Annotated in this window: 65 protein-coding genes and 1 pseudogene (1 of these 66 running past the window's edge); 51 read left to right on the top strand and 15 right to left on the bottom strand. The window is 37.2% G+C overall.

The annotated features are described in order from the left end of the window. From hscB to rplQ, 31 genes are all read left to right on the top strand, one after another. Nucleotides 1-468: the 3' portion of a Fe-S protein assembly co-chaperone HscB gene (gene hscB / locus A9G22_RS05980; RefSeq protein WP_065586700.1), read on the top strand. Its footprint begins 51 nt before the window's first position; only the last 468 of its 519 coding nucleotides appear in the window; its start codon lies off the left edge, out of view; it ends in the stop codon at nt 466-468. A gap of 36 nt (nt 469-504) precedes the next feature. Next, nucleotides 505-2,364, top strand: a complete 1,860-nt coding sequence (gene hscA, locus A9G22_RS05975; protein ID WP_065586699.1) for a Fe-S protein assembly chaperone HscA — start codon at nt 505-507, stop codon at nt 2,362-2,364. 14 nt (nt 2,365-2,378) lie between these two features. Beyond that, nucleotides 2,379-2,717 carry an ISC system 2Fe-2S type ferredoxin gene (gene fdx / locus A9G22_RS05970; RefSeq protein ID WP_065586698.1) on the top strand — a complete coding sequence of 113 codons (339 nt, stop codon included), beginning with the start codon at nt 2,379-2,381 and terminating at the stop codon, nt 2,715-2,717. Between the two features lie 377 nt (nt 2,718-3,094). Next, complete coding sequence (gene rpsJ, locus A9G22_RS05965) at nt 3,095-3,406, top strand: 30S ribosomal protein S10 (RefSeq protein WP_006120582.1); 312 nt, start codon at nt 3,095-3,097, stop codon at nt 3,404-3,406. Nucleotides 3,407-3,437: 31 nt separating this feature from the next. Further along, nucleotides 3,438-4,064: a 50S ribosomal protein L3 gene (rplC, locus tag A9G22_RS05960; RefSeq protein ID WP_065586697.1), complete on the top strand. Its 627-nt coding sequence runs from the start codon at nt 3,438-3,440 to the stop codon at nt 4,062-4,064. A gap of 16 nt (nt 4,065-4,080) precedes the next feature. Further along, complete coding sequence (gene rplD / locus A9G22_RS05955; protein WP_065586696.1) at nt 4,081-4,683, top strand: 50S ribosomal protein L4; 603 nt, start codon at nt 4,081-4,083, stop codon at nt 4,681-4,683. Then, on the top strand, nt 4,680-4,982 hold the full coding sequence (gene rplW, locus A9G22_RS05950) for a 50S ribosomal protein L23 (protein ID WP_034885052.1): 303 nt from the start codon (nt 4,680-4,682) through the stop codon (nt 4,980-4,982). Before rplD ends, rplW begins: the two co-directional genes overlap by 4 nt. Nucleotides 4,983-5,000: 18 nt before the next feature. After that, nucleotides 5,001-5,825 (top strand): 50S ribosomal protein L2, encoded by an 825-nt coding sequence (gene rplB, locus A9G22_RS05945; protein WP_065586695.1) that lies wholly within the window; start codon nt 5,001-5,003, stop codon nt 5,823-5,825. A 19-nt stretch (nt 5,826-5,844) separates the two neighbouring features. Next, nucleotides 5,845-6,123, top strand: coding sequence for a 30S ribosomal protein S19 (rpsS, locus tag A9G22_RS05940; RefSeq protein WP_024496505.1), 279 nt, complete (start codon nt 5,845-5,847; stop codon nt 6,121-6,123). 13 nt (nt 6,124-6,136) lie between these two features. Further along, nucleotides 6,137-6,469 (top strand): 50S ribosomal protein L22, encoded by a 333-nt coding sequence (gene rplV / locus A9G22_RS05935; protein ID WP_034947997.1) that lies wholly within the window; start codon nt 6,137-6,139, stop codon nt 6,467-6,469. A gap of 14 nt (nt 6,470-6,483) precedes the next feature. Beyond that, complete coding sequence (gene rpsC, locus A9G22_RS05930; protein ID WP_025314388.1) at nt 6,484-7,221, top strand: 30S ribosomal protein S3; 738 nt, start codon at nt 6,484-6,486, stop codon at nt 7,219-7,221. Between the two features lie 12 nt (nt 7,222-7,233). After that, on the top strand, nt 7,234-7,644 hold the full coding sequence (rplP, locus tag A9G22_RS05925; RefSeq protein WP_065586694.1) for a 50S ribosomal protein L16: 411 nt from the start codon (nt 7,234-7,236) through the stop codon (nt 7,642-7,644). Further along, on the top strand, nt 7,645-7,836 hold the full coding sequence (gene rpmC / locus A9G22_RS05920; protein ID WP_034902373.1) for a 50S ribosomal protein L29: 192 nt from the start codon (nt 7,645-7,647) through the stop codon (nt 7,834-7,836). It begins immediately after the preceding gene. 1 nt (nt 7,837) lies between these two features. After that, on the top strand, nt 7,838-8,098 hold the full coding sequence (rpsQ, locus tag A9G22_RS05915; RefSeq protein ID WP_065586693.1) for a 30S ribosomal protein S17: 261 nt from the start codon (nt 7,838-7,840) through the stop codon (nt 8,096-8,098). A 195-nt stretch (nt 8,099-8,293) separates the two neighbouring features. Then, nucleotides 8,294-8,665, top strand: a complete 372-nt coding sequence (gene rplN / locus A9G22_RS05910) for a 50S ribosomal protein L14 (RefSeq protein WP_025314392.1) — start codon at nt 8,294-8,296, stop codon at nt 8,663-8,665. Nucleotides 8,666-8,675: 10 nt separating this feature from the next. After that, nucleotides 8,676-8,990 (top strand): 50S ribosomal protein L24, encoded by a 315-nt coding sequence (rplX, locus tag A9G22_RS05905; RefSeq protein ID WP_065586692.1) that lies wholly within the window; start codon nt 8,676-8,678, stop codon nt 8,988-8,990. Nucleotides 8,991-9,011: 21 nt separating this feature from the next. Continuing rightward, on the top strand, nt 9,012-9,551 hold the full coding sequence (gene rplE / locus A9G22_RS05900) for a 50S ribosomal protein L5 (protein WP_065586691.1): 540 nt from the start codon (nt 9,012-9,014) through the stop codon (nt 9,549-9,551). A gap of 11 nt (nt 9,552-9,562) precedes the next feature. Further along, the gene (rpsN, locus tag A9G22_RS05895) at nt 9,563-9,868 is read left to right on the top strand and encodes a 30S ribosomal protein S14 (RefSeq protein ID WP_025314395.1); all 306 of its coding nucleotides are present in this window, start codon (nt 9,563-9,565) and stop codon (nt 9,866-9,868) included. Between the two features lie 17 nt (nt 9,869-9,885). Next, nucleotides 9,886-10,278: a 30S ribosomal protein S8 gene (gene rpsH, locus A9G22_RS05890; protein WP_065567155.1), complete on the top strand. Its 393-nt coding sequence runs from the start codon at nt 9,886-9,888 to the stop codon at nt 10,276-10,278. Between the two features lie 11 nt (nt 10,279-10,289). Further along, complete coding sequence (gene rplF, locus A9G22_RS05885) at nt 10,290-10,823, top strand: 50S ribosomal protein L6 (protein WP_065586690.1); 534 nt, start codon at nt 10,290-10,292, stop codon at nt 10,821-10,823. Between the two features lie 9 nt (nt 10,824-10,832). Then, on the top strand, nt 10,833-11,186 hold the full coding sequence (gene rplR, locus A9G22_RS05880; protein ID WP_025314398.1) for a 50S ribosomal protein L18: 354 nt from the start codon (nt 10,833-10,835) through the stop codon (nt 11,184-11,186). A 14-nt stretch (nt 11,187-11,200) separates the two neighbouring features. After that, nucleotides 11,201-11,701, top strand: coding sequence for a 30S ribosomal protein S5 (gene rpsE, locus A9G22_RS05875; protein ID WP_065586689.1), 501 nt, complete (start codon nt 11,201-11,203; stop codon nt 11,699-11,701). 6 nt (nt 11,702-11,707) lie between these two features. Next, entirely contained in the window at nt 11,708-11,887 is a 180-nt protein-coding gene (gene rpmD / locus A9G22_RS05870) for a 50S ribosomal protein L30 (protein WP_025314400.1), read from the top strand. Between the two features lie 5 nt (nt 11,888-11,892). Next, entirely contained in the window at nt 11,893-12,327 is a 435-nt protein-coding gene (gene rplO / locus A9G22_RS05865) for a 50S ribosomal protein L15 (RefSeq protein ID WP_075508512.1), read from the top strand. An 8-nt stretch (nt 12,328-12,335) separates the two neighbouring features. Then, nucleotides 12,336-13,676: a preprotein translocase subunit SecY gene (gene secY, locus A9G22_RS05860; protein WP_065586687.1), complete on the top strand. Its 1,341-nt coding sequence runs from the start codon at nt 12,336-12,338 to the stop codon at nt 13,674-13,676. Nucleotides 13,677-13,702: 26 nt separating this feature from the next. Then, nucleotides 13,703-13,816, top strand: a complete 114-nt coding sequence (rpmJ, locus tag A9G22_RS05855; RefSeq protein ID WP_025314403.1) for a 50S ribosomal protein L36 — start codon at nt 13,703-13,705, stop codon at nt 13,814-13,816. Nucleotides 13,817-13,985: 169 nt separating this feature from the next. Continuing rightward, nucleotides 13,986-14,342: a 30S ribosomal protein S13 gene (gene rpsM, locus A9G22_RS05850; protein WP_065586686.1), complete on the top strand. Its 357-nt coding sequence runs from the start codon at nt 13,986-13,988 to the stop codon at nt 14,340-14,342. 15 nt (nt 14,343-14,357) lie between these two features. Continuing rightward, a complete protein-coding gene (rpsK, locus tag A9G22_RS05845) occupies nt 14,358-14,747 on the top strand; it encodes a 30S ribosomal protein S11 (protein ID WP_025314405.1) in 390 nt (129 codons plus the stop codon). Nucleotides 14,748-14,787: 40 nt separating this feature from the next. Continuing rightward, the gene (gene rpsD, locus A9G22_RS05840) at nt 14,788-15,408 is read left to right on the top strand and encodes a 30S ribosomal protein S4 (RefSeq protein ID WP_065567150.1); all 621 of its coding nucleotides are present in this window, start codon (nt 14,788-14,790) and stop codon (nt 15,406-15,408) included. A gap of 25 nt (nt 15,409-15,433) precedes the next feature. Next, on the top strand, nt 15,434-16,423 hold the full coding sequence (locus tag A9G22_RS05835) for a DNA-directed RNA polymerase subunit alpha (RefSeq protein ID WP_065586685.1): 990 nt from the start codon (nt 15,434-15,436) through the stop codon (nt 16,421-16,423). A gap of 29 nt (nt 16,424-16,452) precedes the next feature. Then, nucleotides 16,453-16,842, top strand: coding sequence for a 50S ribosomal protein L17 (gene rplQ / locus A9G22_RS05830; protein WP_065586684.1), 390 nt, complete (start codon nt 16,453-16,455; stop codon nt 16,840-16,842). Between the two features lie 173 nt (nt 16,843-17,015). On the opposite strand, the gene A9G22_RS05825 is transcribed toward rplQ, so the two are convergent. The 8 genes from A9G22_RS05825 to gntK all read right to left on the bottom strand — a co-directional run bounded on the left by A9G22_RS05825 (nt 17,016) and on the right by gntK (nt 26,157). Then, the gene (locus A9G22_RS05825) at nt 17,016-17,219 is read right to left on the bottom strand and encodes a SlyX family protein (protein ID WP_075508511.1); all 204 of its coding nucleotides are present in this window, start codon (nt 17,217-17,219) and stop codon (nt 17,016-17,018) included. 56 nt (nt 17,220-17,275) lie between these two features. Further along, nucleotides 17,276-17,947 (bottom strand): RadC family protein, encoded by a 672-nt coding sequence (gene radC, locus A9G22_RS05820; RefSeq protein WP_065586682.1) that lies wholly within the window; start codon nt 17,945-17,947, stop codon nt 17,276-17,278. A 170-nt stretch (nt 17,948-18,117) separates the two neighbouring features. After that, entirely contained in the window at nt 18,118-18,681 is a 564-nt protein-coding gene (slyD, locus tag A9G22_RS05815; protein WP_075508510.1) for a peptidylprolyl isomerase, read from the bottom strand. A gap of 202 nt (nt 18,682-18,883) precedes the next feature. Beyond that, nucleotides 18,884-19,672, bottom strand: a complete 789-nt coding sequence (gene fabI, locus A9G22_RS05810) for an enoyl-ACP reductase FabI (RefSeq protein ID WP_065586680.1) — start codon at nt 19,670-19,672, stop codon at nt 18,884-18,886. A 332-nt stretch (nt 19,673-20,004) separates the two neighbouring features. Further along, nucleotides 20,005-20,967, bottom strand: a complete 963-nt coding sequence (fmt, locus tag A9G22_RS05805) for a methionyl-tRNA formyltransferase (protein WP_075508509.1) — start codon at nt 20,965-20,967, stop codon at nt 20,005-20,007. 637 nt (nt 20,968-21,604) lie between these two features. Further along, nucleotides 21,605-23,473 carry an SLC13 family permease gene (locus A9G22_RS05800; RefSeq protein WP_442899741.1) on the bottom strand — a complete coding sequence of 623 codons (1,869 nt, stop codon included), beginning with the start codon at nt 23,471-23,473 and terminating at the stop codon, nt 21,605-21,607. 306 nt (nt 23,474-23,779) lie between these two features. Next, complete coding sequence (edd, locus tag A9G22_RS05795; RefSeq protein ID WP_075508508.1) at nt 23,780-25,585, bottom strand: phosphogluconate dehydratase; 1,806 nt, start codon at nt 25,583-25,585, stop codon at nt 23,780-23,782. A gap of 35 nt (nt 25,586-25,620) precedes the next feature. After that, entirely contained in the window at nt 25,621-26,157 is a 537-nt protein-coding gene (gene gntK / locus A9G22_RS05790; protein ID WP_075508507.1) for a gluconokinase, read from the bottom strand. Between the two features lie 288 nt (nt 26,158-26,445). Here gntK and gatA point away from each other — a divergent pair, with 288 nt between their 5' ends. From gatA to A9G22_RS11825, 8 genes and pseudogenes are all read left to right on the top strand, one after another. After that, nucleotides 26,446-26,898, top strand: a complete 453-nt coding sequence (gene gatA / locus A9G22_RS05785; RefSeq protein WP_075508506.1) for a PTS galactitol transporter subunit IIA — start codon at nt 26,446-26,448, stop codon at nt 26,896-26,898. Nucleotides 26,899-26,913: 15 nt separating this feature from the next. Then, a complete protein-coding gene (gatB, locus tag A9G22_RS05780; protein ID WP_065586675.1) occupies nt 26,914-27,198 on the top strand; it encodes a PTS galactitol transporter subunit IIB in 285 nt (94 codons plus the stop codon). A gap of 4 nt (nt 27,199-27,202) precedes the next feature. Continuing rightward, complete coding sequence (locus tag A9G22_RS05775) at nt 27,203-28,585, top strand: PTS galactitol transporter subunit IIC (protein WP_075508505.1); 1,383 nt, start codon at nt 27,203-27,205, stop codon at nt 28,583-28,585. A 101-nt stretch (nt 28,586-28,686) separates the two neighbouring features. Next, a complete protein-coding gene (locus A9G22_RS05770) occupies nt 28,687-29,730 on the top strand; it encodes an alcohol dehydrogenase catalytic domain-containing protein (protein ID WP_065586673.1) in 1,044 nt (347 codons plus the stop codon). Nucleotides 29,731-29,824: 94 nt separating this feature from the next. Beyond that, nucleotides 29,825-30,598, top strand: a complete 774-nt coding sequence (locus tag A9G22_RS05765) for a DeoR/GlpR family DNA-binding transcription regulator (RefSeq protein ID WP_065586672.1) — start codon at nt 29,825-29,827, stop codon at nt 30,596-30,598. A 138-nt stretch (nt 30,599-30,736) separates the two neighbouring features. Continuing rightward, entirely contained in the window at nt 30,737-31,681 is a 945-nt protein-coding gene (locus A9G22_RS05760) for a hexose kinase (RefSeq protein WP_065586671.1), read from the top strand. A 21-nt stretch (nt 31,682-31,702) separates the two neighbouring features. Next, on the top strand, nt 31,703-32,557 hold the full coding sequence (locus A9G22_RS05755) for a tagatose bisphosphate family class II aldolase (RefSeq protein WP_065586670.1): 855 nt from the start codon (nt 31,703-31,705) through the stop codon (nt 32,555-32,557). Between the two features lie 723 nt (nt 32,558-33,280). Beyond that, nucleotides 33,281-33,462 (top strand): annotated as a pseudogene (locus A9G22_RS11825) (class II fructose-bisphosphate aldolase); the annotation flags it as partial. Nucleotides 33,463-33,603: 141 nt separating this feature from the next. Here A9G22_RS11825 and agp read toward each other — a convergent pair. Continuing rightward, on the bottom strand, nt 33,604-34,863 hold the full coding sequence (gene agp, locus A9G22_RS05750; protein ID WP_065586669.1) for a bifunctional glucose-1-phosphatase/inositol phosphatase: 1,260 nt from the start codon (nt 34,861-34,863) through the stop codon (nt 33,604-33,606). 900 nt (nt 34,864-35,763) lie between these two features. Between agp and vgrG the strand changes: the two genes are divergently transcribed. The 4 genes from vgrG to A9G22_RS05730 all read left to right on the top strand — a co-directional run bounded on the left by vgrG (nt 35,764) and on the right by A9G22_RS05730 (nt 40,727). Continuing rightward, the gene (gene vgrG / locus A9G22_RS05745) at nt 35,764-38,322 is read left to right on the top strand and encodes a type VI secretion system Vgr family protein (RefSeq protein ID WP_082264512.1); all 2,559 of its coding nucleotides are present in this window, start codon (nt 35,764-35,766) and stop codon (nt 38,320-38,322) included. Nucleotides 38,323-38,956: 634 nt separating this feature from the next. Further along, complete coding sequence (locus tag A9G22_RS05740) at nt 38,957-39,223, top strand: PAAR domain-containing protein (protein ID WP_065586668.1); 267 nt, start codon at nt 38,957-38,959, stop codon at nt 39,221-39,223. Further along, entirely contained in the window at nt 39,223-40,476 is a 1,254-nt protein-coding gene (locus tag A9G22_RS05735; RefSeq protein ID WP_065586667.1) for a hypothetical protein, read from the top strand. Before A9G22_RS05740 ends, A9G22_RS05735 begins: the two co-directional genes overlap by 1 nt. After that, on the top strand, nt 40,476-40,727 hold the full coding sequence (locus A9G22_RS05730) for a hypothetical protein (RefSeq protein WP_065586666.1): 252 nt from the start codon (nt 40,476-40,478) through the stop codon (nt 40,725-40,727). Before A9G22_RS05735 ends, A9G22_RS05730 begins: the two co-directional genes overlap by 1 nt. Before the next feature lie 691 nt (nt 40,728-41,418). Here A9G22_RS05730 and A9G22_RS05725 read toward each other — a convergent pair. The 3 genes from A9G22_RS05725 to A9G22_RS05715 all read right to left on the bottom strand — a co-directional run bounded on the left by A9G22_RS05725 (nt 41,419) and on the right by A9G22_RS05715 (nt 44,257). Then, a complete protein-coding gene (locus A9G22_RS05725; RefSeq protein WP_075508520.1) occupies nt 41,419-42,573 on the bottom strand; it encodes an ABC transporter permease in 1,155 nt (384 codons plus the stop codon). Further along, nucleotides 42,573-43,685, bottom strand: coding sequence for an HlyD family secretion protein (locus tag A9G22_RS05720; RefSeq protein ID WP_081296965.1), 1,113 nt, complete (start codon nt 43,683-43,685; stop codon nt 42,573-42,575). Before A9G22_RS05720 ends, A9G22_RS05725 begins: the two co-directional genes overlap by 1 nt. Before the next feature lie 74 nt (nt 43,686-43,759). Continuing rightward, a complete protein-coding gene (locus A9G22_RS05715) occupies nt 43,760-44,257 on the bottom strand; it encodes a MarR family winged helix-turn-helix transcriptional regulator (RefSeq protein WP_065586665.1) in 498 nt (165 codons plus the stop codon). Nucleotides 44,258-44,477: 220 nt separating this feature from the next. On the opposite strand from A9G22_RS05715, the gene nirB reads away from it, so the two are divergent. From nirB to cysG, 4 genes are all read left to right on the top strand, one after another. Further along, a complete protein-coding gene (gene nirB / locus A9G22_RS05710) occupies nt 44,478-47,000 on the top strand; it encodes a nitrite reductase large subunit NirB (protein ID WP_075508504.1) in 2,523 nt (840 codons plus the stop codon). 1 nt (nt 47,001) lies between these two features. Next, nucleotides 47,002-47,334 (top strand): nitrite reductase small subunit NirD, encoded by a 333-nt coding sequence (gene nirD / locus A9G22_RS05705; protein ID WP_065586663.1) that lies wholly within the window; start codon nt 47,002-47,004, stop codon nt 47,332-47,334. A gap of 27 nt (nt 47,335-47,361) precedes the next feature. Further along, entirely contained in the window at nt 47,362-48,132 is a 771-nt protein-coding gene (nirC, locus tag A9G22_RS05700) for a nitrite transporter NirC (protein WP_065586662.1), read from the top strand. Between the two features lie 233 nt (nt 48,133-48,365). Next, nucleotides 48,366-49,739: a siroheme synthase CysG gene (gene cysG, locus A9G22_RS05695; protein WP_065586661.1), complete on the top strand. Its 1,374-nt coding sequence runs from the start codon at nt 48,366-48,368 to the stop codon at nt 49,737-49,739. A 150-nt stretch (nt 49,740-49,889) separates the two neighbouring features. On the opposite strand, the gene A9G22_RS05690 is transcribed toward cysG, so the two are convergent. From A9G22_RS05690 to narX, 3 genes are all read right to left on the bottom strand, one after another. Next, complete coding sequence (locus A9G22_RS05690) at nt 49,890-50,912, bottom strand: DUF4272 domain-containing protein (RefSeq protein ID WP_065586660.1); 1,023 nt, start codon at nt 50,910-50,912, stop codon at nt 49,890-49,892. A gap of 189 nt (nt 50,913-51,101) precedes the next feature. After that, nucleotides 51,102-51,755, bottom strand: coding sequence for a two-component system response regulator NarL (gene narL / locus A9G22_RS05685; protein WP_065586659.1), 654 nt, complete (start codon nt 51,753-51,755; stop codon nt 51,102-51,104). Between the two features lie 3 nt (nt 51,756-51,758). Next, a complete protein-coding gene (gene narX / locus A9G22_RS05680; RefSeq protein WP_075508503.1) occupies nt 51,759-53,567 on the bottom strand; it encodes a nitrate/nitrite two-component system sensor histidine kinase NarX in 1,809 nt (602 codons plus the stop codon). Between the two features lie 231 nt (nt 53,568-53,798). Between narX and rplU the strand changes: the two genes are divergently transcribed. From rplU to cgtA, 4 genes are all read left to right on the top strand, one after another. After that, complete coding sequence (rplU, locus tag A9G22_RS05675; protein ID WP_065586657.1) at nt 53,799-54,107, top strand: 50S ribosomal protein L21; 309 nt, start codon at nt 53,799-53,801, stop codon at nt 54,105-54,107. Nucleotides 54,108-54,122: 15 nt separating this feature from the next. Then, nucleotides 54,123-54,383: a 50S ribosomal protein L27 gene (rpmA, locus tag A9G22_RS05670; RefSeq protein ID WP_034915250.1), complete on the top strand. Its 261-nt coding sequence runs from the start codon at nt 54,123-54,125 to the stop codon at nt 54,381-54,383. Nucleotides 54,384-54,471: 88 nt separating this feature from the next. Beyond that, nucleotides 54,472-55,437 carry a DMT family transporter gene (locus A9G22_RS05665; RefSeq protein ID WP_065586656.1) on the top strand — a complete coding sequence of 322 codons (966 nt, stop codon included), beginning with the start codon at nt 54,472-54,474 and terminating at the stop codon, nt 55,435-55,437. Continuing rightward, nucleotides 55,437-56,609, top strand: coding sequence for an Obg family GTPase CgtA (gene cgtA, locus A9G22_RS05660; RefSeq protein ID WP_065586655.1), 1,173 nt, complete (start codon nt 55,437-55,439; stop codon nt 56,607-56,609). Before A9G22_RS05665 ends, cgtA begins: the two co-directional genes overlap by 1 nt. Nucleotides 56,610-56,956 lie beyond the last annotated feature (347 nt).

Genomic DNA, 56,956 nt, shown 5'->3' with positions numbered 1-56,956 from the left:
ACCGCTGAGCTAACAACCCATTATCAGCAATTGCAGAGGCAATATCACCCAGATAATTTTGCCGTTGCAACCGATAATGATAAAGTGGCAATTGTTCAAAAATCAGCCATCATTAATGATGGTTACCATACGTTAAAAAATCCAATCAAAGCTGCCGAGTATTTTTTATCTCTACAAGGTTTTGATGTGGCAACTGAACAAAATATTATTCATGATGCCGATTTTTTGATGGAGCAATTTGTTTTACGTGAAAGGCTTGATGAAATCGAGAGCAAAGGGAATTTTGAATTATTAGATGATTTTCATGCTGAGATTGTTGAGCGTCAAAATATAGTTTACAACGAGTTATTACAATTTATAACTAATCAAAATTGGTCAACTGCACTTAACCAGATCTATAAAATCCGCTATCTTGCTAGGTTGATTGAACAAATCGAAAAGTTACAAGAAAAGCAATTTGATTTATAATTTAAAATAAGTAACGTATCGATAGAGATAGATTAAATGGTATTATTACAGATCAGTGAACCAGGGCAAACTCCACTACCACATCATCGTCGCCTGGCGGTGGGGATTGATCTTGGCACAACCAATTCATTAGTAGCAACGGTTAGAAGTGGACAAGCAGAGGTATTACCTGATTTAGAAGGTAATTCACTGTTGCCATCTGTTGTGCATTATGGTGTTGATCATGATGATAACCCTATTATTACGATTGGGAAACATGCCAAAGACAATGCAGTTAAGGATCCGCAAAATACTGTCAGCTCTATTAAGCGATTAATGGGGCGAAGTTTATCTGATATAGATTTATCGCATTTTCCTTATACTTTTTCACAAACTGAAAATGGTGTTCCTTTATTAAACTTGTCTAATGATCAAGTAAATCCAATACAAGTTTCATCAGAAATTCTGACAGCTTTAGCTGAACGGGCAAAAGAGAGCTTACAAGGTGAAATTGATGGTGTAGTTATTACTGTACCAGCCTATTTTGATGATGCCCAACGGCAAGCAACAAAAGATGCTGCAAAATTAGCAGGTTTGCATGTATTGCGTTTACTCAATGAGCCTACAGCAGCTGCGATTGCCTATGGTTTAGATTCAGGAAAGGAAGGTGTTATCGCTGTTTATGATTTAGGTGGTGGTACTTTTGATATTTCTATTTTGCGTTTAAATAAAGGTGTTTTTGAAGTCCTAGCAACCAGTGGTGATTCTGCACTTGGTGGTGATGATTTTGATCGATTACTGGCTGACTATATAAAGAGGGAATTAGGGTTAGTTAATAATATAGACCCTTATATTAATCAAAAAATCAGTAACAAAGCGACTGAAATAAAGATTTTACTGAGTCATCAAGAGTCGGCTGTATTGTCGCTTGATAATCAGTCATTGACTATTACTCGCCAGCAATTTCAACAATTAATTGAACCATTGGTTAAACGTACTTTGATAGTTTGTCGTCGAGCATTAAAAGATGCCGAGATTAATGTGGATGAAGTGGTTGAAGTTGTTATGGTTGGTGGCTCTACTCGTATCCCCTTAGTGCGAGAATCAGTGGGTCATTATTTCAAAACTCAACCGTTAACATCTATTGATCCGGATAAAGTAGTAGCTATTGGTGCAGCTATTCAAGCTGATATTTTGGTTGGAAATAAACCTGATTCAGATATGTTATTGCTTGATGTGATTCCTTTGTCGTTAGGCATTGAAATCATGGGCGGATTGGTTGAAAAAATCATTCCACGTAATAGTACGATTCCGTGTGCTAAAGCTCAAGAATTTACCACTTTTAAAGATGGACAAACTGCGATGATGTTTCATGTTTTACAAGGAGAACGTGAAAGTGTTGCTGATTGCCGATCATTGGCTCGTTTTACATTGCAAGGTATTCCATCGTTACCAGCCGGTGGTGCGCACATTAGGGTGACTTTTCAAGTTGATGCCGATGGTTTATTAAGTGTAACTGCAATGGAAAAATCAACGGGTATTGAAGCTGCTATTCAAGTAAAACCTTCATATGGACTGACAGATAATGAAATTGCTGATATGATTCAAGATTCAATCAGTTACGCACAACAAGATAAACAGATTCGAATGCTTGCCGAACAAAAAGTTGAGGCAGCTAGAGTGCTTGAAAGCTTACAAAGTGCCTTAGCCAAAGATGCTGACTTATTAAATAAAAGTGAACTTAACCAGATTTTAGCTGCTAAGCATCAATTACAAACCGTGAGTGAGTCAGATGACAGTTACGCAATTGAAAAGCAAATTAAAATTGTTGATAAGGTGACACAGAATTTTGCAGCTAAGCGAATGGATAGGTCAATTCGTCATGCGTTAACAGGTCATAAAGTTGATGATATTTAACTAACGAGATTATTATGCCAAAAATTACTTTTTTACCGAATGCCGATCTTTGCCCAGATGGAAAAATTGTTGAGGCGCAAGAAGGCGAATCTATTTTAGAAGTGGCATTGCGCAATGATATTGAAATTGAGCATGCGTGTGAAATGTCATGCGCTTGTTCTACATGCCACTGTATTGTTCGCAAAGGGTTCGATTCTCTTAACGAAAGCGATGAGCAAGAAGATGACATGTTAGACAAAGCGTGGGGTGTTGAACCACATAGCCGTTTAAGTTGTCAAGCTCGCGTCAAGAATCAAGATCTGGAGGTGGAGATTCCAAGATATAGTCTTAATCACGCCAAAGAAGAACATTAACTGCTCATTGTAAGGACGAATGATTACCCATTATAGTTCAATATAATGAATTAATATTAAATCTGGTTATTAGATTGAAATTTGATATATGTAAAAACAATAACCAGAAAAATCACTTTATCTAAAAGTCCAAATATATGTATTTATTTCTTGCTGTTAGTTAATTAACAGAGTATAATCCACCCACTTTGTTTATTGCATTTATATAAGCAAAAGATAAAAAGATATAACCGTTATGTAGAAAATAGCTAGTTATATCAACAATATTCCCGATTTGGGGGTTACGAAAAAGAACGGATTACACTCTCCTGTCAATCGAAACAGGGTAAGAGGAGTAGTCTTTTGTTATAACTTTTAAATAATGGAGCTCTGGTCTCATGTCGAACCAAAGAATCCGTATCCGGTTAAAAGCGTTTGATCATCGTTTGATTGATCAATCAACTGCTGAAATTGTAGAAACTGCGAAGCGCACTGGTGCGCAAGTTCGTGGTCCTATTCCATTACCGACACGCAAAGAGCGTTTTACTGTATTGATTTCTCCGCACGTTAATAAAGATGCACGTGATCAATACGAGATTCGCACTCATAAACGTCTAGTTGATATCGTTGAGCCAACTGAAAAAACAGTTGATGCTTTAATGCGTCTAGATCTTGCTGCCGGTGTTGATGTGCAGATCAGTTTAGGTTAATCCTAAGCTGAATGATTGAGAGGTCGAAACAATGATTGGTTTAATCGGTCGTAAAGTGGGAATGACACGTATCTTCACCGAAGAAGGTGTTTCTATTCCTGTCACCGTAGTAGAAGTTCAAAGCAACCGCATTACTCAAGTAAAAACGCTTGAGAATGATGGTTATCAAGCTATTCAGGTTACTACTGGCAGTAAAAAAGCAAGTCGCGTAAACAAACCTGAAGCAGGTCATTTCGCTAAGGCTGGCGTTGAAGCTGGTCGTGGTCTATGGGAATTCCGTTTTGAAGAAGGCGAATTTACTGTAGGTCAAAATATTAACGTTGATATTTTCACAGACGTTAAAAAAGTTGATGTTACTGGGACATCTAAAGGTAAAGGTTTTGCTGGCGTAACGAAGCGTTGGAATTTCCGTACTCAAGATGCAACTCATGGTAACTCTTTGGCACACCGTGGTCATGGCTCTATCGGTCAAAACCAAACTCCGGGTAAAGTGTTTAAAGGTCGTAAAATGGCAGGTCACCTAGGTAATGAACGTGTAACTGTTCAGAATTTAGATATTGTGCGTGTTGATGCTGAACGTAATCTTTTATTAATTAAAGGTGCAGTTCCTGGCGCAATCAATAGTGACGTAATTGTTAAACCGGCAATCAAGGCTTAACGTCGAGGAGATAGAGATGGAATTAGTAGTAAAAGACGCGCAAGCGCTTTCTGTTTCCGAAACTACCTTCGGACGTGAGTTTAATGAAGCGTTAGTTCACCAAGTAGTTGTTGCTTATGCATCTGCTGCTCGTCAAGGCTCTCGCGCCCAAAAAACTCGTGCAGAAATCGCTGGTTCAGGTAAAAAACCATGGCGTCAAAAAGGCACAGGTCGTGCTCGTGCAGGTTCTGTTAAGAGCCCAATTTGGCGTAGCGGTGGTGTAACATTTGCAGCAAAACCACAAGATCATAGCCAAAAAGTTAACCGTAAAATGTATCGTGGTGCATTAAAGAGTATTTTCTCTGAATTAGTGCGTCAAGAACGTTTAGTTGTGGTTGAAACATTTACTGTTGAAGCACCTAAGACTAAATTATTAACTCAGAAATTAAATGATATGAACCTTAATGATGTTCTTATTATCGCTTCTGAAGTTGATGAAAATCTTTTCTTAGCAGCACGTAACTTGCATAAAGTTGATGTGCGTGATGTGGCAGGTATTGATCCAGTTAGTTTGATCGCATTTGACAAAGTGGTTATCACTGTTGATGCTGTTAAACAAGTAGAGGAGATGTTAGCATGATTCGTGAAGAGCGTCTGCTTAAAGTCCTGCGAGCACCACATGTTTCTGAAAAAGCATCTATTTCAATGGAAAAAACAAATACATTAGTATTGAAAGTTGCTAAAGATGCTACTAAGAGAGAGATAAAAGCCGCAGTTGAACAACTATTTGAAGTTAAAGTAGATGACGTTAATACCCTTGTTGTTAAAGGTAAAGTTAAACGTCGTGGTCAACAAATCGGTCGCCGTAGCGACTGGAAAAAAGCTTACGTTACTTTAGCAGAAGGTCAAAATTTAGACCTTGCTGGCGTCGCTGAGTAATTCGGAGGAGTAAGAACAATGGCAGTTGTTAAGTGTAAACCTACATCTCCGGGTCGTCGCCACGTTGTTAAAGTGGTTAACCCAGAGTTGCATAAAGGTAAGCCTTATGCACCGTTGCTTGATTCAAAAAGCAAAACTGGTGGTCGCAATAATAATGGTCGTATCACTACCCGTCATATTGGTGGTGGTCATAAACAACATTATCGTATTGTCGACTTTAAGCGTAATAAAGATGGTATTCCAGCAGTTGTTGAACGTTTGGAATATGATCCAAACCGTAGTGCAAATATTGCATTGGTTTTATATAAAGACGGTGAACGTCGTTATATTTTAGCGCCTAAAGGCTTAAAAGCAGGTGATCAGATCCAATCTGGTGTTGATGCATCAATTAAAACAGGTAACTGTTTACCAATGCGTAACATCCCAGTCGGTTCTACCGTGCATAATATTGAAATGAAACCAGGTAAAGGCGGACAACTTGCTCGCTCTGCTGGTAGTTATGTTCAAATTGTTGCGCGTGATGGTGCTTATGTAACATTACGTCTACGTTCAGGTGAAATGCGTAAAGTATTATCTGATTGTCGTGCCACAGTTGGTGAAGTTGGTAATTCAGAGCATATGCTTCGCGTATTAGGTAAAGCGGGTGCAGCGCGTTGGCGCGGTGTTCGTCCTACTGTTCGTGGTACAGCAATGAACCCGGTAGACCATCCACATGGTGGTGGTGAAGGTCGTAACTTTGGTAAACATCCTGTGTCTCCATGGGGTCAAAAAGCCAAAGGATTGAAAACGCGTAGCAACAAACGTACTGATAAGTATATTGTTCGCCGTCGCAATAAGAAATAATTAATATAGAGGATTAGCTATGCCACGTTCTCTCAAGAAGGGTCCTTTTATTGACCTACACTTGCTGAAGAAGGTAGAGAAAGCGGTGGAAAGCGGGGACAAGAAACCAATTCGTACTTGGTCCCGTCGTTCAACGATCTTTCCTAACATGATCGGTTTGACCATCGCTGTCCATAATGGTCGTCAGCACGTTCCAGTTTATGTTTCCGACGAAATGGTTGGGCATAAATTGGGTGAATTCGCGCCGACTCGTACTTATCGCGGCCATGCGGCTGATAAGAAAGCTAAGAAGAAATAAGTAGGAGAAAGAGATGGAAACAATTGCAAAGTACCGCCACGCTCGTTCTTCTGCACAAAAAGTTCGCTTAGTTGCAGATCTTGTTCGCGGTAAGAATGTGTCTCAGGCACTAGATATTTTAACATACACCAATAAAAAAGCGGCTGTACTTGTTAAAAAAGTATTAGAGTCTGCTATTGCTAATGCAGAGCATAACGATGGTGCTGATATTGATGATCTAAAAGTTGCGAAAATTTTCGTAGATGAAGGCCCAACCATGAAGCGTATTATGCCTCGTGCGAAAGGTCGTGCAGATCGAATTTTGAAGCGTACGAGTCACATCACCGTGATCGTTTCAGATCGCTAGGCTGGAGAATAGCAATGGGTCAAAAAGTAAATCCAAATGGTATCCGATTAGGCATTGTCAAGCCTTGGACATCTACATGGTATTCGGGTACAAAGACATTCGCTGATAATTTAGAAAGTGATTTTAGAGTGCGTGAATTCTTGAACAAAGAATTAGCGCAAGCGTCAATCTCTAAGATTGTGATCGATCGTTCAGCAGAAACTAACGTTCGTATTACTATTCACACTGCTCGTCCAGGTATTGTGATTGGTAAAAAAGGCGAGGACGTTGAAAAATTACGTAATGCCGTAGCTTCTATTGTCAATAAATATAAAGACAAAAGAGAAAAACGTGATGTTGCAGTACAAATTAATATTGCTGAAGTTCGTAAGCCAGAACTTGATGCTAAATTAGTAGCTGATAGCATTACTTCTCAGTTAGAACGCCGTGTTATGTTCCGTCGTGCTATGAAACGCGCGGTTCAAAATGCAATGAAGGCGGGTGCTAAGGGGATCAAAGTTGAAGTAAGTGGTCGTTTAGGTGGCGCTGAAATTGCTCGTAGTGAATGGTATCGTGAAGGTCGTGTACCTTTACATACATTACGGGCTGACATTGACTATGGTTTGTCTGAAGCATTAACTACCTATGGTATTATTGGTGTTAAAGTGTGGATCTTCAAAGGTGAGATCCTTGGTGGTATGGCTGCCGTTGAACAAGCAGAAAAACAACCTGCTGCTCAACCGAAAAAGCAGCGAAAAGGCCGAAAACAATAAGGAGCGTCGCTGATGTTACAACCAAAGCGTACAAAATTCCGTAAAGTGCACAAGGGCCGCAATCGTGGTCTAGCTGTAAGTACTGAAGTCAGTTTCGGTACATTCGGTCTTAAGGCTGTAGGTCGTGGTCGTTTGACTGCGCGCCAGATCGAAGCAGCACGTCGTGCAATGACTCGTGCAGTTAAGCGTCAAGGTAAAATCTGGATTCGAGTTTTCCCTGATAAACCAATTACCGAAAAACCACTTGCAGTGCGTATGGGTAAAGGTAAGGGTAACGTTGAATACTGGGTTGCTCAGATTCAACCAGGTAAAGTCCTTTATGAAATGGACGGTGTACCGGAAGAAGTTGCTCGTGAAGCATTTGCGTTGGCAGCTGCAAAACTGCCAATTAAAACCACCTTTGTGATTAAGACGGTGATGTAAATGAAAGCAAAAGAGCTACGCGAAAAAAGCGTTGAAGAGTTAAATACTGAACTTCTTAATTTATTACGTGAGCAATTTAACTTACGTATGCAATTAGCTGGAGGTCAGTTGACACAGACTCATATGTTAAAACAAGTGCGTCGTAATATTGCACGTGTTAAAACGTTATTAACTGAGAAGGCGGGTGCGTAATATGACTACTGAAGTAAAAATTCGTACTCAGCAAGGTCGTGTTATTAGCGACAAAATGGATAAATCTATTACTGTAGCTATTGAACGTAAAGTGAAGCATCCGTTATATGGTAAGTTCATTAAACGTACGACTAAATTGCATGTACATGATGAAAACAACGAGTGTGGTATTGGCGATACTGTAGAAATTAAAGAGTGCCGTCCATTATCAAAAACCAAATCTTGGACTCTTGTTCGAATCGTTGAAAAAGCAGTTGTTTAATCTTTTTGATTAAAAACTGGACATAATATAATAAACGGCTCAGCGGCCGTTTATTTTATGCTATCCATTTTATTTGAGTGGTGATATACTATGCATCACTCACGTAAGTGGGTTTTTGGTTGTCTATTCTTATCCATGGTAGTTGAGGTGGATGAAGGTAGATTAGACAATAATTTATTTATACGGAGCATTAAAATGATCCAAGAACAGACTAGGCTAGATGTTGCCGATAACTCTGGCGCACGTAGCGTAATGTGTATCAAGGTTCTCGGTGGATCGCACCGTCGTTATGCAGCAGTAGGGGATATCATCAAAGTTACCATTAAAGAAGCAATTCCTCGTGGTAAAGTTAAAAAAGGTGATGTGCTTAAAGCTGTTGTTGTACGCACTAGAAAAGGTGTTCGTCGCCCTGATGGATCTGTCATTCGTTTCGATCGCAATGCTTGTGTTATTTTAAATAATAACAGTGAGCAACCGATTGGTACGCGTATTTTTGGACCGGTCACTCGTGAACTTCGTTCTGAGAAGTTTATGAAGATCATTTCATTAGCACCAGAAGTACTGTAAGGAGCGGGTAATGGCAGCGAAAATCCGTCGAGAAGATGAAGTTATCGTGTTAACCGGTAAAGATAAAGGGAAACGCGGTAAAGTTAAAAGTGTTTTGTCTACAGGCAAAGTGATTATCGAAGGTATTAACTTGGTGAAAAAACACCAAAAACCAGTACCAGCATTAAATCAAGAAGGTGGAATTGTTGAAAAAGAAGCAGCTATCAATGTTTCTAATGTAGCAATTTTCAACCCCGCTACAGGCAAAGCAGATCGCGTAGGCTTCCGTATTGAAGACGGTAAGAAAGTCCGTTTTTATAAGTCTACTAATGAATTAATCAATTAATTAAGTAATTTGGAGTGTACGATGGCGAAACTGCATGATTACTACAAAGCACAGGTAGTAAATAAACTGCAAGAACAGTTTGCCTACAAATCTGTCATGCAAGTCCCTCGGATCGAAAAGATCACCTTGAATATGGGTGTAGGTGAAGCAATTACTGATAAGAAATTATTAGATAATGCGGTTGCAGATTTAGCTGCAATCAGTGGTCAAAAACCACTAGTCACTAAAGCACGTAAGTCAGTTGCTGGTTTTAAAATCCGCCAAGGGTATCCTATTGGTTGTAAAGTCACTTTACGTGGCGAACGTATGTGGGAATTTTTCGAACGTCTAGTTTATATTGCTCTTCCTCGTACTCGAGATTTCCGTGGTTTAAGCGCAAAATCTTTTGATGGTCGTGGTAACTATAGCATGGGTGTTCGTGAGCAAATCGTTTTCCCTGAAATCGATTATGACAAAGTTGATCGTGTTCGTGGTTTAGATATTACTATTACCACTACTGCACAATCAGATGAAGAAGGCCGAGCTTTATTATCTGCCTTTAACTTCCCATTTCGTAAGTAAGGTAGGGCATAATGGCTAAACAATCAATGATTGAACGCGATAAAAAACGCGTAAAGCTAGCAGAAAAATATTTTGCAAAGCGTCAAGAATTAAAAGCGATTATCTCTGATCTTAATGCATCAGATGAAGATCGTTGGAACGCAGTGCTTAAATTGCAAACGCTTCCTCGTGATTCTAGTCCATCACGTCAACGTCGTCGTTGTCGTCAAACTGGTCGTCCTCATGGCGTCCTTCGTAAGTTTGGTTTAAGTCGTATTAAGGTTCGTGAGTCAGCCATGCGTGGTGAGATTCCTGGTCTTAAAAAGGCAAGTTGGTAATCAGGGGAGTGTTATAGATGAGCATGCAAGATCCTATAGCAGATATGTTGACCCGTATTCGTAACGGTCAATCTGCGAATAAAGTTGCAGTCACCATGCCTTCCTCTAAGCTGAAAGTGGCAATTGCCAACGTGCTAAAAGAAGAAGGTTATATTGGGGACTATAAAGTAGTTGGTGACACTAAGCCAGAGTTGGAAATTACTTTAAAATATTTCCAAGGTAAAGCTGTTGTAGAAAGTATCAAACGAGTTAGCCGTCCAGGTTTACGTATTTATAAACGTAAAGATGAATTGCCAAAAGTTATGGCTGGATTAGGTATCGCAGTTGTTTCTACTTCTAAAGGTGTTATGACTGATCGTGCAGCACGCCAAGCAGGTCTTGGTGGTGAAATTATCTGCTACGTAGCGTAAGGGAGAAAAAAATGTCTCGTGTTGCAAAAGCACCTGTCGTTATTCCTGCTGGCGTAGAGGTAAAACTCAATGGTCAGGTAATTACGATTAAAGGTAAAAATGGCGAGTTATCTCGCACAATAAATAATGCTGTTGTGATTAATCAAGAAGAAGGTCAAATTAAATTTGCTCCTCGTGATGGTTTTACTGATGCTTGGGCTCAAGCAGGTACAGCTCGTGCATTGATTAATGCAATGGTTATTGGTGTTACTGAAGGTTTTACTAAAAAACTTCAGCTAGTTGGTGTCGGTTATCGTGCACAAGTTAAAGGTAATGCAATTGGTTTATCACTTGGATATTCACATCCAATTGAACATCAATTACCTGCAGGTGTAACAGCTGAGTGTCCTTCTCAAACTGAGATAGTACTAAAAAGTGCTGATAAACAGTTAATTGGACAAGTGGCTGCTGATATCCGTGCTTATCGTCGTCCTGAGCCTTATAAAGGTAAAGGTGTTCGTTACGCAGATGAAGTTGTGCGTACTAAAGAAGCTAAGAAAAAGTAAGGTAACACTATGGATAAGAAATCAGCTCGTATCCGTCGTGCAACTAAAGCGCGTCGCAAGATGCATGAACTACTTGCAACTCGCTTGGTGGTTCATCGCACTCCGCGTCATATTTATGCGCAGATTATCGCACCAAACGGATCAGAAGTACTGGCAGCTGCTTCTACATTAGAAAAAGCTATCAGTGAAAGTTTAAAATACACAGGAAACAAAGATGCAGCAGCGGCGGTTGGTAAAGCAATTGCTGAACGTGCATTAGCGAAAGATATCAAAGAAGTTTCATTTGATCGTTCAGGTTTCCAATATCATGGTCGAGTTCAGGCGCTAGCAGATGCTGCTCGCGAAGCTGGCCTACAGTTCTAAGGTAGGAGTTAAAGATGTCAAACATCGAAAAACAAGCTGGTGAACTGCAGGAAAAACTAATCGCAGTTAACCGAGTTTCTAAAACCGTAAAAGGTGGCCGTATTTTTAGTTTTTCTGCACTAACAGTTGTTGGTGACGGTAATGGCCGCGTAGGTTTTGGGTATGGTAAAGCACGTGAAGTGCCAGCAGCAATTCAAAAAGCAATGGAAAAAGCACGTCGCAATATGATCAATGTTGCTTTAAATAACGATACTTTACAGCATCCAGTTAAAGGTGCTCACACAGGTTCTCGTGTTTATATGCAGCCAGCATCAGAAGGTACTGGTATTATCGCCGGTGGTGCAATGCGTGCCGTTTTAGAAGTTGCAGGAGTTCGTAACGTTCTAGCTAAAGCATATGGTTCTACTAACCCAATTAATGTGGTTCGTGCAACTATAGATGGCTTAGGGAATATGAAATCACCAGAAATGGTTGCTGCTAAACGTGGTAAAACCGTCGAAGAAATTTTGGGGTAATTAACCATGGCAAAAACAATTAAAATTACACAAACCCGTAGTTCAATTGGTCGTCTACCGAAGCATAAAGCGACGTTAGTTGGTCTAGGATTACGTCGTATTGGTCATACTGTTGAACGTGAGGATACTCCTGCAATTCGCGGTATGGTGAACCAAGTTTATTACATGGTTAAAGTAGAGGAGTAATAGTAATGCGTTTAAATACTTTATCTCCTGCTGAAGGTTCAAAGCATGCACCAAAGCGTCTAGGTCGAGGAATCGGTTCTGGGCTAGGTAAAACTGGTACTCGTGGTGTTAAAGGTCAAAAATCTCGTTCAGGTGGTGGCGTTCGTCGTGGCTTTGAAGGTGGTCAGATGCCTTTATATCGTCGTTTACCAAAATTTGGCTTTACCTCACGTAAAGCTCAAGTTACAGCTCAAGTTTGTCTTTCAGATTTAATGAAAGTCGAAGGTGATATTGTTGACCTAAATAGCTTAAAAGTTGCAAATGTGATCAATTCACAAATTGAATATGCAAAAATTATGTTATCTGGTGAAGTAACGAAACCAGTAACTATTCGCGGTATTCGTGTAACTAAAGGTGCGAAAGCTGCAATTGAAGCTGCTGGCGGAAAAATTGAGGAATAAGTAGAAAGATGGCAAAGCGACCAGGATTAGATTTTCAAAGTACACGAGGCGGTAGTGGTGAGCTTAAAAGACGCTTAATGTTTGTGCTTTTAGCGCTTATTGTTTTTCGTCTTGGTTCTTACATTCCCGTTCCTGGTATTGATACTAAAGCGTTATCGGACTTACTAACACAAGCATCGTCAAATGGTATTGTGGGTATGTTCAATATGTTCTCTGGTGGTGCTTTAAGCCGTGCTTCAATTTTTGCTTTAGGGATAATGCCTTATATTTCTGCATCAATTATTGTACAGTTATTAACAGCAATTAGCCCTAAGTTAGCAGAATTGAAGAAAGAAGGTGAATCCGGTCGTAAAAAGATTAGTCAGTACACTCGTTACGGCACATTAGCTTTAGCAATAGTACAGGCTGTTGGTATTGCAACTGGTTTACCAAACATTCCTGGTTATGGTCATGTTGTGATTAATCCAGGATTTTCTTTCTATTTTATCGCATCGGTTAGCTTAGTTACTGGCACTATGTTTCTTATGTGGTTGGGAGAACAAATCACCGAGCGAGGTGTAGGTAATGGTATTTCAATCATTATCTTTGCTGGTATCGTGGCGAGTCTTCCACATGCTATTTATGAAACGATTGAACAAGCTCGTTCTGGTTCATTGCATCCGATTTTATTATTAGTTGTTGCTGCATTAGTGGTTGGCGTAACTTATTTTGTTGTATTTGTTGAGGGTGGGCAACGAAGAATTGTTGTTAACTATGCGCAACGACAACAAGGGCGTCGCATTTACGCTGCGCAAAGTACACATTTACCATTAAAGATTAATATGGCAGGTGTTATTCCTGCAATATTTGCCTCAACAATTGTTATGTTACCGTCGATGATGGCTTCTTGGTTTCAAGGAGATGGTGAAGGGTGGAGATACATTATTGTACTTATTGGACAATATTTTTCTCACGATCAACCATTATATATAATCTTTTTTGCGGCAGCGATTATCTTCTTTTGTTTCTTTTATACAGCGTTGGTTTTCAACCCAAGGGAAACAGCAGATCAGCTTAAAAAATCTGGCGCATTTATTCCAGGTATCCGTCCAGGAGAACAAACATCTAAGTATATTGACAAAGTGATGACTCGTTTAACGCTAATTGGCGCAATCTACATTACTTTTGTATGTTTGGTTCCAATGTTTATGACAAGCGCAATGAAAGTTCCTGTCCAATTTGGTGGAACATCTTTATTAATTGTTGTTGTTGTAATCATGGATTTTATGGCACAAGTACAGACTTTAATGATGCCAAATCGTTATGAGTCAGTGTTAAAGAAAGCGAACCTTAAAGGCTATGGCCGATAAGTTAGCCAGAAGTTACGGAGAAAAAAATGAAAGTTCGTGCTTCAGTCAAGAAATTATGCAGAAATTGTAAAATCATTAAACGTAATGGCATTGTTCGTGTTATTTGCGTTGAAGGTAAGCACAAACAACGTCAAGGTTAATTGATTTAACTAGAAAGTTGAGCTTTTGCATATTTTTCTTGCCAAAGTATAGTAAAGCTGGCTAGAATGACCAGCTTAGATTTAGTTGTGAATTCACTATTTGAGTATCCTGAAAACGGGCTTTTCAGTATGGTGAATTCGCTAAACATTAACAATAAAGGAGTGCATAGTGGCCCGTATAGCAGGCATTAACATTCCTGATCAACAACATGCTGTAATTGCTTTACAGGCAATTTATGGTATTGGAAGTACTCGCGCTAAGACAATTTGTGCTGAAGCGGGTATTCCTGAACATGTTAAGATCAGAGAACTATCTGAAGATCAGATTGAAAAGTTACGTGAACAAGTCGCTAAATTCACTGTTGAAGGTGATTTACGTCGTGAAGTAACTATGAGTATCAAGCGTTTATTAGACCTTGGTTGTTATCGTGGCATGCGTCACCGTCGTGGACTTCCTGTCCGTGGTCAACGCACAAAGACTAACGCTCGTACCCGTAAGGGACCGCGTAAGCCAATCAAGAAATAATTGAGGTATAATTAAATGGCAAAGACACCTGTTCGTACACGTAAACGTGTAAAAAAGCAAGTTTCTGATGGTATAGCTCATATTCATGCATCATTTAACAATACAATCGTAACTATTACCGATCGTCAAGGTAATGCGTTAGGTTGGGCAACCGCTGGTGGTTCTGGTTTCCGTGGCTCTCGTAAATCAACACCTTTTGCAGCTCAAGTGGCCGCAGAACGTTGTGCTGAAGCTGTCAAAGATTACGGAATTAAGAATCTAGAAGTTATGGTTAAAGGACCTGGTCCTGGTCGTGAGTCAACAATTCGTGCATTAAATGCAGCGGGTTATCGCATCACTAACATTACTGATGTTACTCCGATTCCTCATAACGGTTGTCGTCCACCAAAAAAACGTCGTGTTTAATTTTTAAACATTGAATGTTTAGGATTATTGGAGAAATAAAATGGCAAGATATTTGGGACCAAAACTCAAATTAAGTCGTCGTGAAGGTACAGATTTATTCCTTAAGTCTGGTGTCCGAGCGGTTGATAGTAAATGTAAATTAGAACAAGCTCCTGGACAACATGGTGCGCGTAAACCGCGTTTATCAGATTATGGTGTTCAGTTACGTGAAAAACAAAAAGTTAGACGTATTTATGGAATTTTAGAACGTCAATTCCGTAATTATTATAAAAGCGCTGCGCGTATTAAAGGCAATACAGGTGAAAACTTACTTGGGCTTTTAGAACGTCGCTTAGATAACGTTGTTTATCGCATGGGATTTGGTGCGACACGCGCTGAAGCTCGTCAGTTAGTTAGTCATAAAGCTGTTCTTGTTAATGGTCGCGTTGTGAATATTGCATCTTATCAAGTTTCACCTGAAGATGTGATTAGTGTTCGCGAAAAATCAAAAAAACAAGCACGTATTAAAGCTGCTTTAGAGCTAGCTGAACAACGTGAAAAACCAACATGGTTAGAAGTTGATGCTAGCAAGATGGAAGGTGTATTTAAACGCTTACCAGAACGTTCAGATTTATCTGCTGATATCAACGAACATTTGATCGTCGAACTTTACTCTAAGTAAAGTTTAGCACTTAAGAGAGGACATAATGCAGGGTTCTGTAACAGAGTTTTTAAAACCTCACCTAGTTGATGTTGTTCAATACAGCCAAACACATGCTAAAGTGACTTTAGAGCCACTAGAACGTGGTTTTGGCCATACTTTAGGTAATGCACTACGCCGCATTTTATTATCATCTATGCCGGGATATGCAGTAACCGAAGTTGAAATTGACGGTGTTCTGCATGAGTACAGTACTAAAGAAGGCGTTCAAGAAGATGTACTTGATATTTTGCTTAATTTAAAAAAATTAGCAGTACGCGTACATACGAAAGATGATGTTATGCTGACTTTAAATAAATCAGGCATTGGTGCAGTAACTGCATCTGATATCATTCATGATGGTGATGTTGAAATTGTTAATCCTGATTTAGTAATTTGTCACCTTACTGATGCCAATGCTTCAATTAGTATGCGTATTCGTGTACAACGAGGACGTGGTTATGTCCCTGCTTCTGCTCGAGTTAAGTCAGAAGATGAAGAACGACCAATCGGTCGTCTATTAGTTGACGCATGTTATAGCCCTGTAGAGCGCATTGCATATTCAGTTGATGCTGCTCGTGTGGAACAACGTACGGATTTAGATAAACTTGTCATCGATATGGAAACTAATGGTACTATCGATCCAGAGGAATCTATTCGTCGTGCATCAACTATTTTGGCTGAACAACTTGAAGCTTTCGTTGATTTACGTGACGTACGTCAACCAGAAGTAAAAGAAGATAAACCGGAATTTGATCCAATTCTTTTACGTCCAGTAGATGATTTGGAATTAACTGTTCGGTCTGCTAATTGCTTAAAAGCAGAAGCAGTTCATTATATTGGTGATTTAGTACAACGTACTGAAGTTGAGTTACTTAAAACCCCTAATCTTGGTAAGAAATCACTTACTGAAATTAAGGACGTACTCGCATCTCGTGGTTTATCTTTAGGCATGCGTCTTGAGAACTGGCCACCAGCAAGTATTGTTGAAGACTAAAATAAAATTTATATAAGAAGGATAAAGTTATGCGCCATCGTAAAAGTGGTCGTCAACTGAACCGAAATAGCAGCCATCGTCAAGCAATGTTTCGTAACATGACTAGTTCACTTGTTGAACATGAAATCATCAAAACTACATTGCCTAAAGCAAAAGAGTTGCGTCGTGTTGTTGAACCGTTAATTACGCTAGCCAAAAGCGATAGCGTAGCTAATCGCCGTCTGGCTTTTGCTCGTATCCGTGATAAAGATACAGTTAAAAAATTATTTTCAGATTTAGGTCCACGTTTTGCTACCCGTCCTGGCGGTTATGTACGTATTTTAAAATGTGGTTTCCGTGATGGGGATAATGCTCCAATGGCTTATATCGAATTAGTTGATCGTCCTGCAGTAGAAGAAGCAGAAGCAACAGCTGAATAATAGTAAATCATTGTGTACTAAAACCGGCTATAAGCCGGTTTTTTATTTATCAAAACGATATCTTGATTCATAAATTGCTAACCTCATTTAAGTTTGGCTATTAACTTAATGATGTCAAGATATTATCGATTAGATAGATAAATGATATAAATATATGGTTATTTACTCTATAATTAATAATGAGGGGGAGGTATTTCTTCAGATAAACTAGCAATATTTGATGATTGAGTTGCTTGTAGTTTTTGGGACAATAAAGTTAATTGTTCTTTTAATTTACTTATATCTTCCTGAAGATGTGCCACCATTTGATTTAATTCTTCAATGGTAACTTCTTGAAAAGCCACTTTAGTTTCCAGTAATTCCAGCTGTTGATTCATAAAATAGATTCACGCATTAGTTAGTAGATAATAAGCTACATTGTAAGTAAAAATAGTTATGAAATCCATCCACGTTCAGCAAAAGAAACATATTCACCTTTACCAATTACAATATGATCGATAATACGAATATCGATTAATTCGCAAACTTTCTCTAATCGTTGAGTAAGGCGTCTATCAGCTTGGCTTGGTTCTGCTAAACCAGAAGGATGATTATGCGCTAAAATTAAAAACGCTGCATTAACCTGTAATGCTCGACGAGCGACCTCTCTTGGATGTACTTCTACACAGTTATAAGTACCTACAAACATTTCTTCAGAAGTAATGACTCGATTTTGATTATCTAAGAAAATAACCATAAAAATTTCTCGATCTTTATTTGCTAATAGACTAGATAAATAGTGAAGCGTTAGTGCAGGCGACGTAAGCGAACCTTCATTACTCATTTTTAATTTTAAATATCTATGTGAAAGCTCGATAACTGCTTTTAATTGTGTGTATTTAGCTGTGCCCAATCCTTGCTTTTGACAAAACTCAGTGTGGCTTGCATTCATTAGGTGGTAAAAGGAGCCAAACTCATTTAACAACTTTTGTGATAGTTCTAAAACGGGCAAATTTCGAGTGCCAGTACGCAAAAAAAGAGCCAGTAATTCTGCATCACTGAGTGTCTCAACGCCAAATTTTAAAAGCTTCTCACGTGGCATTAATGCAACTGATTTTGACGGCATAATTGCTAGATTCCAATAATTGTAAAATAGAGATTATTAAAGGAATAATTAGCAAGGTAAAATGATAATGTAAAATATTGGGAGTTATTTCACAACTTATTAAGCCATATGAAATAAAAATCAAATAAAAAGCGCTATGTAGCGATTTTTATTTGATTTTAATCGGTAGGTTAGTGACAACCGCAGCCTCCATGATTACCGCCACAGCAACCTGTATTTTCTTCATCTTCATCTTCATGAGAATGTCCACTACACCCACAACCGCCATGATCATGTTTACCATGAATATGACCGTGTGCAATTTCTTCCTCAGTTGCTTCACGAATAGCTAATACTTCGACGTTGAATTGCAAGTCTTGCCCTGCTAACATATGGTTTCCATCAATAGTTATGGTATCTCCGTCGATAGAGGTGATTTCAACCGGTAAAGAGCCATGCTCAGTATCAGCAAAAAATCGCATACCAACCTCAAGTTCATCTACGCCGACAAAAACGTCACGAGGAACATTTTGTACAAGAGCATCATTAAAATCTCCGTAAGCATTAATTAGCTCAACGTCAAATTTATCGCCAACTTGATGACCTTCTAATGCGTTTTCAAGATCTTGTAACAAGTTTCCAGCACCTTGTAAATATTCTAGTGGCGCCGCCTTAGTTGCTTCGTCAACTAGAACACCATCTTTAGTGCGAACTTGATATGCTAAACTGACCACTGTATTTTTTGCTATTTTCATTTTTTCTCCAACAAACTTTTATTGAGCAAATTACGCTAGATTTTAACGGAAAAAAGGGTATATGTATTCTAAATTTTATGTCTTTGTTCAAAACTTACAAAAAGAATAATATAAAAAACTAAGATAGTAATTTGTTATTAAATATAATTAAAAAAGGCGCAAACACGTATGGTTTAGCGCCTTTTTAATACAATGGGGGGATCTATTTTAGTTCTAACTCATTCATTGCAGCGATGCTAAAACCACCATCAACGTGAATTACTTCACCAGTAATACCAGATGCTAAATTTGAACATAAAAATGCAGCTGAATTCCCTACATCTTCAATTGTGACAGTGCGGCGTATTGGAGTTACTGATTCGCAGTGAGATAACATTTTTTTGAAATCTTTAATACCTGAGGCAGCAAGAGTACGGATAGGACCTGCTGAGATTGCGTTAACGCGTACACCTTCAGGACCCATAGCATTTGCCATATAACGCACATTTGCTTCTAAGGAGGCTTTGGCTAATCCCATTACATTGTAGTTAGGGATGGCACGTTCAGCGCCTAAGTAAGAAAGCGTAACTAATGCTGAACTTGGATTTAACATTGAACGGCATGCTTTAGCCATGGCAACAAAACTGTAAGAGCTAATATCATGAGCAATTGAAAACCCTTCACGAGTTACAGCATTGACATAATCACCATCTAATTGATCGCCTGGGGCGAAAGCAATTGCATGAACAAATCCGTCGAATTTATCCCAAGTTTTTGCCAGTTCAGTAAATAGTTCGGTGATGCTTTCATCATGAGCCACATCACAAGGTAAAACGATTTTAGAGCCAAAATCTGCGGCAAACTCCTCAACACGATTTTTTAATTTATCGCTTTGGTAAGTAAAAGCTAATTCTGCACCTTCACGATGCATAGATTGTGCAATACCATAAGCAATAGAACGGTTACTTGCAACACCCGTAACGAGTATACGTTTGCCTGTTAAAAATCCCATAAATTATTCCTCTAATGTTTTCACTATATAGTCTAGTATGATTATATGTTGATCAAGCCAACTTCGCTACCATAAATTTCTGTTTTGCACTCTTAGTTATTTTATCTTGTGTTACTACTAGCTGATTATGTGCTTAATAATTGACTATAACAGTCAATTATTAATTGATATTAAGGATGATATCCTTTTGAAAAAATCAGTTAATTATAAAACATTACTCATTTATTTAAGCTACTAGCTACTAAAAGCTAATTAACTTGTAATTAGCTATATTCTGAGCCAGAAAACGATAATTATTAAAGAACTGGATCCTGTAATATTGCGGGCTATTTTTAATCCATTCTTAGTTTTTCACCAACAACAAACCAAGATTTACGAGAATTTAATAAATCTTGTGCCGACATTGGTTTTTTACCCGCTGGTTGGAGCTTTGTCATATTTAATGCCCCTTCGCTTGTTGCGATGCAAATACCATTTTTATCGGCTTGCAAAATGGTACCAACAGGCTGTTTTGAGTCAATTTTAACGACTTGAGCTTGCCAGACTTTGATCAGTTCGCCATTAACATCGAAATAACTAACCGGCCATGGATTAAAAGCGCGTACACAACGCTCAAGTTGCTCGGCAGATAAGTTCCAATCAAGTTTCGCTTCTTGTTTTGAAAGCTTTTCGGCATAAGTAGCCTGTGATGGCTCTTGTTTTTCTGGTTGGATTTTTTGTTCGCAGATGAATGTTAATGTCTCAAGTAACGCTTGTGGCCCTAGTTTAGCCAGTTTTTCATACAGAGATGAACTAGTATCGGTTTGCTCAATTGGGCAGGTAAGTTTATATAGCATATCACCCGTATCAAGCCCTGCATCCATCTGCATAATAGTAATTCCGGTTTCTTGATCTCCAGCCCAACAAGCGCGCTGAATTGGCGCTGCACCACGCCAGCGAGGTAGTAATGAACCATGTACATTTAAACAACCTAGTTTAGGCATATCAAGCACTGCTTGTGGCAAAATTAGGCCATAAGCCACAACAATCATAATATCAGCATTAAGTTCAGCAATGATTTTTTGGTTTTCTTCGGATCTAAGAGTTGTTGGTTGATAAACAGGTAGGTTATTTTCAATAGCTAATTGTTTAACAGGACTAGCGGTTAATTTATTGCCTCGACCTGCGGGGCGATCAGGCTGAGTAAAAACGGCGATCACATTATGGTTAGCGTCAATAAGTGCCTTGAGATGGGTAGCTGCAAAATCAGGCGTACCAGCAAAAATAATATTTAACGGTTTAGTTGTATTAGGCATAAGTATTATGTCCATAATCGAAAAATTGTATGGATTATACCTGAAATTTTAGTAAGAATCTTTAATCAAAAAGGTGTCATATATTATAAGCGCCCTTTATTAGTATCAGACTTGAAGAGAATATTTATAAAAGCAAGCTATGTTGAATCATATCTTTTTTATAAATATTAAGAATTGTATTTTTAAAGGTAAAAATACAAAGTTTTATAAAAATTTAATTAAAATTAAATTAATACCTGAACTGTTTTTATGAAGGAAGCATCACGATTTTTCATTATACTTAAAGTTATGGCAGTTGTTTCTCAGGGCCAGAATGTGCTGACAACTGAGTGAAGTGAGAATGCTAATCAAGGATGTTTGGCGTGACTATATTTTGTCGAATACAAAACATAGACTGAGTGTAAAGAAAGAGGTTTGCCGTAAGGCCTTATTATCTTGCAGCCAAGCGAGAGTTCGCTAAAGGGATTAGCTAATCCTTCTTGGCTCGAACGTCGATTTAATTCATCAAAGGAATAAAACGTCCGAAACCTAACAGGATCCAAATCACCACTATCAAAAACGCCAAACCCATTAAATGACATCCAGAAAATAACTTGATTTTATTCAATTTTTTTGTTTCTCACAAATCTCTTAAATGCTAAAATGGAAAAAACACTGGCACTAAAGCAATATCCACCGCCATAACCAAAAAGGTTAACGGCACGCCAATTTTGACAAAATCGCCAAAGCTATATCCACCCGGTGCAACCACCATGATTTTAATTGGTGATGATACAGGGGTAATAAATGATGCGGATGTGGCAATGGCAACCGTCATGGCAAATGGGTAGGGCGAATACCCAAATTTTAGTGCTAAATCAATGGCGATTGGTGCAATTAAAATGGCGGTTGCGGTATTGGATATAAATAATCCAATCGTTGAGCATAATAAGAAAATAAAGGTCAGCACCATATAAGGGCCGAAAGAGCGCAGGTGAACTTCAAGCCAAGCAGATATAAGCGAAATTCCGCCCGTTTTATTGAGAGCGAGTGCAAAAGGCATCATACCGATAATTAAAATTAAGGTTGGCCAATGTATGGATTTATAGGCATTGGTCATATCAATACAGCGTGTTGCGCCCATTAATAAGCAGGCAATTAACGCAGCAACTACATTGGGCACAATGCCGGACACCATTAGCGTAATCATAATCGCTAGGTTAATTAATGCCATTGGTGCTTGTGAACTTGCCGGTGCGATATCATCAATATCCGATGGATAGTCTAATACCACAAAATCACTGGTTCGCGTTTGTAATTTTTGTATTGAGCCCCAGTCACCACAAACCAATAGTGTATCGCTCATTTGTAAACGTTCTTGGAATAAGTTGTTTGTTTCAACGGGGGCATGATTACGCCAAATGCCAATTACTGTTAGGAAATATTTCCCTCTAAAATTAATTTCATTGAGTGTTTTTCCACATAGTGTGGATTCGGGCAGTAGGGCGACTTCGGTCATACCGACTTGTTTTACTTGTTCTGAAAAATACTCACCGCGTAAAACTTTGGGTTCAAGGTTATTGGTGGTTAAAAAGGTACGATAATCTGCTTCGGAGTGCGACATATCCAGTAGTAAAATATCATTTTCACGAAACTCAGTTGAACCATTAACGGGAATTAATACTTTGTGAAATTTGCGCCAACGTTCAATACCAATAACATTTACGCCATGATCACTACGTAAATGCAAGCCATCAATTGTGCGCCCAACAAACGGGGAGCCTGCTAATATTTGTGCGCGGTGAGCCCGTCCAATTAATTTATAGTCACGGATTAAATCGGTAATTTTCCGTCTTTGTGGTTGGGTATTGGTTGGGGTGACTTGTTCAGCTGTGAGCAACCAATTGCGTGTTAACACACAATAAATGACACCAACAACTAAAACCCCTAAACCAATTGGTGTAATTGAAAAAAAACCAAACTCTTTTAATTTAAAATGATCAAGTTCACTGTTGACAACAAGGTTGGGTGCTGTTGCAACTAAAGTCATCATGCCACTAATTAAGGCAGCAATACAAAGTGGCATCATTAATTTTTTGACGTGAATACCCGTGTGTTTCGCAATACTAATGGCAACAGGGATGAAAATAGCAACTACCCCTGTTGAACTCATGACTGAACCGAGTAACGCAGCGCCTAACATGATATAAATAATAATACGAATATCGTTTTTGCCAGCTATTTTAAGAATATACTCGCTCATTTTGTACGAAATGCCTGTTCTAACTAAGCTTTCCCCAATAATAAATAATAAAGCTATTAAGATGATATTGGGATCGCTAAAGCCAGCTAATGCCTCGCTTGGTGTTAACACGCCACTAATGGTGATAGCTGTAATTGTGAGTAATGCAATAACATCCATTCTTAATTTGCTGAACGTGAACATTAAAATTGCTATTAATAACAACAAGCAAACGGTAATAAGTGGGTCATATTCAATAAAATAATTGGGTAAGACTGTAGTGATTGATGAGACTAAATTATCCTCAGATGACAAATGTTCCACAAAAAGTAGCTCTATGATGCCGATTAGATTTTAGACATAATACCTTGATTTATGGTACTAGGGAATATTTTCTATTGCTGTTTTTTATAATTTATTATCATTACCAAAACGTAAGTAAAGCAGGCGGCTAACATTGTGATAGTATGATAGGAATATGTGAAACATCATCACTTTTGTGGTTAATTTTTGTCAAAAATTTTCAGAAAATAAATTGTTTTAGTATAACTTTAACGTTGCCTGCCGCGTATTTGCGACAGGGTAAATACATTAGAAGCTCACAGCGCCTTCTTCTGCAGAAGTTAAATTTTCACGAATAACGGTGAACAGTTCACGACCATAGCCAAGATGTGAATCGGTCAAGTCGAATGGATAAGGTTGACGTTTAGCTAGCTCTGCTTCGTCAACTAATAATGTTATTTCGCCAGTTTGACCATTAACTCGAATCATATCACCTTCTTGGACTTTACTTAATGAGCCACCATCATAAGCTTCAGGAGTAACATGAATCGCTGCTGGGACTTTACCAGACGCTCCCGATAATCGACCGTCAGTTAACAAGGCAACTTTATAGCCTTTATCTTGTAGTACACCTAGCGGCGTTATAAGTTTATGTAACTCTGGCATGCCGATTGCTTTTGGCCCTTGATAGCGCACAACAACTACACAGTCTTTATCTAATTTCCCTGCTTTATATTCAGCATCTAAATCATATTGGCTATTAAAGATGACGGCTGGCGCTTCAATAATTTGATGTTCTGGCGCCACCGCAGAGGTTTTCATAATGGCACGGCCAAGATTGCCTGACATCACTTTTAATCCACCGTGAGAATTAAACGGTTTTTTGATTGAGGCAATGACACTTTCATCTAATGATTTTGTTGGTCCTTCGCGGAAAGTGAGTTTGCCGTTTTCTAAAATTGGCTCTTGCGTATAACGGCTCAGTCCACGCCCCACCACAGTTTCAACATCTTCATGCAATAAACCACCAGCTAATAATTCTCGAACCAATAAAGCTGTGCCACCAGCGGCTTGGAAGTAGTTAATATCAGCAGAACCATTTGGATAAATTCGACAAAGTAAAGGAACAACGGTTGATAAGTCTGAAATATCATCCCAATTGATAATAATACCTGCTGCTTTCGCCATGGCAACGATATGCATGGTTAAATTAGTTGAACCGCCTGTCGCAAGCAGTGCAACTAAACCATTGACAATTACTTTTTCGTCGACCATTTTACCAACAGGCATATAATTTCCTGATTGGTTGGTAAGGCGAGTAATCTGTTTAGCGGCGGCATTAGTTAATTCAAAGCGTAATGCGGTTTCAGGATGAACAAAAGCCGCACCAGGTAAATGTAACCCCATTAATTCAATCACCATCTGGTTACTATTGGCTGTACCATAAAAAGTACAAGTCCCGCTGGTGTGGTAAGAGGCTGATTCTGACTCCAGTAAATCTTCACGCGAAGCTTTACCTTCCGAGTAAAGTTGGCGGATACGCACTTTTTCTTTATTGGATAATCCCGATGGCATCGGGCCTGCTGGCACAAAAATAGCTGGTAAGTGACCAAATGTTAATGCACCAACAAATAAACCAGGCACGATTTTATCGCATATGCCAAGATATAGCGCACCATCAAACATATTATGTGAAAGTCCAACGGCAACCGACATCGCGATCACATCACGGCTCATTAATGATAGTTCCATTCCCGGTTCGCCTTGTGTCACACCATCGCACATTGCTGGCACACCACCTGCCATTTGCCCAACGGCGCCGACCTCGTGCAATACTTTGCGAATTTGTTCTGGATAAAATTCGTAAGGCTTGTGCGCTGAAAGCATGTCGTTGTAAGAACTAATAATACCAATGTTGCTTTTTAAGATATTTTTTAGATCCTTTTTATCATCAATACAACAAGCAGCAAAACCATGCGCTAAATTGCTACATGGCAAACTAGATCGCGTTACTTTTTTACTCATAGCATGTTCTATTTTTTGTAAATAAGCAGCACGAGAAGCCTTAGAACGCTCAATAATACGTTGGGTTACAGCTTGGACAGTCGGATTCACATTAACCTCTTTTTATTTCGCTTATATTTTTATTTTTATATTTTTTTACAATGACATATTGTGCGTATGACTTGTTCAGTATCGCGCACAACCTCTTTTAATGGTTGTTCAATGTTAATATTGTAGACATCTTTTTCATCGGCTGTTGGTTCTTCTAGAGTATCAAATTGCGATTGAAGCATGCCTGATTTTTGGTAATGTCCTTTACGTTTCGCTAAACGTTCAGCAATGACATCATAGCTGCCTTTTAAATAAATAAAATGTATGTTTTCGTTTTCACCACGGATAATATCTCGATATTTTCGCTTTAATGCCGAACAGATAATAATTGAAACATCATTGACATTACTCATTGCAAATGCAGCATTACTGATTAAATTAAGCCAAGGCATTCGATCTTCATCATTTAATGGTGTACCACTACGCATTTTTAGAATGTTAGTCTTTGGATGTAAAAAATCGCCATCTAAAAAAGCAGCCTCTAGGTTGTACGCCACTTGTTTGGCAACCGCTGATTTACCGCAACCTGATACACCCATTAATACAAAAACGTGTTTATTTTTTTTAGTCATTGTTAATCCTTAGTACACCTTGATTGTTACGGGTAACATTCTTACATGCTCATTTTTTTTTGCAATCTAAAAAAGTGTCTTTTGTGATCTGGATCAGATTTTATTTTTAATTCTTAAATAGATAGTTATTTATTTGTTGATCTTTACAGTGAAAAATAGATTTCGATCACAAAAATATAAAATCCTATTTGCTTTTTAATTCGAAAGAAAATAACCTTTCGATAAGGTTTTTGTTTTCGAAAATAATGATTTAAAACCTTACATAAAAAACAATAGTGGAGAACAATGATGAATAAATGTCAGCTTTTTTTCGAAGACAATCTTAAGTTTAACAATGAATTAGAGACATTAACTTATATTAGCGAGCAATTACAACAAAAGGGGATTGTCAAAGAAAGTCATTTGCAAGCTTTAATTGAACGGGAAGCATTATTCCCAACAGGCATTAATTTTGATGGGTATGCTGTGGCAATTCCGCATTGTGAAGCAAAGCATGCTAATACACCAGCAATCTTTATTATTCGGACTCAAACACCGGTTGCTTTTCATCGAGCCGATGATGACAGCACCGTTGAAGTTTCACTGATTATTTCACTTGTTGTTACTGCACCAGAAGATCAAATTGAACTATTAAAAGCACTTTTTTCAAATTTACAAAATGAAGAATTCTATCAATTTTTATTAAATGCTCCACAAAATGAAATAGAGGGGCATTTTAATAACGTAATATTTAATCAATAAGTTTCAGGAGGCATTATGAAAAAAAAGATTATTGTTGCTTGTGGCGGTGCGGTTGCAACATCAACGTTGGCTGCAGAAGAGATAAAAGAGTTGTGTAGCGAAAATAATATTCAACTTGACCTTATTCAATGTCGTATTAATGAAATTAATACGTTTATTGATGATGTTGATTTGATTTGTACTACAGCCAGAATAGATCAACATTTTGGGGATATTCCAATTGTTCATGGCATGCCTTTTGTATCTGGCGTGGGTATCGACCAGTTAAAAGAAAAAATTTTATCTATTCTAAAAGGATAAATCTATGTTTACTGAAATAATGCAGTACATTTTGGATCTTGGTCCATCGGTGATGTTACCCATTGTAATTATCTTATTTTCGTTAGTATTAAGAATGAAAGTAGGTGATGCATTAAAAGCTGGGATTCATATAGGAATAGGGTTTGTTGGTATCGGTCTAGTTGTTGGCTTATTAACCAGTTCGGTTGGGCCGGCAGCTCAAGCGATGGCCGAGCGATTCGATATTAGTCTAAATGTTATTGATGTCGGTTGGCCGGGGGCAGCACCTATGACTTGGGCATCACAAATTGCTTTAGTTGCCATTCCTATCGCAATTGTAGTGAATATTATTATGTTAGTTTTAAGGTTAACTCGAGTAGTTAATGTGGATATTTGGAATATCTGGCACATGACCTTTACCGGCGCGCTTGTTTACATTGCAACCGGTTCTTACTGGCTTGGTATTGTAGGTGTTATTGTTCATGCCATTATTGCTTATAAACTGGGTGATTGGTTTGCCAAAGATACCAAAGATTTTTTTGAGCTTGACGGTATTGCGGTTCCTCATGGTACGTCTGCATATTGTGGTCCAATTGCTGTTTTTGTTGATGCTGTCATTGAAAAAACGCCAGGCATTAATAAGATTAATTTTAATGCTGTTGATATGCAAAAAAGGTTTGGTGCGTTTGGTGAACCTGTCACCGTTGGCTTATTTATGGGAATAATATTAGGTTTATTAGCTGGGTATGGTGTGAAAGAAACGCTACAACTAGCGATTCAAACTGCGGCGGTCATGTTATTAATGCCACGCGTGATTAAACCTATTATGGATGGATTAACACCGCTCTCTAAACAAGCACGTAAACACTTGCAATCAAAATTTGGTGGGCAAGATTTTCTTATTGGTTTAGATCCTGCATTGTTATTAGGGCATTCAACGGTAGTATCGGCGAGTTTAATTTTTATTCCATTAAGTATTTTTATTGCCATCATCCTGCCAGGTAATGAAGTTTTACCTTTTGGTGATCTGGCAACTATTGGCTTTTTTATCGCAATGGGGGTTGCGGTTCATCAAGGTAATCTGTTTAGGATCATTGTTTCAGGCTCTATTATTATCGCCATTACGCTTTGGATTGCCACTCAAATGGTTCCATTGACCACTCAACTAGCCATTAATGCAGGCACGATGACTACGAGTAATGACGTTTCGGTTGGTGCAATGGATCAAGGGGGAGCGCCAATTACTTATCTTATGGTTCAGTTGGTCAACTTGAAACAACCCATTGGTTTTGCCCTTATTGGATTGTTTTACCTTTTCTGCTTATTTTTGACATGGAAACGTGCCCAAAAATACCAGTTATTTCTGAAAAATCAGCCATTAGCTCAAGAAGATGGAGTAATAAAATAATCCCAAAATAGTCATCAAAAAAATCAATCAGAGTGCTTTCACTCAGTAACGAGTGAAAGCAATACATCAACGTAATTTGTTTACCAATAAAGGAAAATAACATGAAAGCGGTTGTTGTTAATGAAGGGGGAGCTTTATCTATACAGAATATAGAAATGCCCAAAATAACATCCCCAGATCAAATTTTAGTTAAAGTGGCTTATTGTGGATTATGTGGTTCAGATATTCCGCGTATATTTCACCATGGTGCTCATTTTTACCCGATTACACTTGGTCATGAATTTAGTGGCACCGTAGTGGATACGGGGCATGGCGTGACTGAGTTTGACAATGGTGATTTAATCTGTTGCGTACCATTATGGCCATGCTTCAAATGTGATGAATGTCAAAAGTATTACTACTCACTCTGTAAAAATTACACTTTTGTTGGTTCAAGGATAGTCGGTGGCTTTGCGGAGTATATTGTATTAGATAAGAAAAATGCATTTAAATTACCTAAAGGTATCAGTCCGCTTGAGGGCGCCTTTTTTGAACCCATGACCGTTGGGATGCATGCATTGCTATTGGCTGATGGGTGTGAGAGCAAAAATGTTGTCATCGTTGGCGGTGGCACAATTGGATTACTTGCTATGCAATGTGCCAAGGCAATGGGGGCGAAATCAGTTGTAGTGCTTGATATTAACCAGCATCGCCTCGATCTAGCCAAACAATTAGGAGCCGATGCGGTATATCATTCTCAAGATCTTAGCGCCGAAGCAATTTACCAAGCTTTATTTTCATCTCGCTTTGATCAAATTGTATTAGAAACGGCGGGTTCACCCGTTACGGTCAACTTAGCTATTGAAATTGCAGGGCCTAGAGCGAAGATAGCCTTGGTGGGTACACTTCATCATGATATTACACTTCCAGAAAAAACATTCGGACTGATTTTACGAAAAGAGTTACAAATTTTAGGCAGTTGGATGAACTATTCCTCACCATGGCCAGGTAAAGAGTGGCAATTAGTGAGTCAGTACTTTATGGATGGAAAAATTAAACTTGATGAACTGATTGCAGGCATGGGTGACTTTGATTCATTTATTAAACAAGTGACTGCCTTAAATGGTCGCTCTATGAATGGCAAAATTTTATTAAATTGCATGTAATTATTTTGATTTAAGTCAGCCATAGAAAATGAAACCTTATCTTTTGATTATGTTTGTTATACACTGCTAAAAAATTTTCGGAAAAGGAAATATTATGAATGCAAGTGAAAGACGACAACAGATAGTAGAACTTCTTAATATGAAAGGAACGGTATTAGTTTCTGATTTGTCGGAACAGTTCAATGTTTCGGAAGTCACAACTAGAACCGATCTGAGATTGCTAGAAAAACAAGGAGTGCTAACACGATTTCATGGCGGAGCAACCAAAATGATGAATAACGGTGACTTAAAATCATTTAAAGAACTGCAATTAGAAGAACGTTATCAGCGATTTATAGAAGCTAAAAAACGTATTGCAATTGAAGCGGTTAAACATGTTAAAGAAGGTGACACTATTATTTTAGATAGTGGTAGTACCACCATGTTGATAGCTGAAGAACTCGTAAAATTGAAGCATATAACTGTGATTACCAATAGTCTTACTTCTGCATTTATATTATCAGACAATAGTGACATTATGCTATTTATGTGTGGTGGTACACTTAGACATAAAACGCGTTCTTTTCATGGAAAAATTGCTGAGCAATCGTTAACTGGCATCTCTGCTGATATTTTGTTTGTTGGTGCAGATGGAATCGATGCAAAAAGAGGAATAACAACGTTTAACGAAGGTTACACTATCAGCAGTGTTATGGCTAATGCCGCTAAGAATGTGATTGCCGTGCTCGATTCATCAAAATTTGGTCGTAATGGTATTAATGTTGTGTTACCACTTAGTCAACTCAATACCATTATTACCGATATTGATGTTGACAGTAGCTGTAAACAAGAATTTGTGGCAAAGGGTATTAAATTAATAACGGTTTAATATTTGTGCTTACACGCGTATGTTTTTTTAATATTTTAATTGGTCATAAAAGTTTTTACTTCTAGCCAAGTCCATTTAATGATAGTGATCATTTAAGCTTGTTGTTTCTCCCAACGATATGAATGCGTAGGTGAGAATATGATATTAACAATTACGATGAACCCTTCGGTGGATATATCGTATTCATTAAATAAATTAGTGATTAATGATATTAATCGAGTTTCAGAGGTAAAAAAAACTGCAGGAGGTAAAGGGCTTAATGTAACTCGAGGCATTAAATACTCAGGTATTCCCGTTCTTGCCTCCGGCATTATTGGTGGAACAACGGGCGAGTATATTCAAAAACAATTAGATAACGATAATATTAATTACAACTTTTATATCACCCAACATGAATCAAGAAACTGTATTGCCATTTTACATGAGGGAAATCAAACTGAAATCCTAGAGTCAGGGCCAGTATTAGATAGCCATGATGTCAATGTTTTTCTGGAACACTACCAGAGTCTGCTTAACCAATCGCAGGTTATTGCTATTTCAGGGTCATTACCACAAGGATTTCCAGTTGGTTTTTATACTCAATTAATTGAAAAGGCAAATAAGTATAAGATCCCAGTATTGCTAGACTCATCCGGTAAAATGTTATTAAAAACGCTCGTTTCTAAAAATAAACCTTTTTTAATCAAACCCAATAAAGATGAACTACAGCAGATTCTTCAAATGGATATCGATCCAAATGATGTAACTTCATTAGTTAAAGCCGTCAATCACCCTGTACTGAATGATATTGCTTTTATCATCATCTCATTAGGCGAAAATGGCGCTTTTGCTCGTTGTCATCACCACTATTACCAAGTTTCAATTCCTAAAATTAACGTGGTGAATCCTGTTGGATCGGGGGATGTCACGTTAGCTGGGCTTGCGGTCAGCATTCATGAAAATGAAGCGGTAGAGGTAATGCTTAAACGTGCGATGACTATGGGAATGCTAAATGCAATGGAATCGCAAACCGGTTTTGTCAATATGGATAATTATGACAAGTATTATCAACACGTTAAAGTCACAAAAATCATTGCAAAATAACAGATTAATGAGGATTAAATTATGTATCTTATATCTAGTCAAGAGATGTTAAAAAAAGCTCAACGTGAATGTTATGCTGTGCCCGCATTTAATATACACAACCTTGAAACCATCCAAGTTGTTATTGATACCGCTAAACAGATGCAATCCCCCGTGATACTTGCAGCAACGCCAGCAACTTATAGTTACGCAGGAATACAGTATTTAATCAGTATTTGTGAAACAGCAGCAAGCATTCACCATTTTCCTTTTGCGCTACATTTGGATCATCATGAAAATATCAGTGATATTCAAACAAAAATAGAGGCAGGAATTAGATCGATTATGATTGATGCTTCGTATCACCCCTTTGAAGAAAACATTGACATAGTGAGTAAAATGGTTGCTTTTAGTCATAAATATAATGCCAGTGTTGAAGCCGAACTAGGTCGATTAGGCGGACAAGAAGATGATCTTATTGTCGATCATAAAGACAGCGCTTTTACCGATCCCGATGCCGCTAAAGAATATGTTGAACGAACTCGGATTGACTCTTTAGCGGTGGCAATCGGTTCAGCACATGGCTTATATAAAGGCGAGCCAAAACTGGATTTTGATCGTTTAGCAAAAATCCGCGCTAAAGTTGATATTCCTTTAGTTTTACATGGTGCATCGGGCATTCCCGAACAAATGGTTAAACAATCGATTTCTTTGGGTATTTGTAAAGTGAATGTGGCAACCGAATTAAAAATTGCCTTTTCAGATGCTTTAAAACAAGATTTTAAACTCCATCCTGATGCCAACGATCCAAGGTACTATATGCAGCCCGCAAAATCTGCCATGAAAAAAATTGTTGAAGATAAAATTCGTATTTGCGGTAGTGCAGGTAAATTATAATATGAAAGCTCAAGGCGTTGTTTTAAATTATTAGGAACGTACAATTCATGACCAGCAGTTGAGCGCTGCTGGTTAAAATGTGTTAAGTGACAGCAAGTTAAGTATTTGTAGGAATGACTTTTGTTGTTTACCGTAATTTAAAAAACGATTGTAATGCATAGACATAACGCCGTATTCCAGATGCGATATAGCGCGCCTATATCATAAAGAAAAATCACCATCACCGATTTGGTTAACCGCTTTATGATCATTCACCCTGCCATTAATTGCACCGAAAGACATTGTTAAACATTAAATAACATGCCTCCATTGAATATAAAACACGGAATACAGATAGCGTCCTTTTCTAGGTGAGTTGTGTGCTCATTATCAGATATTTACGCAATTATTCACTTTTTTAGGCTTTATTTTTGTAAAAAATATTCAGGATTTTATACCGTTTGTGATGAATTGAGACTACTATGTATCCCATTTATTAAAATGTGTGATAGTCATCGTATCAATCAAACATTTACCAAATCTGACAGCGCTCAAATGAATGGATAAATCGAATGCCTGATACGTTCATTAATGGAGATGTCGCATAATCACCAAATAATGAGCGATTCAAAAGATAAAACTAAAAGTTTAAACGATTTCCGGCAAAACGCCGTATAAGTTTTTAGAAGATTATTTTTCAGCATGAAGTGTAAACAACCCGGCGTTTATCGATAGATTATGATTTATGTTGAACGAACTCAGATTGATTCTTTAGCAGTGGCAATCGGTTTACTCAAGGTTTATATAAAGGTGAACCAAAACTGGATTTTGACCGTTTAGCAAAAATCCGCGATAAATTTGATATTCCTTTAGTCTTACATGGCGCATTGGGTATTTCTGAACAAATCCTCTATCAAATAGTTGCTTACAATACGTTATATAACTTTGATTATTAACTGATCAACATATTGTTTTTCAAGATTCCATTGCCGTGTTTTGGCATGAATAGATTCATAGTAAGCATTGAAATCATGATTAAATATGGCTTACTATGAATGATTTATTGTTTATTTAATGATACCGTCCATCACCTGTTTAAACGTTGAAAAAGAACAGAAACCCTTCTCATTAGTTGGACAGTTTGTCATGGTTAACGTAACTTTTTGCGGTGGATTATTACGATTTAATGGTGATAAATTGCGAATTTGTTCTGTGGATTGGTAAAAGTATTCAATTTTCATTAAATGCTCACCACTACGATTATCACGCCATTTTTGAAATACAACTTTACCACCGATCGGAGTGGTCTCAAATTGATTAGGCAAGTGATAAGATTGAATTTGCATAGTGGAAAATAACGAAGCGATATTAGAATCGTGTCCCACTAAAAGAGTGAATTTAGTTGTACTTTCATTATTAGCAAAAGCTTGATTAATATAATTAACTAAATTGGCAGCAACATGTTTTGCCACGATAGGTGAGCCAAATAGTACAGTATTATAATTCTCTTTGATAGCAACAAGTTGTTTAAACTGTTGTTCATCTTTTATTTTACCCCAGGCAACTTTTTTTAAAGGTACGCCTTCATAATATTGTAAAATGAAGGCATCGGCAATTGATGTACCTGTGCGCAATGGTCCAGTGATTCCAGGTTCTTTTCCTTTCTCTATTATTAACTCTGTTGGTAAAGCAACAAAATCGCACTGTTTGTCATTTATGCAATTAGTTGATTTTTGATAATCAATTATCTTAGCCATATTCTGATATGCGTTGTTAAGTTTTTTATTTAAGCCGGTAATACCATTTACATTCGCATTTTGATTAATTGAAGCAATAGCAGCCTGTTTAAATTCAACACTATCATCTCTAATTACAGGGAAAAACAATGGATCCATCTGTCCAAGTTTTTCTTTATGAACGATCGGAAAAATACATCCTGGGAAGGCACCAACAATAAAAAACTGACCTGTTGCAATAGTTCGTTGAAGACTATTAGTATAAATATAAACATCTTTTTCGTTTGGACACTTATCGGCGGTTAATAATTTATTGTCGGCTAACCATTCACTAAAATAGTGGCCAAAATAGCTTTCTAATGCCCCTCCTCGTGTCGTTAAATAACTGGCCGGCGTATCCCACTGTGGCCATTGATTGGGTGTAATTTTTCCTAGAGTACTTGTTGGACTCGCTAACGGAGCACGTAAACCATGGCGGCTAAAAACCACTACTTGCTCTAAGGTGTAATCATCATGATTATTTGCTGCATATGTTGAAAATGACAAAAAATACGTTAAGCTTAATATGCCTGTTAATATTGTTTTTTTCATATGATTTTCCTTAAGTTACATAAAAATAATTTGATCAATTAAATATCTTATTTTTCGTATGTTTTTATTTAAATTCCTATAGATATTTTGTTTTAATGCTATTATGTATGGATAGTTTTGATTATTTTTGTAAAACGATAACTCGTGTTAAGAAATAAAGAAATAAAATTTCTATCTATAAATGATAGTGAACACAAATTTTACTCATGGAAGGTGGATATAATTAAAACTTATAGCGATTAAAATAGAAAATTGCGAGCCTTATTAAATATTCAGGAAGATTATTAATTTAGCTTAAAGAAAAGATGAATATTCGGTGATTAGTATAAAAATATAGCTAGTGATATCACAACAGTTTTTTACTGAAATGCATAGATTTCTAAAACATCTTTACAAAAAAAATCACTTTATAGCCACTTTTCCCACTCGCTCAAACAAACATCAACACACAAAATCAATCACCGTTAAATAGATAGTGAAAACGCCATAAGTTGCATGCATTTCTATTTGTGAGCGTCTATGCATGGAAAAATCACGGTAGAATGAAAATAATCAGCCGAATGTTAATCTTGTCACAAATAAACTTGGTACAAAAGCAAAATAATTACTTATCTCATTTGACCGAATATAACGAGTATGACGGAGGTTAATGTTGCTGTCTAAATTAAGATAGTCTATTCCTATCAGAAGAACAATTTAACACAACAAATTCAGTTTAATCTAATTACCTATATTGATTTAGTGATGTATTTTAATAATTACGTAATTGAATTAATTTATGAAAGAAATTGACTACTTAAAAAAAAATACGTATTTTAACTGAATTAATTAGATTATCTTTACAATGTATTAACAAGATAAAGAGTAAATATTAGCGATATTAAAATAAGGATATAAAATATGAGTATAATAGAGCCGTTTGCCGATGGTTTGTCTTTGCTAACCAGAAACACACAGCTTAATAATTACTCGCTGTCATTTGATAAGCTTGATGCCTCATCGGATATTTCGGTTTTAACACTTGAGGGCAAAGAACAATTAAATCAACCTTGGCAATATTGCATTACTTTTACTAGCTCAGATAGGCAGATATCCATTGATTCGATACTAAGTCAAAAAGCATCACTGACCTTTCATCCACAATCCTTACCATTTGAACTAACTAAAATAGATTCGCTTGCTATTCAAGATAAGCCTCGAACCATTTATGGTGTGATTACAGAATTTAGTTTTGTCTCAATGAGTGAAGAGCAAGCTCATTATCGAGTTGTTCTTGAGCCTAGAGTGTCATTACTGGCTAACCATTACCAAAGTGCCATTTACCAGAATAAAAGCGTAATTGAAGTCGTAGAAGAAGTCCTGCGTAATCATGGTTTTATCGGGATTGATTTTCGCATGGAGTTAAATGAAACCTATCCTGCGCGTGAATTTATTACCCAATGGCAAGAAAGTGATTTAACCTTTATTCAACGATTGTTAGCAGATGTCGGTATCTGGTTTTATTTTGAAACAAATCCTAAACATCACTGTGATGTGATTGTGATTAGTGATTATGAACAAGGACTTGATAAGGTTGGCAGTACGGTAATTAAGTCGCCAAGTGGTTTAAATGATAGTCATCTCCATAGTGTTTGGGATTTGCAATTCAGCAGTAAAACCAAGCCAATGCAGGTGAGTGTCAATGATTATAACTACCGGATGGCTGGTAGCCAACTTGATGACAGCGTTAATAGTCAACCCAAAGATAATACCACATACGGAAATGATTACCGCTATGAAGAACATCATAAAACGCTGGGTGATGTGCGGAGCGTTGAAAGTGGCAAATGGTATGCGCATATACGCCATCAGCAACATATTAGCGAACAACTTATTATTTATGGCAAATGTAATGATTATCAGTTAGCACCGGGACAACATCTGATTATTGAAAGCTGTCCGATTCAGGATATCAAAGACGGAATAGTGATTGTTTCAACTCATAGCCATGAGGATAGAAACGACTCATACCAAACCGATTTTACAGCAATACCATTTAACGTACTTAAACCTTATCGCCCTGCGCCATTACCGTGGCCACAAGTGAGCGGTACACTACCTGCAAGGGTAACTAGCCCGGATAACGACACTTACGGTTATATTGATACGCAAGGACGCTATCGGATTAAATTTAACTTTGACTTAAAAAACTGGAACAAAGGCGAAGAAAGCTTATGGGTAAGGCTTGCTAAACCTTATTCTGGGGACACGTATGGTTTTCATTTTCCCCTTATTGATGGTACCGAAGTTGCTGTAGCCTTCACTAATGGTAACCCCGATAGACCCTATATTGCCCATGCGATGCATGATAGTACGCACCCTGATCATGTCACCACCATTAATAAACACCGCAATGTGATAAGAACGCCCGCCAATAACAAATTGCGTATGGATGATAAGCGAGGACAAGAACATATCAAACTTGCCACTGAATATGGTAAAACCCAGCTTAACATGGGACACTTAGTTGATAGTGAAAAAAAGCAGCGGGGTGAAGGGTTTGAACTACGTACTGATGAGTGGGGAGTAATACGAGCAGGTAAAGGCGTTTATGTAACATCCTATAAGCGTGAGGGTAACCAAGGTGTCAAAAAAGCGAGTTTAAATGATGATGAAACAGCAATGTTATTAAAAACAGGTTTGAGTGTATCTAATCGCCTATCCAAACGTTCAGATAGTCACCGAGCAGGTAAATTGGAGGGTGCAGATAGTTTTAATATGTTTGTCAGTTATACGGCAACACAGACCGATATCAAGTTATCATTTACGCAACCAAGTATGGTGTTATCCAGTCCTAAAGGCATAGCCTCTGTGACACCAGATAGTATTTATCAATTTGCTGAGAAAAACATTTTATTGACTAGCAAACATGATACTAATATTGCAGCCAATAATTCAGTTCATGTTAGCGCAACTAAAGATTACTCTGTCTTTGCCAAAGAAAATATCAAACTATTTAGTGGTGAAGCAAAAGTCCAACTGCAAGCCCACAATGGTGATATAGAGTTAATAGCTGATAAGTCACTAAAAATGATCAGTAACGACGATAAAATTAATATTAATGCTAAAAAAGAAATAACTATTGCATGTGGTGGCGCTTATATTCGTATTGCTGATGGCAATATTGAGTTTTATGCACCTGGTATAATTAAGCATGGTGCACAAGCATTTCCATATTCTGGTCCACAAAAAATGTTACCAACACTTTATTCATTCCCAAAACAGCAACTCCAAGCACCTTATATCAAACAATTTATATTGGTTGAAGATGGCACAGACAAACCAATCATCAACCGAGAATATCAAATAGTAAACAAAGATAATCAAGTTATTGCTGAAGGTAGAACCGATGCTCAAGGTAAGGCTCAAATTGTGACATCTGGATATGAAGAAGACGAAGTTATTTTTAAATATAAATAATTGATGGATAATTGTTTATGAGTGATTGGAGTGAATTCACAACTGCTATTATGAGTAATATTGTCTCTTATGAACCCTTGTACTACATATGCAGACGAAAAAGATGGCTATATACAACTTAAATGGAACCGTATAGGCAGAAAGTTCCATTTGTTTTTATTGAAAGTGATGGTATTTTTTCTAAGGCACTATACTGGCCTGAAATCTTCTATAAGGATGAAAAAATTATTGATCAACACATAAAAAAGGCTAGAGAAGAATATAGAACCGAAGCAGCAATAATTCAGCTATGAAATGTTAAATCTGCAAGGTTATAGGGAAAGTTATGGTAGATGGTCAGTTAGTCTTCCTGTTATAAACTTAAAGCAACGAACTCAACCACTAAATAGCCTATTATGTTGGAATATTATAGATGATAGATTGTTAAATGGTGCTTCTAAGACAAGAATAGAAAAAAGTTATCTACATTTTGCGATCACACTATAGCACTCAAAACGATAAAAAATAATAACCAAACTAAGGAAATTTATAAAAAATGAAATATAAATCGGTCGATAGATTTGAGTCAAAAAAATAAATTTTAGAAATTGAATGGGATTTTAAATAAATTATAAAATTTAAAGGAAATAAAATCATGAAAGGTGTAATACGGCTAGGTGATAAGACAAGTCATGGTGGGCAAGTTATTTCTGCTTCTACAAAACTCATTGTATTTACAAAAGGTGTTGCGCGTGTTGGTGATCTGGTGAGCTGTCCAATAACAGGGCATGGTATTAATCCAATAATTGAAGGTGATCCGCTATTTATTGAGGATGGTAAACAAGTCGCCTTTCATGGACATAGATCAGCATGTGGCTGTGCACTAATTTCATCATTAACTAATTTTGGTAAAAATAATTAATGGCTATTGATTTAAATTTACTTCCACAACCACTAGTTTTAAAAAAAGGTTTATCTCGCCTATTTTGGTTTATCGCTTTAATTGTATTTATTGTTATTGGACTACTTTTTATCTACGCAAGACAACTTAATAGCAATTTAACATTAAAACATCTTATTATTAGTATTACTTTTTCAGTTATAAGTTGGTTAATATTATTTTGTATATGGTTATTTATTCGAGGGTGTAATGAAGCCTATGTTGAAATTTGGAATCAATTAAGAGAAGAACGAAAACAACAACTCATAGAGTATGGTCAAAGACCGTTGTATGTTATTTTCCAACAATTGATATCTGAATTTGGTGATGATAATCATGCGCAAGCGCTTGTAGGTGGTCTAATGTCACTCGAGGCGAGAACCAGTAATTTTTCAAATTCTTATGAAAACCCAATCATTTATTCAAAATTTCCATTTAATGATTTAAAACCTAACGATTTTAATCAAAAAATAGATAATTTATTTGATAATTTGCAAAAGACATTATTGATATTAAACAATAACGCTTTTAATGACGTTCAAAAACATATCCGCCTATTTATTGATGTACCCATATTGGCCGAGGATATTAAAAAAATTTGGGAATATAAATTAGGGAAAACAAGCTTATTTGATTCTTGGCAGGTGATTGATGCAAAACAAAGTACTGTTTTTATAGATGGTTGGTTAGATGATTTGGCAAATGATGATCATTTACTATGTTGTATCAGTGTGCATTTATTTGATAGCCCTGTAGTGTATAGCGCTGAAGCTATGACAAGTATGATTTTTTTAGGCAAGAATCTTATTAACAAACAAAATACTATTCAATATATACAAAAAAGTAAATCGGTGGTTGTTGCCTTGCATCGAACTGAAGAAAGCGAAAAACTTGATTATGTTCTTGAGCATGCTGAGTTATGGGGAAAATTAAACAATGATGAACGCAGCAATAAAGCGCCGTTAGATGCTATTTGGTTATCGCAACTATCACCAGAAGTAAATGTTAATGTTTTATCACGATATATTGATAAGCAGTGTTCAGTGAAAAATATTTATAATATTGCTACATCATTTGGTATATCAGGTGAATGTGATTACTGGGTTGCATTAGCTTTTGCGATGGAATATGCCACTCAAATTGACAATAAACAGATGGTAATTGGTGAGAAAAAATCATATTTTAACGCTACTATTCTAGATAAAATAAAAATTGGCACAGAAAAGGATGCATAATGAAAAAGATGGTACTTGGTTGGGTATTCATTTGTTATATTTTGGCTATCTGCTTTGTCGCTTCTATTTGGTTTTCTGATGACGCTTCTTTAATGACAACGCCCAAAAAAGTGGAATATTCTTTCACAATATTATTGGTAGGTATTTTTGTGAGTTGTTTTGTCATTGTATTAAAATTTATCATCAATTGTATCACTTATGACATATTTAAAAGTGAAGAAAAAAACTATTTTGTGAAAAAACAGAAATGAAAAATTTCTTATGCCAATAAGATCAATATTGTTGTGCATTATTATTTTCTAATGTTGAAAAAGCGTTAAAACCATCTAACTTAAGAGTGCCTCACGCTCTTAAAACGGAGTTTACCAATTTAAGTGACGATATAATTATTTAATTAAAGCCGAGCAGGTTAAAAAATGCGTTCATCAATGATATAGAAGGAAACAACGAATTATTTATTCCCTCTGCAGTTTATTTTTTAGTCTTGTTTTTTGCCTGTCTTCTATTATTACTTTATTTGCCGTTAATTATATTGAATTAAAGAAAATATTATCAATAATTGTTTTAAGTACTTTTTTATCGATGATTGCAGTTTGTATTCCTCTTTATTTTAAAATTCAGCGTTATCAAGAAGAGTTTGATGAAATTTGGTTTGAATCGTTTAGAGGATAACTTAAAGGTAGTTTGTGTGGGGAGTAAGTAATGTGAGTTGCTGTGTGAATGGTATTTCACTGGGCACGGTAATCTGGTTTTTGGAATTGGACAAGTGACGTTAGTTAGCCTCAGCTTTATAAAGTCATTGTTGTGATACTCTAAAAAGGGCGTACCAACTATAAATTTAACCCTCGGTGAACATTCATCGAGGGGTGTAAAAAATCGATGTGATGTGGTATCAATTTTTTACTGAAACGTAGGTATTATCTGAAACTTTCTGACAAAAAATTAGTTTTTTGCTGTCTTTTTTACTCGTTCAACAAACATCATCACGACAAAAGCAATCACCGTTAAATAGATGATGTAAGCCCCATAAGTTGCTAACATATCAATTAGTGAACGCCCACGCATGGCAAAATCACGGAAAAATCGAAATAACCAAACTAATGGAAACGCGTGGCTAACGTAGTATGTCCAAATTGGCATAATACCTACTGCCATTGTTGATCCTCCCATAATAAATCCCGGTGGAACTAAGAAGATCATTCGACTTGCACCTTCGCCCGGATTAGTTGTTGTCCAAGAAAGTAAAAAGGCTAACCAACCAAAGGCAAGTCCTGTCATAAATACACTCGGCACAAAAGCAAAATAGTTACCTTCAAAACGTAGTTGCCCAAATATTACCAGTATGGCGGTAATAAGGGTTAATGCGGTTGTGTAAAATAGTGCATAAGGAATCGTTCTTGCTAATAGAGATAAGAAGCCTCTTTCTATGGCTATTTGCCACATACCGGTGACTTTTAATCGGCCAATAATCATCAATGAAGTTAACCCATAAGTCAGTGATGAGAAAAAGTAAACAAAATAAATAATTGTCGAAATTGTCGATGAACTTGCAGGGTTAAACAGATATCGTGTTTTAAGTTGCATGGGTGATAAAGTGGCTTCGATCCCTTCTTTGCCAAGTCCTAATGCGGCAACTTTACCTACACTTAATTCTGCACCTAATTCAGGAATATATTCATTAAGGCTTTGCATTACTTTAGCATTTTGTGCATCATTGGTATCATCAGCAAAATAACCCAAACGGACAGTTTGATCGCCTTTCTTTACGCTTTTTTCTAAGCCTTTGGGAATATATAAAACGCCTAAATTACGGTCATGTGAAACTAATGTTATGGGGTTTACTGGCGATCTTATCACTTCCGTCACTTCAATGTAAGGCGATGTATTGACTTTACTAATTAATTCTGTCGAATAATTTGAACCGTCAAGATCAATCACCGCAATTTTACCTTCAAATACGGCTCCGTGGCTTAATACGATTGAAAATACTAGCGAAACAATTGCCGCTAAGCCAAGCGAAACTTTATAATAAGGGATAAAGTGACCTGACAACATGGCGTCAAGTTCTTCGAGTATAGATTTAATGATGTTTTGCATCATTGATCCACCTCGAGCGTCATTCCGGTTAATAGTTTTGGAATCGATTCTATATAAATTCTGACTTGATAAGAGGTTAGATCGGCTTGGCCGCGTTCTCGTGTCATACGTAAATCGGCAAATGATGGCGCAGCGGTGGCAAAGCGAACTTTACCTTTTACTTCTTTATTCAACGCAATCACATTAGCGGTGACAGTGGTGTCAGGTTGATAATCATTCACCATTTTTTCATTCACATAAATGTCGATATATTTACGGTTAGTCTCTAACAATACTGCGGGCGCGCCGTTGGGTACCATTTCGCCATCTTCAAACATTAGTTTTAATATTTTTCCATCTTCAGGTGCTATTAATGTTAGTCGTTCATAATTGAGTTGTAACTGTTTTAATTCAGCTTCGCCTTGCGCGAGTTGTGCTTTAAGCTGTGCTAATTGATTTTGGCGGTTTTGCAGTTTTTGTCGTGCAATTAAGATGGACTGTAATGTCATGCCGGTTGCATTTTGTGTTTGTTCAAATTGGCTGATTTGTTCTGGTGTTGCGCCAATCATTAAAGTCGATAATTGGCTTTCAATTTGCACAACTTGCATTTTGGCATTAATAAATGCATTACGTGCATTATCAAGTTGTGACTGTGAGTTGCCACCTGTTTTTCGTAATTGGGTTTGGCGATCAAATTCAGTCTTCGCTAAATTTTGAGCAGATTTTGCTGCTTCTAAATTGGCTTGTACTTCTTCAATTTTGCGCCAAGTTGTTAATTCTGAAAGGTTAGTCTCGTTTTCCGTAATTTCAATGGCTGCTTGTTCTTGATTGACTGCTGCTTTTTGACTATCCACTAAAGCTTGTAAGCGATCGATAGCCAGCTTGGTATCGATATCTTCTAATTGCATTAATCGATCCCCTTTTTTAACCATTTGTGATTCTTGCACAAATCGCTGGGTGACTTTTCCGCCAACATTTTGAAAGGCAATATTTATCTCATCAGCGGTTAATACGCCAGATTTAATGCTTTTGGCAACAGATACCGCATCATTTCTTGAACCTACAAAAATTAAAAAGGAACCAAAAATTAGCAGAAGTAAAAAGGTAACAGGGATTTTGACATTTTTTTTCATATATAGCTTATTTTCCATTTATTTAGTCAGCTAAGTATTTAAGTAAAAAGAAAGACTTTAATTATTTAAATCATTTATTTTCTTAATAATTTGCGTAACATCGCGATTAAAGACTCTTGTTCTTGCGAATTTAATACCTGCGCAAAAGCGCGAATCGATTTAAGGTGGTTAGGTAATGCCTCTTGAATCAGCTTTTCACCTGCATGCGTTAAAGTAATTAGGCGAGCACGCCCATCTTCACCACTTTTTGTCATCGAAATTAAAGGCTCAGGAGCTGTCAGCATTCGTTTAACCATGACTGATACCGTCGCCGGTGTTACGCCAATGCGTATAGCAAGATCACTGGCGCAGGTTTCACCTTCGGAAAACAGTGACATCAATAAGGCAAATTTCCCCTCAGAAACGCCGTAATCTTGATCTAATTGTGCATAGATATTCGTGCGAATGAGATCGGCTGTTGTGATTAAACTTAAAACCAGATCAACACCAGAAACATCAACGATGTCATCATTAAATCTTTGTGCACGCGCTAAGGTCTCACGTGAAGGAAGTTTTCTTGAATTGTAATTCAATTATCATTACTCAATTTATTTAGTCGGCTAATTATACAAATTTAATTTTAATTAGCAATTATTTTAAGTTGTTTTTTCAAGTTTGATATTTAAGTAAATAAGGTTAAATACTACTAAAGTGGTAATCCTTGAGGGTAATTATATTCTATACAAAGTTCCATACAATGTTAATAAGTTAAGAATTAATCAATTTGATATTAAATATAAGTGGAGTTTTTGTATGAGTAAAACCAACCTCGTGATCATTGGTAATGGGATGGTTGGGCATCGTTTTGTTGAAGAATTGATCGATAAAATGCAGCCCAATCAATTCAATATTACTATTTTTTGTGAAGAGACACGTCTTGCCTATGATCGGGTGCATCTTTCTTCTTATTTTTCTGGTCATACTGCCGAAGCACTTTCTCTAGTTCGCGAAGGATTATACGAAGAGAATCATATTAAGGTTTTACTTAATGAACGGGCTATTTTAATCAATCGTCAGCGTAAGGAAGTTCATTCTCAACAAGGTCGAATTGTTGCTTATGATAAATTGATTATTGCGACAGGATCTTATCCTTGGGTGCCGCCGATTAAAGGTGCTGAGGGTTCTGATTGTTTTGTTTACCGTACGATTGAAGATCTTGATGCCATTCGCCAATGTGCGAAGCGTTGTAAAAAAGGCGCTGTTGTGGGCGGTGGGTTGCTAGGGCTTGAAGCTGCTGGCGCTTTAAAAAACTTAGGTATGGAAACGCACGTGGTTGAGTTTGCTCCAGTGCTTATGGCTGAACAGCTTGATGTACAGGGAGGAGAACAATTACGTCGTAAAATTGAGGAGATGGGGGTAGGGGTTCACACCAGTAAAAATACCCAAGAAATTATTCATACCCCTGAAGGTAAAATCATGCAATTTGCAGATGGTTCTTCACTTGAAATCGATTTTATTGTTTTTTCAACCGGCATTAGAGCAAACGATAAATTAGCTCAAGAATGTGAGTTAGAAATCGGTCCTCGTGGTGGGATTGTGATTAATGATTATTGCCAAACATCGGATTCGGATATTTATGCTATTGGTGAATGCGCTTGTTGGCAAAGCAAGGTTTTTGGTTTGGTTGCGCCAGGCTATAAAATGGCTCAGATTGCTTTAGCGCATTTAATGGGCCAAGCTGATAAATTTGAAGGTGCCGATATGAGCGCCAAGCTAAAACTAATGGGTGTCGATGTTGGCAGTATTGGTGATGCTAAAGCGAAAACCGTGGGTAGTCGTAGTTATGTTTACTTAGATGAGACAACGCCAGTTTATAAAAAATTAATTGTTTCGGGTGATAATAAAAAACTCTTGGGTGCGGTATTGGTCGGCGATACGTCGGATTATAGTAATTTATTACAATTAATGCTTAATAATATAGATCTCCCCGAACATCCAGATACGTTGATACTACCAGCACATGCAGGCGCAAAACCCACTATGGGCGTTGATGCGCTTCCTGATTCAGCACAAATTTGTTCTTGTTTTGATGTGACTAAAGAAAAAATTATTCATGCGATTAATGCGGGTTGTCATACAGTTGCAGCCATTAAGGCAGAAACAAAAGCTGGAACGGGATGCGGCGGCTGTATCCCATTAGTTACGCAAATTCTTAATTTGGAACTAGCTAAACAAGGGATCGAGGTCAGTGATGCCTTATGTGAACATTTTAAATACTCGCGCCAAGAGTTATATCATTTAATTCGTGTTGAGGGTTTAAAGTCATTTGATCAAGTGATTAAAAAACATGGTAATGGCTACGGTTGTGAAGTTTGTAAACCTACAGTTGGATCGTTATTAGCTTCGTGCTGGAATGATTATATCCTTAAAGATAATTTGATTCCTTTGCAAGATAGTAATGATATTTTCTTAGGTAATATTCAAAAAAATGGGACTTATTCTGTGATTCCCCGCAGTGCAGGTGGCGAAATTACACCAGAAGGATTAATTGCCATTGGTCAAATAGCTAAAAAATATCAACTCTATTCTAAAATTACCGGATCACAGCGTATTGGTCTATTTGGTGCACAAAAAGATGATCTGCCTGTTATTTGGAAAGATCTAATAGCAGCAGGGTTTGAAAGTGGTTATGCTTATGCCAAAGCGTTAAGAATGGCAAAAACCTGTGTGGGTAGCACTTGGTGTCGATTTGGTGTAGGCGATAGTGTGGGATTGGGGGTAGAACTCGAAAACCGCTATAAAGGCATTCGTGCACCACATAAATTTAAACTAGGTGTATCAGGTTGTACGCGTGAATGTGCCGAAGCTCAAGGTAAAGATATTGGGGTGATTGCCACTGAAAAGGGATGGAATCTTTATGTCTGCGGTAACGGGGGAATGAAGCCTCGTCACGCCGATTTACTTGCTGCGGATCTCGATAAAAACACACTAATTCAATTTATTGACCGTTTTTTGATGTTTTATATTCGTACTGCAGATAAGTTACAACGAACGTCAGTGTGGCTTGAAAACCTAGAAGGTGGTATTGATTATTTACGCAGTGTCATTATAGACGATAAGTTAGGTGTTAATGCAGAGCTAGAAAGTGAGATGGCACGCTTACGTAAATTAATGGTATGCGAATGGAAAGAAACGGTTGAAAATAATGCAAACCAAATTCGATTTGCGCATTTTATTAACAGCAGCAAACGTGATGAGAATGTCCAAATTGTATCTGAACGCGATCAGCATCGACCCGCGACAGCAGAAGAACGTAAAGTAATGATAGGGGAATAATATGAATCAATGGATAACTATTTGTAAACTTGATGATATTTTGCCAGGCACTGGTGTCTGTGCTCTTGTCGGTAATGATCATGTTGCTATCTTTCGTCCTTATAATAATGCTGAGCTTTATGCGATTAGTAATATTGATCCCTTCGCTAAGGCAAGTGTTTTATCTCGTGGCATTATTGCGGAGCATGAAAATCAGTTATGGGTGGCAAGCCCGCTGAAAAAACAACGTTTTCGCTTAAAAGATGGCTATTGTTTTGAAGATGAACAATACTCGATCGCTCATTATGAAGTCACCGTTAATGACGATGGGATGGTACAAGTAAAGTCGCACTAAACCTATTGTTAAAAGGATAAAGTGGTTATGTATACTGAAACAATTAATAAATGTGCAGCCAATGCTGCGCGCATTGTTCGTTTGGTAAAAACGAATCCATTTGGTTTTTGGGTAAATTCTGCTATGGCGGGGGCTTATGTAGGGCTTGGTATTATTTTAATTTTTACTTTAGGAAATCTCGTTGATCCGGCAATGAGACCGTTAGTGATGGGAGCAACGTTTGGTATTGCATTAACGTTGGTTGTGATAGCCGGATCGGAATTATTTACAGGGCATACCATGTTTTTAACGCTTGGTGTTAAATGCAAAAAAATTACCCATGCCCAAATGTGGTTGGTATTACCGCAAACATGGTTAGGTAATTTATTAGGATCAATTTTTGTAGCTGCATTGTATTGCTATGCTGCAACGCCTTTATTATCCACAGATACCAGCTTGGTTCATGCCGCAGCTTTAGCCAAAACATCGGCTACGGCGTCCGCATTATTTTTTAGAGGTGTGTTATGTAACTGGCTAGTTTGTTTAGCGATTTGGATGGCTAATCGAGTTGAAGGCTCGGCAAAATTTATTGCTATTTGGTGGTGTTTATTAGCATTTATCGCTTGTGGTTATGAACACTCGGTTGCAAATATGACGCTTTTTTCACTTTCTTGGTTTGGTCACCACAGTGATACTTATACATTAACTGGAATAGGCCATAATTTACTTTGGGTCTCGTTGGGTAATATTGTCTCTGGTGCATTATTTATGGGATTAGGATACTGGTATTCAACGCCGAAAGCAGAGCGCCCAGTATAACAACTTAATTAACAAGATGTTATTATCATAATCAACCTAGGAGGGAATGTATAGTGAATAATTCCCCTTCTCTTAAAAAGTACCAAATTGGTTAGTCTTATATTTTGTTTTCATGGTCATTAGTGATACAAAATAGTGAGGTGATTAAAAATAGAATAAGCAATAAAATTCTATTATTAAAGGTTAGGTGTTGATAAATTTTTTAAACGGATAGTGTTCTATTTTGAGGTGCTATGGATTATTTCCCCCTATTTTGTAAGTTAGAAAACCGTGATTGCTTATTAGTCGGTGGTGGTGAAGTCGCTGAACGTAAGGCTCGATTATTGCTTGAAGCAGGTGCTCGCCTTACGGTTAATGCACAAACATTTAATGAACAATTTATGTGTTGGCATGAGCAAAAACAACTTGCCCTAGTTCAAGGGGAATTTGATGCTGAATTACTTGATAATAAGTGGCTAGTCATTGCCGCCACAGATTGCCAAGAGACTAATCAAAAAGTGAGTATTGAGGCAGAAAAACGATGTATTTTTTGTAATGTTGTTGATGCTCCTAAAGCGGCAAGTTTTATTATGCCTTCGATTATTGATCGTTCTCCTATTATGGTTGCCGTCTCTTCGGAAGGACATGCCCCTGTTTTGGCCAGATTATTGCGCGAAAAACTAGAGTCTATATTACCCCAACATTTAGGTAAATTAGCTAAATATGCTGGTTATTTACGCGATAAAGTTAAACTAACCTACCAAACAATGACGGAACGACGTCGTTTTTGGGAAAGACTATTTTCGCATGATAGATTAGCTCAAGCGCTTGCTAATAGTGATTCTGATGATGTTGAAAAACTCACCAATGAGTTATTTGATACATCACTTGATGCTCGTGGCGAGGTGGTTTTAGTTGGCGCTGGGCCTGGTGATGCGGGTTTATTGACTTTAAAGGGATTACAACAGATCCAACAAGCAGATATTATTGTCTATGATAGATTGGTTTCAGATGACATTATGAATCTTGCTCGTCGAGATGCTAAGCGTGTATTTGTTGGTAAACGCGCAGGATTTCATTGTGTACCTCAAGAGCAAATAAACCAGATTCTTTTACAACAAGCGCAAAAAGGTAAACGTGTTGTACGCCTAAAAGGCGGAGATCCCTTTATTTTTGGTCGTGGCGGTGAAGAGCTTGAAACATTATTTAACGCTGATATTCCTTTTTCCGTCGTCCCGGGAATTACAGCCGCTTCGGGTTGCTCTGCCTATAGCGGAATCCCATTAACGCATCGAGATTATGCCCATAGTGTGCGTTTAATCACCGGTCATTTAAAGGATGGTAGTCGTCTTGATTGGCAAAGCCTAGCGGCTGAAAAACAAACGTTAGTCTTTTACATGGGATTGTCGCAAGCTGAAAATATTGAAAAACAATTAATTAAGCATGGTATGAATGCAAATACGCCGGTAGCCATTGTTGAAGAAGGCACTACGACAAAACAAAAAGTAGTATCGGGTTTATTATGTGATTTGGCGCAATTATCTTTGCAAGCTTGTAGCCCAAGTTTAATTATTATTGGACCAGTTGTCGCATTACGTGAAAAGCTCAATTGGTTTGCTGAACATTAATCGGAGTAGATAGGTCAGTTTTAGTTGTGCGCCATTTTGCGATTATATTTTCCCGTCATTTATAAAAGATTTAGTTGCCCACTTTAAAAGAATGGCCAATGAATAAAATATCTATAAATTTAATACGGGCATGATGCCCGCGGCAAAATATCAGGTCGGTGTATCGACATCATCCCAATCCGCATTTTCAAAGCAAGTTAACCAATTTAATGCATAATGGCGCTCTTGAATAACATCACTTATAATCGATGCGGGTGGTTGCTTATTTTTTATTCGAAAATCTGTGGTTATCCAATGTAAGCGGTAGTGCAAATCTAAAGCATCTAATAATTCACTAACAGGTCTTAAGGTTACCGTTGAAATATCTTGTTCACTATGTTGCATTCCTTCGTCCACTAACGATGAAACATCGCAAAAAGTATCAGCAAAAGGGAGCTCTGATTGCCAATTGACCGCCCATTGTAAAGGTAATAATGCTTCGTATTTCCAGGACATATCTATCACATCTTGCTCCGTTGGTTGCCCGCTATAAATAAAGTCACGTTCATTATTTGATAAAGCCGCAAACCCCATTGGGCAACGTTCTTTAAATTCCATCGGATTAATCGGATCATTATCTCGAAAACTTTCGGCTTGAATACCTGTTAACATTATCGCTAAAGTACGTTTAGCTACCTCGTCAGGCGTTCTAAGTATTACTTCGGATTCGGCAATAACTGGTGGTAAATGTGTCGGCGTATGCAAACCCAATTTTGCTAAATACTGTTCAGTTTTTGATTTGCGCTTTAATGCTTCTGGTGGGTAAGGGACAATTGCATCTAAATCCATATCACCTTCAGGATATTGCAATACATCTCCATCAGGGTTTCGAATAGTTCCATCTGGCATAAATATAATGGCATTTGCCTGCCAGCCCCAAGAGGTAAATTCATTGAAATTATCTTCTTCAATCTCAAAGGTAAATTGATGTTTAACTCGTTGGATATGGCGATACAAAGCATAACGACGTGAATTCATCTGCCCATCTCCTGCTTGCATGACATAACCGATAAAACCATCAAGGTGTTTCATCAATTCAGAATCATCTAATCCGCGATGATATAAACGTTCACAAGGGAAATCAATGGCTGGTGGATGAGTGACTGTAGAATAAGCATTGATCAATCTTGGCATTTCAAACTTTCCTATTTTAGATTTTGTGTGTTTTATGGTTATAAGTGGCGGTTATTTTTGCTTCCAATTTTATTATAGGTCATTGTACCTTTCTAGTTTTAAGTGCCATGATCCATTTGGTGTTTTGTGATTAACTTATTAAAGGTAAAGCATGAAGATTTATCTATTTTTATTTTTCAATGAATAATTTTATTCCTTACTTTGTAAATACCATACGGTCATTTCCATTCGGGATTTAAAATTAAGTTTTTTGAATATACTTTTGATATGTACTTTGACTGTGCTTTCTACGATACCAAGCTCTTTGGCAATCAATTTATTCGATAATCCTTGGACTAATAAATTAAAAATTTCATTTTCTCTTGGTGTTAACAAACTGACATCATGTATTTGCTTTGTGGTTGGTTGTACGTTATGACGCATGTAATTAAGGATAATATGTGAAATAGCATTATTCATGATTAGCTTGCCAACCGAAATCTCCTTTAGTGATGTTAAAAAGTCTTCTGGCTCCATATCCTTTAATAAGTAGCCGTCAGCACCGGTTTTTAGTGCAGTGATAATATCTTCTTTCGCATCTGATACCGTAAATATAATGATACGGCTAGCGATGTTTCTTTCTCGTAAATAGCGTAATATTTCTAGTCCATTGACATCTTGCATATTGATATCAAGCAGAATAATATCAGGATCAAGCTCTTGTGCTAGTTTAACGCCTTCTATTCCAGAGCCAGTCTCACCCACAATTTCAAAATGGTTGACAGTATTGATTAACTGTTTTACGCCATTTCTTAACATTGGGTGATCATCAATAAGAAGTATTGAGCTATTTATTTGTTCCATTTTTTACTCATCTATTGCCTTAAATGGAATGATTTTATTAGTTTTAAATGCTACCATAATTTGTGTCCCTTTGTGGGGAGTGCTATCTATTGTTAAATTACCATTTAGTGATTCAACTCTATCATGCATAATGATCAAACCATAATGATTTTCTTGTTTAATATCATTTTGTAAGCCAATGCCATTGTCTTTTATGCAAACAGAGATAATTTGATTGTCATCAATTTTTAAACTTACAATTACATGTGTGGCCTTAGCATGTTTGTATATATTATTAAGTCCTTCTCGAATAATCTGTAATAAATGAAATGCATATTTACTATTGATAATATTTAATGGTAAATGGTATTCAAACTGAATGTTGAATTGTAATTTTTGATTAAATTCTTCAATTAATTCCATTAGGTTTGCATAAAACCCAGTTTGGTTTAAGCGTAAACGAAAAGACGTAATTAGCTCTCTTAGTTGAGAATAAGTAATATTGACCTCTTTACGCATAGTTGCTAGTAATTCAATACTATTTTGTGAAGTTAAATCGGATTGCATTTGTAAACAGCTCAGGTGTATTTTCAAACAAGATAGTGATTGCGCGATGGAGTCATGCAGTTCTCTGGCCATTGCTGAGCGTTCTTTCATTAATAAATATTGCTTTTGTTGTTCTATTTTTCTTTCTAGCTTCATTGCTGTGGTCATTTGCCCAATCAATCCCATAATTAATTTTTCTTGCTCATCGGTTAATATGACCTCTTCTGACTGTAAAGCAAATAATATCCCATATTTTTCGTCGTTCTCTTGAAGATACCAATGACGTTGAAAACCATTTTTTTGATCGGGTTTTGGTGAGATCAAACATGCACTGCAAGTGGGATTTTGGCAATAGGATAATTTTTGTTCATTATCATAACTGATTTGTTGATAATGCTTAGGATCATCTGATTCATAAAAGCGAATTTGAAATTGAGTTAGTGGGACTAATTCCTCGAGTTCGCGTAATATTTTTAAAAAACGTTCACATAATGGTTCTGAAGTATGTAGCTGCTTGGTAGCTTGATATTGAAAGGAAACGATCTTATTGGTTTGTTGTAATTTAGCGGTTTTTTCCGCAACTTGTTGTTCTAGCAATAAATATTGTGACTCGATCTGAGTTGACATTTTATTGAAAGCGAGCCCTAATAGATCAAATTCATTCTTTTGGGCTCTAATATTAAAACGCGCTTTAAAATTGTGGTTCGAAATAGCTTCGGCCATATCAATTAGTTTTGTCCATGGTGCAAGAAGGTAGTAACGCAAATAGTAGATCTGAGCGGTAAGAAATAGGGCAATGATAAAAATAAATAATTGTTGTATTTGAGAAATATGTTGAATTTTTCCCTCGGTATTTTGATCAATTTTATATACTAAATCGTTAATGCGAACAACATAATTTTCAATGTCACTTTTTATATCATCCATTTTTTGTGCTTGCTTTATTTTAATGGTAAGTTGAGTTTGCCAATCAGTTTCTAACTGATTAAATTCATTCATTAAGCCGTAGCGTTTTAAAAGTATGAGATGCTGCTGTGATGAAGTAATACCCATAAAAATGTTCAAGTGGTCATACTCTTTTTTGTTAAGAGGAATCATGGTAAGCAGTTGGTAGTTCTTCATTCTTAGCAAACCTAATTGATTCACCATATATGCCCCACCTTTTGCATTATTGGCTACCTGAATTGAAAACGATAAGGCGATTAAAGCAATAGTACCTAAAAAAAACATTAATAGTGTTAAACGATTAATAATTGATGCGCTGTAGCGAATTTTTCTTTTCGGCATATAAACACTCAATATTATTTTATAATTTTATTTCGGATAAATAGTAATTTATGATTATTGTAGCTTGAAAAGTGTATGCTGCTGATCTTTTTTGTCACTTTTTGCGATCTTTTGTTAAACAGCGCTTGCAACAGGAATAAATTTTGCGTAAAATTCACGCCCTATAAGATTAATTACGCAGACATATATGTTTAATCAAGTAATCGTCTGCTTTTTATTGCGGAGTTAAGTATGTACGCAGTTTTCCAAAGTGGTGGTAAGCAACACCGAGTTAGCGAAGGAGAAGTCGTTCGCTTGGAAAAAATTGAAGTCGAAACAGGTGCAGAAGTTGTTTTCGATAAAGTTTTAATGGTAGCAAATGGTGAAGACATCAAAGTTGGTGCTCCGTTTGTTGAAGGTGCAACAATTAAAGCAGAAATTGTTGAACACGGTCGTGGTGACAAAGTGAAAATTGTTAAATTCCGTCGTCGTAAACACTATCGTAAACAACAAGGTCACCGTCAGTGGTTCACTGATGTGAAGATCACTGCAATCGCTTAATAGGAGTATCGAACAATGGCACATAAGAAGGCTGGTGGTTCATCACGTAATGGTCGTGATTCCCAAAGTAAACGTTTAGGTGTTAAACGTTATGGTAGTCAAGAAGTTCTTGCTGGTAATATTTTAGTTCGTCAACGTGGAACTCAATTTCACCCAGGAACTAATGTGGGTTGTGGTCGCGATCATACTCTATTTGCCTTAATTGATGGACAAGTAAAGTTTGAAGTTAAAGGCCCTAAAAACCGTCGTTATGTTAGTGTAGTTGCTAATAGCTAATTTAAAAGCGGTTCGAAAGTTATAGAAGCCTCACAGTTATTGTGGGGCTTTTTTCATTTCTTAAAATTCATATAAAATTGATGGCGATATGATAAAACAGCAAAATGTTAAATTAGGTTTTGCACTTGCCATGTTAACAGCAGTGATGTGGGGCATTGTGCCAGTTGCAATGAAATATGCGCTGGTAGTTATTGATCCGTTGACTTTAGCTTGGTCGCGATTGGCTATTTCAGCGCTTGGTATAACCATCTGGCTGGCTTACAAAAAGCAATTCCCTAATTTAATGATGTTTAAAAAGCGTCGTCGCTTTATATTATTGATGATTGCTGGCTTTGGATTGTTGGGTAATTTTGCATTATTTGCAAGTGCTGTTCAGTACCTTTCTGCCACAACAGCTCAGGTAGTTGGACAAACTGGCATTGTGATATTTATGATATCAAGTGCTTTTATTTTTAAAGAGCGATTAAGACCGACACAGATTATTGGTATCTTAGTATTGCTCACAGGGCTTGTACTATTTTTTAATAAAAATATTGTCGATCTTTTTTCTAATATGTCTGCATATAGCATTGGTGTTTGGCTTGGCTTATTGGCTTCGGTATCGTGGGCTTGCTATGCACTTGCTCAAAAAGTACTATTACGAAAATTACGTGCAGAACAATTACTTTGGTTAATTTACCTTATTTGTGCTGTTTTTTTGTTGCCTTTTACCTCACCAAGTAAAATAGCCAATGCTGATGCAACGCAACTACTTGCTATCATATTTTGTGGTTTAAATACCATTATTGCTTATGGAGCGTTAGTGATGGCAATGGAACGGTGGCAAGCGGCACAAGTGAGTGCTATAACAACCTTAACACCATTATTTGCACTGATCTTTTCAGATTTGTTTGCATTAATTTGGCCTGAAAAGTTTGCTATGCAGTATTTAAATATTTTAGGTTATATTGGCGCCGTGTCTGTTGTTGCGGGCGCAATGTTTGCAACCATTGGGCATTATCTTTGGCATCCAAGAAGAGGCTGGCTAATTAACTTCAATAAAGGGGAAGAATAATGAAATTTGTTGATGAAGCATCAATCCGAGTTGAAGCCGGTGATGGTGGAAATGGGTGTGTCGGTTTTCGCCGAGAAAAGTATATACCCAAAGGTGGCCCTGATGGTGGCGACGGTGGTGATGGTGGTGATGTCTTTTTTATTGCTGATGAGAATTTAAATACACTTGTTGATTTCCAGTTTGAAAAAAATTATCGCGCAGAGCGCGGTCAAAATGGACAAGGTTCTGATTGTACGGGGAAACGTGGTCGAGATATTACTGTTAAAGTGCCCGTGGGAACACGCATCACAGATAAATATACAGGCGAAATTATAGGTGACTTAACGCATCACCAGCAAAAAGTATTGGTTGCCAAAGGTGGTTTTCATGGGCTTGGGAATACGCGTTTTAAATCATCAGTCAATCGTGCACCAAGACAGAAAACCGATGGTACTCCAGGTGAAAAACGTGATGTATTATTAGAGCTATTATTGCTTGCTGATGTTGGGATGCTAGGCTTGCCTAATGCAGGTAAGTCAACATTTATTCGAGCTGTTTCAGCAGCTAAGCCGAAAGTTGCCGATTACCCATTTACGACTTTAGTACCGAGTTTAGGTGTTGTTAGAATGGATAATGAACAAAGTTTTGTTGTTGCTGATATCCCCGGTTTGATAGAGGGCGCGTCAGATGGTGCAGGACTGGGTATTCGTTTCTTAAAACACCTTGAGCGTTGCCGTGTTTTAGTCCATTTAATCGATATGGCACCAGTAGATGAATCAGATCCGATAGAAAATGCTAAAGTAATCATTCAAGAAGTTCAACAATACAGCGAAAAATTAGCGAATAAACCTCGTTGGTTAGTATTTAATAAAATGGATGTATTAGGGCCAGAGGAGAGTGCTAAACGTGCGGCTGAAATTGCTAAGGCGATTGACTGGCAGGATAAATATTATGTTATTTCTGCCATTAATCAAGAAGGTGTAAAAGCGTTATGCTGGGATTTAATGGAATATATTAATGCTCATCCACGTGAAGCTGAACAAGAATCATCACCCGAAAAAGTTGAATTTATGTGGGATGATTATCATCAACAAGCAATGAATGAAGCTTTTGATGATGACGATGATGACGATGATTTTGATGATTGGGATGAAAGTGATGAAGAGGGCGTAGAGTTTATTTATCAAAAATAATGAGTATTATACTCCCTTTTATTTCACCTAAATTAGATGTTGCGTACAATCGTTTTATAAAAGCAGAAGTGAAAGCTTCTGCTTATTTTTATTTTTCAAAAAGTTAAATATAAACTAACTTATTATGAAATAGGCGATTCAGGCATTTATTTGTGTTTAATTTAAAGGAGTCAAAAAATGCTTGCTTTCAGTAATGATAATCATTATCATTAATTTGTGCTTTGTTAGAGCTCGAAAGGCTTCTAAAAAGTATGACATTGCTCACATTGCTTCCAATGTTTGCCAGACTAGCATCGCTAAGCTGGCTTTTTTATTTTTGGGTGATTCACAGCTATTTTAATTTTCAA

The sequence above is a fragment of the Gilliamella sp. App2-1 genome, from assembly GCF_001690255.1.
In the GTDB taxonomy this organism is placed as follows: domain Bacteria; phylum Pseudomonadota; class Gammaproteobacteria; order Enterobacterales; family Orbaceae; genus Gilliamella; species Gilliamella apicola_G.
Note: the sequence above shows the minus strand (reverse complement) of the source record. Positions and strands in the feature narration are given on the sequence as shown.

What these genes read in the sequence shown, in the direction of transcription:
- hscA (WP_065586699.1), top strand. Translation starts at nt 505, where the DNA reads ATGGTATTATTACAGATCAGTGAACCAGGGCAAACTCCACTACCACAT.
- fdx (WP_065586698.1), top strand. Translation starts at nt 2,379, where the DNA reads ATGCCAAAAATTACTTTTTTACCGAATGCCGATCTTTGCCCAGATGGA.
- rpsJ (WP_006120582.1), top strand. Translation starts at nt 3,095, where the DNA reads ATGTCGAACCAAAGAATCCGTATCCGGTTAAAAGCGTTTGATCATCGT.
- rplC (WP_065586697.1), top strand. Translation starts at nt 3,438, where the DNA reads ATGATTGGTTTAATCGGTCGTAAAGTGGGAATGACACGTATCTTCACC.
- rplD (WP_065586696.1), top strand. Translation starts at nt 4,081, where the DNA reads ATGGAATTAGTAGTAAAAGACGCGCAAGCGCTTTCTGTTTCCGAAACT.
- rplW (WP_034885052.1), top strand. Translation starts at nt 4,680, where the DNA reads ATGATTCGTGAAGAGCGTCTGCTTAAAGTCCTGCGAGCACCACATGTT.
- rplB (WP_065586695.1), top strand. Translation starts at nt 5,001, where the DNA reads ATGGCAGTTGTTAAGTGTAAACCTACATCTCCGGGTCGTCGCCACGTT.
- rpsS (WP_024496505.1), top strand. Translation starts at nt 5,845, where the DNA reads ATGCCACGTTCTCTCAAGAAGGGTCCTTTTATTGACCTACACTTGCTG.
- rplV (WP_034947997.1), top strand. Translation starts at nt 6,137, where the DNA reads ATGGAAACAATTGCAAAGTACCGCCACGCTCGTTCTTCTGCACAAAAA.
- rpsC (WP_025314388.1), top strand. Translation starts at nt 6,484, where the DNA reads ATGGGTCAAAAAGTAAATCCAAATGGTATCCGATTAGGCATTGTCAAG.
- rplP (WP_065586694.1), top strand. Translation starts at nt 7,234, where the DNA reads ATGTTACAACCAAAGCGTACAAAATTCCGTAAAGTGCACAAGGGCCGC.
- rpmC (WP_034902373.1), top strand. Translation starts at nt 7,645, where the DNA reads ATGAAAGCAAAAGAGCTACGCGAAAAAAGCGTTGAAGAGTTAAATACT.
- rpsQ (WP_065586693.1), top strand. Translation starts at nt 7,838, where the DNA reads ATGACTACTGAAGTAAAAATTCGTACTCAGCAAGGTCGTGTTATTAGC.
- rplN (WP_025314392.1), top strand. Translation starts at nt 8,294, where the DNA reads ATGATCCAAGAACAGACTAGGCTAGATGTTGCCGATAACTCTGGCGCA.
- rplX (WP_065586692.1), top strand. Translation starts at nt 8,676, where the DNA reads ATGGCAGCGAAAATCCGTCGAGAAGATGAAGTTATCGTGTTAACCGGT.
- rplE (WP_065586691.1), top strand. Translation starts at nt 9,012, where the DNA reads ATGGCGAAACTGCATGATTACTACAAAGCACAGGTAGTAAATAAACTG.
- rpsN (WP_025314395.1), top strand. Translation starts at nt 9,563, where the DNA reads ATGGCTAAACAATCAATGATTGAACGCGATAAAAAACGCGTAAAGCTA.
- rpsH (WP_065567155.1), top strand. Translation starts at nt 9,886, where the DNA reads ATGAGCATGCAAGATCCTATAGCAGATATGTTGACCCGTATTCGTAAC.
- rplF (WP_065586690.1), top strand. Translation starts at nt 10,290, where the DNA reads ATGTCTCGTGTTGCAAAAGCACCTGTCGTTATTCCTGCTGGCGTAGAG.
- rplR (WP_025314398.1), top strand. Translation starts at nt 10,833, where the DNA reads ATGGATAAGAAATCAGCTCGTATCCGTCGTGCAACTAAAGCGCGTCGC.
- rpsE (WP_065586689.1), top strand. Translation starts at nt 11,201, where the DNA reads ATGTCAAACATCGAAAAACAAGCTGGTGAACTGCAGGAAAAACTAATC.
- rpmD (WP_025314400.1), top strand. Translation starts at nt 11,708, where the DNA reads ATGGCAAAAACAATTAAAATTACACAAACCCGTAGTTCAATTGGTCGT.
- rplO (WP_075508512.1), top strand. Translation starts at nt 11,893, where the DNA reads ATGCGTTTAAATACTTTATCTCCTGCTGAAGGTTCAAAGCATGCACCA.
- secY (WP_065586687.1), top strand. Translation starts at nt 12,336, where the DNA reads ATGGCAAAGCGACCAGGATTAGATTTTCAAAGTACACGAGGCGGTAGT.
- rpmJ (WP_025314403.1), top strand. Translation starts at nt 13,703, where the DNA reads ATGAAAGTTCGTGCTTCAGTCAAGAAATTATGCAGAAATTGTAAAATC.
- rpsK (WP_025314405.1), top strand. Translation starts at nt 14,358, where the DNA reads ATGGCAAAGACACCTGTTCGTACACGTAAACGTGTAAAAAAGCAAGTT.
- rpsD (WP_065567150.1), top strand. Translation starts at nt 14,788, where the DNA reads ATGGCAAGATATTTGGGACCAAAACTCAAATTAAGTCGTCGTGAAGGT.
- A9G22_RS05835 (WP_065586685.1), top strand. Translation starts at nt 15,434, where the DNA reads ATGCAGGGTTCTGTAACAGAGTTTTTAAAACCTCACCTAGTTGATGTT.
- rplQ (WP_065586684.1), top strand. Translation starts at nt 16,453, where the DNA reads ATGCGCCATCGTAAAAGTGGTCGTCAACTGAACCGAAATAGCAGCCAT.
- A9G22_RS05825 (WP_075508511.1), bottom strand. Translation starts at nt 17,219, where the DNA reads ATGAATCAACAGCTGGAATTACTGGAAACTAAAGTGGCTTTTCAAGAA.
- radC (WP_065586682.1), bottom strand. Translation starts at nt 17,947, where the DNA reads ATGCCGTCAAAATCAGTTGCATTAATGCCACGTGAGAAGCTTTTAAAA.
- slyD (WP_075508510.1), bottom strand. Translation starts at nt 18,681, where the DNA reads ATGAAAATAGCAAAAAATACAGTGGTCAGTTTAGCATATCAAGTTCGC.
- fabI (WP_065586680.1), bottom strand. Translation starts at nt 19,672, where the DNA reads ATGGGATTTTTAACAGGCAAACGTATACTCGTTACGGGTGTTGCAAGT.
- fmt (WP_075508509.1), bottom strand. Translation starts at nt 20,967, where the DNA reads ATGCCTAATACAACTAAACCGTTAAATATTATTTTTGCTGGTACGCCT.
- gntK (WP_075508507.1), bottom strand. Translation starts at nt 26,157, where the DNA reads ATGACTAAAAAAAATAAACACGTTTTTGTATTAATGGGTGTATCAGGT.
- gatA (WP_075508506.1), top strand. Translation starts at nt 26,446, where the DNA reads ATGAATAAATGTCAGCTTTTTTTCGAAGACAATCTTAAGTTTAACAAT.
- gatB (WP_065586675.1), top strand. Translation starts at nt 26,914, where the DNA reads ATGAAAAAAAAGATTATTGTTGCTTGTGGCGGTGCGGTTGCAACATCA.
- A9G22_RS05775 (WP_075508505.1), top strand. Translation starts at nt 27,203, where the DNA reads ATGTTTACTGAAATAATGCAGTACATTTTGGATCTTGGTCCATCGGTG.
- A9G22_RS05770 (WP_065586673.1), top strand. Translation starts at nt 28,687, where the DNA reads ATGAAAGCGGTTGTTGTTAATGAAGGGGGAGCTTTATCTATACAGAAT.
- A9G22_RS05765 (WP_065586672.1), top strand. Translation starts at nt 29,825, where the DNA reads ATGAATGCAAGTGAAAGACGACAACAGATAGTAGAACTTCTTAATATG.
- A9G22_RS05760 (WP_065586671.1), top strand. Translation starts at nt 30,737, where the DNA reads ATGATATTAACAATTACGATGAACCCTTCGGTGGATATATCGTATTCA.
- A9G22_RS05755 (WP_065586670.1), top strand. Translation starts at nt 31,703, where the DNA reads ATGTATCTTATATCTAGTCAAGAGATGTTAAAAAAAGCTCAACGTGAA.
- agp (WP_065586669.1), bottom strand. Translation starts at nt 34,863, where the DNA reads ATGAAAAAAACAATATTAACAGGCATATTAAGCTTAACGTATTTTTTG.
- vgrG (WP_082264512.1), top strand. Translation starts at nt 35,764, where the DNA reads ATGAGTATAATAGAGCCGTTTGCCGATGGTTTGTCTTTGCTAACCAGA.
- A9G22_RS05740 (WP_065586668.1), top strand. Translation starts at nt 38,957, where the DNA reads ATGAAAGGTGTAATACGGCTAGGTGATAAGACAAGTCATGGTGGGCAA.
- A9G22_RS05735 (WP_065586667.1), top strand. Translation starts at nt 39,223, where the DNA reads ATGGCTATTGATTTAAATTTACTTCCACAACCACTAGTTTTAAAAAAA.
- A9G22_RS05730 (WP_065586666.1), top strand. Translation starts at nt 40,476, where the DNA reads ATGAAAAAGATGGTACTTGGTTGGGTATTCATTTGTTATATTTTGGCT.
- A9G22_RS05725 (WP_075508520.1), bottom strand. Translation starts at nt 42,573, where the DNA reads ATGCAAAACATCATTAAATCTATACTCGAAGAACTTGACGCCATGTTG.
- A9G22_RS05720 (WP_081296965.1), bottom strand. Translation starts at nt 43,685, where the DNA reads ATGAAAAAAAATGTCAAAATCCCTGTTACCTTTTTACTTCTGCTAATT.
- nirB (WP_075508504.1), top strand. Translation starts at nt 44,478, where the DNA reads ATGAGTAAAACCAACCTCGTGATCATTGGTAATGGGATGGTTGGGCAT.
- nirD (WP_065586663.1), top strand. Translation starts at nt 47,002, where the DNA reads ATGAATCAATGGATAACTATTTGTAAACTTGATGATATTTTGCCAGGC.
- nirC (WP_065586662.1), top strand. Translation starts at nt 47,362, where the DNA reads ATGTATACTGAAACAATTAATAAATGTGCAGCCAATGCTGCGCGCATT.
- cysG (WP_065586661.1), top strand. Translation starts at nt 48,366, where the DNA reads ATGGATTATTTCCCCCTATTTTGTAAGTTAGAAAACCGTGATTGCTTA.
- A9G22_RS05690 (WP_065586660.1), bottom strand. Translation starts at nt 50,912, where the DNA reads ATGCCAAGATTGATCAATGCTTATTCTACAGTCACTCATCCACCAGCC.
- narL (WP_065586659.1), bottom strand. Translation starts at nt 51,755, where the DNA reads ATGGAACAAATAAATAGCTCAATACTTCTTATTGATGATCACCCAATG.
- narX (WP_075508503.1), bottom strand. Translation starts at nt 53,567, where the DNA reads ATGCCGAAAAGAAAAATTCGCTACAGCGCATCAATTATTAATCGTTTA.
- rplU (WP_065586657.1), top strand. Translation starts at nt 53,799, where the DNA reads ATGTACGCAGTTTTCCAAAGTGGTGGTAAGCAACACCGAGTTAGCGAA.
- rpmA (WP_034915250.1), top strand. Translation starts at nt 54,123, where the DNA reads ATGGCACATAAGAAGGCTGGTGGTTCATCACGTAATGGTCGTGATTCC.
- A9G22_RS05665 (WP_065586656.1), top strand. Translation starts at nt 54,472, where the DNA reads ATGATAAAACAGCAAAATGTTAAATTAGGTTTTGCACTTGCCATGTTA.
- cgtA (WP_065586655.1), top strand. Translation starts at nt 55,437, where the DNA reads ATGAAATTTGTTGATGAAGCATCAATCCGAGTTGAAGCCGGTGATGGT.